The following is a 57,671-nucleotide window of genomic DNA, read 5'->3' as shown; positions in this document are numbered from 1 at the left end:
CCCCGCGACCGCTGTTCTCCGTCGCCCGGTGGCGCCCGGCGAAAGCCGGTTCACGGAACTCCGGGCAGCTCGACCGTGGTGCTCATCCCGTCGGGCCATTCCACTGTCACGTCGTGTCCGCCTTCCCCGTCGGGGCGCGCCAGTACGGTGGGATCCGCCGGTGGCGCTCCCCCTCGGTCGAGGAGGACGCCTCCGGCCAGCACCTCGCCCACCGGAACACCGTCGGTGGCCAGCCACGGGATGGCCGTCCACGCACCGAGCGGACTCGTGCCGAAGTCCGCTGCGAGCCCGCCGCCGGTGAAACCACGAATGCCGGACACCAGCGAACGCAGTTCGGAGCTCTCGAACGACACCCGCGCACGCCGCGTACCGTCCCGAGCCGCGGGTTCGCTGTCGGAGGCGACCGGCCAGCCGCCCATCCGGACGAAACAGCCCGGAGCGAGCGCGTCCGAGCCTGCGGCGTCCACCCGGACCAACCGCACCTCCGCTCCGGCGCGCAGCACCGAGGCGACCGTCAGCACCGGCCCCTCGACGACCGGTCCGTGCCTGCCGTACCCGTGGTCGGCCGTCTCGTCGTCGTGCGCATCGATCCAGCAGGCCCGGCCTCGGGTGGCCGCCGTCAGGACGTCGCCCGCCGCTTCGCGCGCGTACAGCCGCTCGAACCCGGTCCGGTGCGTCGCGTTGCCGTCCGCGGAGACGATCGCCACCGTGTTGTCCACGGGGTCGACGACGGTGGCTCCGGTGAGCGGGGGCGACGTCGCCGTGGAGTAGCCGATCCTGGCGTACAGCGCGGAATCGGCTCTGCGCTCACCGGGCTCGGCGTGATCGGTGCCGTGGTTGAGCACGATCGCGACACCGTCCGCGCGGCGGTGCGAGACCAACCACCCCGGCGCGGCCACCACCCGACCGTGGTCGGAACTCTCGCTGGGCAGCGGTTCTTCGACCGCGTTCCAGACTGGATGGTGCGCGGGCAGGGCCAGCCCGAGCATCCCCTTGCTCGCCCAGTACGGCGACCCCGCACCGGAGTAGGCCTGCCGCATCCCCGGCCAGGAGCCGTGCCAGCCCAGATTCAGCAAACCGTCCGAGTCGGGAACGCCGTGGTCCGTGAAATGCCGCAGGACACCGCTGCACACCCGGCGCACCAGCCCGGGAGGCTGTCCTCCGTGCCCGGTGATGGCACCGACCCAGAACGGTGCCGCGGCGGCGAAGCGGTAGATCAGGCTGCGCCCCTGCAGCAGCGGTGAACCGTCGGCCCCCACGAGATGGACGAGATCGTCCAGACAGCGGGTCAGGTCGGCGGACCACGTGCTGTAGGTCTCGGCCGTGCACAGCGAGCCGACGACGTCGAACCACTGCGTCCACAGCATCGGGTACAGGTGCAGCGCCCAGCCGACGTAGTGGTCGAAGGCCCGCTCCCGCCCGTCGCTGTACCAGCCGTCGCCGCGCCGCAGCGAGGCGTGCACGGCGAGGTCCTCCTCGATGTCGGCGGCGGACCAGGGCCCGCCCACCTCACGCAGGAAGGACTCCACGATGACGCGGAACCACACCCAGTTGATGGGCGGATACGATTGTCCGACCACAGTGGACAACCAGTCGACGACCCGCAGGCGCACGCGATCGTCGAGCTCGTCCCACAACCACCGCCGCGTGATCCGCAGGATCAGCGCGATCGAGGCAGCCTCGACCTTGGCCTGCCCCAACTCGTCCGGCCGGGGCCAGCGTTCCGGCGAAGCCGGATCCGTGCCCGCGGCGAGCCCCTCGGCGTACCGCTCCAGCAAACCGGTCGGATCACGCCCCTGCTCACCGACCACCCGGAACCCCTGCAGCAGGAACGTGCGCGCGAACCCCTCGAGACCGTCCGCACTCGACCCGTTCGCGCTGACCGGGCCCGGCAGGTCGAAACGCGCCCCCAGCGGGGACCGGTACCGCTGGACCGCGTGCAGCAGCCCGTCGGCCGTGCTCGCCCAGTGCTGCCGCGTCCAGCCCGTGTACGGGCTCAGCTCACGGTTCTCCACCGGTGTCACGCCTGCACCTCCAGACTCCGCCGCGTCACGGGGGCCCTGGGCGGAAGCCCCGAGACGTAGCGATGCAGCTCGTCCAGGGCCGCCGCGCTCATGCGCCGGGTCTCCTCACCGAGGGATCCCGCCACGTGCGGGGTCAGAACCACGTTGGACAAACCGTGCAACGCGGAATCGGCGGGCAACGGCTCCGGATCGGTGACATCGAGAATCGCGTAGATGTCCCGAGCACGACACGCCCGCTCCAGGGCGGCGGTGTCCACCAGGGCGCCCCGGGCCGTGTTGATGAGCACGGCACCGGGCGGAAGCGCCTCCAATTCGGGCTCACCGATCATCCCCCGGGTCCGCGGCAGCAGCGGCGCGTGCAGGCTCAGCACGTCGGCCTGCGGCAGCGCCTGCTCCAACGTCGCCGGTAGCGCACCGGCCGCGGTGATCTCCGCGGGGTCGGCCACGGGATCGACCACCAGGATCCTGTTCGAGTCGAATTCCCGGAGCAAGTGGACCACGCGCCTGCCGACCCGCGAGAAGCCCACCACCACGACGGTCTGCTCGTCGCGCATGCGCACCTGCCGGTCACCGTCCCAGGAGTGCGAACGGCCGAGCAGGAACGGAACCTTCTTGCCCGACCAGAGGACCGCGGCGAGGGTGTAGCGCGCCACCGGCTCCGCGTTGACATCGGCGGCGGTCGTGACCAGCACCTCCCGGTCGAAGACCTCCTCGCCGACGTGCCCCCGCACACTGCCCGCCGCGTGCAGCACCGCTCTCAGCTCGGGAGCCGCCGCCATGACGTCCGCGTCCAGCGGGGGGCACCCCCAGGAGGTGATCAGCACCTCCACTTCGGCCAACCGCCGACGCACCCCGGCGGAGCTCAGTTCCGCACTGCTGACGGGATCTCCCAGCGAGGCCAGTTCACGCAAGCGATCCATCTCCTGGTCGCCGAACTGGGCGAGCAGGGTTTTCCGGTCCATCACCAGCAGCGCTTCCGGGCGCTCCGAACTCATTTCACACTCCCCGCGGTCAAGCCGGACCGCCATTGTCGTTGCAGCACCAAGAACGCGACGATGATCGGGAACACGGCGAGCAGTGACCCCGTGATCACCAGGGGGTTGTACTGCGGGAACTGGGACACTCGAGTGCTCCACTGATACAGCCCCAGACTGAGCGGAAAGAGCCTGGGATCGGTCAACATCACCAGCGGAAGGAAGAAATTGTTCCAGATCTGCACGAACTGGAAGAGGATGATGGTCACGAACCCGGGGCGCATCATGGGCAGCGCCACCCTGAAGAACGTCTTCAGCTCTCCCGAACCGTCGATGCGCGCGGCCTCGAGCACCTCGTCCGGCACCGCGGCCTCGGCGTAGACCCGCGCCAGGTACACGCCGAACGGATTGGTCAGCAACGGCAGGAACACGGCCCAGAACGTGTCGACCAGCCGGAACTCGGAGGCCATCAGGTACAGCGGCAGCGCCAGGGCCGTGGTGGGCACCAGCACCCCGGTCAGGGTCACCGCGAACAGCGTGCGCCGCCCCGGGAAATCCAACTTGGCGACCGCGTAGCCGCACGCGGTGCAGATCAACGCCCCCAGCACGGCACCGACACCCGCGTACAACACGGAATTGCGCGCCCAGGCCAGGAACACACCGTCCGCCTCGGAGAACAGGGCCCGCAGATTCGCGGGGAGGTTCCAGTCCGCGAATTCGAACGCCGAGGTCGTGGAGAAGTCCCCGAGCGACTTCGTCGAGGAGGTGACCAGCCACACCAGGGGAAGCACGCTGTACAGCGCCGCGATCCCCAACATGGCGTGGACCACGGTCCGCGAGGTCCACGGTGAGGGTTCCCGCCCACCGCGCCGACCACTCCGGCCCGGTGGGCCACCGACCGCGGACGTGGCGTTGACCGTCGTTGACGCACTCATCGTGACCTCCGGGCGGAAATCCGCATCACCACGGCCGAGAGCACCGCCGAGACCAGACCGAGCAGCACGGAGGCGGCCGCCGCCCGTCCGTAGTCGCCGGCGACGAATGCCGAGTCGTAGACGTAGAGGCTGGGGGTCCAGGTGCTGGTCACCGCCCCGGTGAAGCTCTGCAGCACGAGCGGTTCGGTGAACAGCTGCAACGCACCGATGATCGTGAACACCAGCCCCACGAACAGGGTGGGCCTGATGGAGGGCAGCTTCACCGACAAGGCGGTCCGCATCGGCCCCGCACCGTCCACACGGGCCGCTTCCAGCAGCTCACGGGGGACCGTCCGCAACGCGGTGTAAAAAATGATCATGTTGTAGCCCATCCACTGCCAGGTGGCGATGTTGACCACCGACGGCAGGATTCCGTTCGCCCCCAGCGGGTCGATCGGAGCGACGGCACTGATCGGGCCGATGTCGGGGCTGTAGAGATACCCCCAGATCAGCCCGGCGATCACCCCGGGAACCGCGTAGGGCAGGAACACCGCGAGCAACCAGACCTGCTTCAACCGCGCGACTGCGGAATCGATCAGCAGCGCCACGACCAGCGCACCACCGAGCATCAGCGGCACCTGGACCACGGCGTACAGCGCGACGTTGCCGACACCGTGCAGAAAATCGGGGTCGGTGACGACATCGGCGTAGTTGCCGAGAGCGACGAAAGCGCGGCTGGGCCCCGAGAACCCCAACCCGCTCAACCGTTCGGTGAACAGACTCAGGTACAGCGCGTACGCGACCGGCGCCAGCACCGTGCCGAGGAGCAGCAGGGCGAAGGGCGCGCACAACAGCACCGCCGCGCCGCCGAAACGAGGCATCCGCCCCGCCGGGGTCCTGCCGAGAACGACGGCTCTGCGGCCGGAACGCGCACCACCGGAGGTGCTCCGGCTCATGTCGACCCCCCCTCGATGACCGAGAGCCCCGAACCGCGCATGGACCGCACCGAATCGTGCTGGACCCGCTCGATCGCCTCCACAAGCGTGCTTCCCCCGGTCACGACCGGGCTGAACCGGTTCTCCAGGGTCGAGAAGAGCCCGAGCGCCGTCGGACCCCAGGTCCAGTCGGACACGCGACGCACGGCCTCGTCCAGCACGTCGTAGATGGGCTCGCCGAGGAAGTAGCCGCTCCGGTAGCTCTCCCGGGCCACGGCACGGTTGGGAACGTAGGCGGGCAGCAACGTGGTGAACGAGGCGGCGATCCCGGGCACCTCGGGATCGGTGCTGAGCCAGCGCAGGAAGGTCAACGCCGCTTCGGGCACGTCACTCTCGGCCGAGACCGCGAACGCGCTGCCGCCCTGCATGCCGGTCGAGGGAACTCCGTCCCAGGTCGGCAACGTCGTCACCGCCCATCGCCCCGAATCCCGCGGGATGGACTTGTTCAACGTTCCGGCACTCCACGCCGCCCCCAGCAGGCTCCACAACCTGCCCTCGTGCATCGACGCGATCCAGTCCTGGGTGCCGATTCCGTCGCTGCGCACCAGGTCCGCGTCGATCAGCTCCTGCCAGTAGCGCGCGGTGCGCAGGGTGCCCGCACCGCCGATGTCGACCTTCCAGCTGTCCCCCAGGATCTGCCACCACGGGTCGCGCGCCTGCCAGGCCATGCCGGCGAAGAACGAACCGTCGTTGAGCGGGAACGTGGTGAGCCGAGCCGCCGGATCGATCCGGCGCACCTCTTCGGCGGTCGTGCGGAACTGCTCCCAGTCGCTCGGCACGGCGAGCCCGTGGGCGTCGAACAGGTCCTTGCGGTAGTACAGGACCATCGGGGCCACGTCGAAGGGGACCGCCCAGGTCCGACCGTCCGGCCGGACCGACCGCCACGCCGCGGAGGAGTACTCGGGGGCGAGATCGGACGTGTCCTCGGTGATCTCGCGCAATCCGCCGGTAGTCAGAACCTGCGGAAGCCCCTGGTACTCGACGTGCATGATGTCCGGCGCGTTGTGCGCGCGGATGGCGTTGGTCTGTTGGGCGTAGCCCCCGGACAGCCCACCCGCGAGCACGTTCAGGTCGACGAAGACCTCGCGCTGCGACGCGTTGAAGGCCTCCACATACCGGTCCATGCCCGTCAACCAGGACCACATCGTGACCCTGGTAGCACCGGAGGAGGCTTCGCGCGACGCGCACCCGGACAGGGAACCGGCCAACATCGCTCCCGCACCCGCCGCGCCAGCCGTGCGCAGCAGCGTGCGACGGGAGACGGTCGCTCGCCGCTCGCCGGAACGGTGCCCGCCACCTCTCGCTTCGTCCATGAAGCCTCCCGCTCCTTCCGTGGCTGGGTGATGACAGTCACCTCACCGCGTGGCATAGTTCCGAGTCAACACAATCGCAACCAAACGTTCACAATCGATCAGAAACGAAACCACCTGCTGTGCGTTCGTGTTGATCTCACTGCCCGAATCGGACGAACGGGTAACGCCGAACGGCCGACGTGGCCAGATCGGACGGACGTTCGACGCACTCACCGGTGGTTGGAATCGGAAACGACCATGACCCTTTCCGCCGAACGGCAGAAGCTCATTCTCTCCGCCGTTCGTCAGCACGGCGCCGTCCGGATATCCGACCTCGTCGAGCGCTTGGAGGTCACAGCCGTGACCGTTCGTCGCGACGTGAAGGAGCTGGCCGACAGAGGACTGGTCGCGCGCGTCCACGGCGGAATCACCCTGCCGCAGCGCCCCGAGAGCAATGATCAGCCGGGGATCGACGGCAACCCGGTGACCGGGTCCACCAGGACCAGGACCCTGGCCGGCATGGTCACCCCCTCGGTCGAGTACTACTGGCCCGCCGTGATCAAAGGCGCGCAGGCGACGACGGCCTCCTCCAGCGGGAGGCTGGTGCTGCGCGCTTCCTCCTACGACTCCACCGAGGACCGACGGCAGGTCGCCAAGCTGTTGGAACACGGTGTCCAAGTGATGCTGGTAGCTCCGACGACCACGGGGAACGAAGGCGTCGAGCTGCTCAGGTGGCTCGGCTCGCTGCGGGTGCCCGTCGTGCTGCTGGAACGCCTGCCCCCACCCGAGCTGCCCGCACTGGCTCTGGACGCGGTCACCTCAGCGCACGACGTGGGAGCGGGGTTGGCGATGCGCCACCTGATCACCCTCGGCCACCGGAAACTGGGGATCCTCACCTCACGGTCCAGCCCCACGAGCAGAATGCTGCGTCGCGGCTGGAGGGAGGCGATCGACTCGTTGGGAATCCCCGACACCGACGACCTCGAGGTCGAGGTCCCCACGTACGGCTCGGCCGGGTGGGGCGACGCCTACGACGACGTGTTGCGCCGCTGCAGGCGGGAGAACACCACCGGGCTGCTCGTGCACTCCGATCGCGAGGCGGTCGGAGTGGTCGAACGCGCGCGCGACCTCGGCATCGACGTGCCCGGCGAACTCGCCGTGCTGGCCTACGACGACGAGATCGCGGCGGCCGCGGACCCACCGCTGACGGCGATACGCCCGCCGAAGCACCGCGTCGGAGCACTCGCGGCCGAACTGGCGCTGACCAGGACCGTGGAGAACTCCGACCGACCGGTGCACCGCGTGCAGCTCTGGCCCACCCTGCACGTGCGCGAGACCTGCGGAGCCGCCGAGAACACCGAGCTCCCGGCGCGGTGACCGCGCGCGGTCGCCGCGCCGCACCGGACGCGCTCCCGACAGCCGGAAGAATCAGTCCAGCACCCCGACGGCGGCGTAGGAGTTGGCCCGCCGGGCCTGCTCGTCGCTGACGGACCGCTCGGGACGCCAGTGGTCCAGCGGCACCACTCCCGGCTCGACCCACTGATACCCGGCCCCGACCCGGTCAAGCTGCTCACGGCTGATGAAGCGCACGTGCGGGGTGGGTGTGGAAGCCATCATCGCGCGGAACGCGTCCACCTGCGCGTCCGTCAACGACAGCTGGGTCATGTGCGACAGCACGAGCACGCTGCCGGGCGCGCACGCCTTCCGGTAAGCGGCGACCAGCTCCACCGGGTCCACCTCCCCCAGCACCTCCAGGAGCGCCACGGCCAGCACCGCCACCGGACGCGTGAAATCCAACAATCCGGTCACGCCGGGCGCCGAAAGCACCTGTTCGGGATACCGGGCATCGGCCCGGGTCACCGTCACCCGCGAGCGCCCGTCGAGCAGCTGCCGCGCGTGGTGCACCGCGATCGGCTCCACATCCACGTAGGCCACCCGCGCGTGCGGGTCGTACTGCTGGGCGATCTCGTGCACATTGCCCTTGGTCGGCACACCCGACCCCAGATCCAGGAACTGGTCGATGCCCCGGTTCACGCAGTAACGCACCGCCCGACCGAGAAACGCCCGATTGGACCGGGCATGGCTGTAGGCCCACTCGACGTTGCCCGGCACGGACGCGTTGAACTCCTCAGCCGCGTTGCGGTCGACCTCGAAGTTGGCCGCCCCGCCCAACAGGTAGTCGTACATCCGCGCGATGTTCGGTGCCGAGTGGTCGACCTCGCCGGTGGGGGCCTGGTCGGCGTAGCGGGCATCGTCACTTCCGGGATTCCCCTCCATGCCCGCATCCTCGCAGCAACACCCCGTGCCGGTCACGATTCACGACGTGAGCACCGCCGCGGCCGGTACCGCCCGCACCGCGGCGGGTGTCCCGCGCCGGTTCCCACCGCCGGCGAGGGCCCATCGCACTCGTTCGGTTGAGCGCATCACCCCTGTGCGGGTGGGTCCGCTTCCGCGCCGAACCGCATCTCGAAGTCGTGCATCGCGAGACTCAGGAACGGCCTGCGGCCGTGGAGCCACCCCAGTGGACCGTGCGGGTCCGGGTACCACGACGCGGTGCGCACGGCAGCGCGACCGCGCACCCGCACCCGGCTTTCCACGATGTCCCCGGCCATCGGCTGAGCGAGCCGATAACCCAGCGGCCACTTCCCCGGCAGCGTCACCCGGTCGCCCAGGGACGCCGAAGCGATCCCGTGCGCCTCGATCCGCAACGGCTCCGCGGACTCGACCCAGAACGTGGCACTCTCCTTGGGAATGCCCCACAGCGCGCGACCACCCCGCCGGGAGGCCTCGCTGTCCACCCAGATGTGGGTGACGCACGCGCGGAGCCGGGCCCCACGCCGCACGAGCACGGCGGCGAGCAGCTCGTTGTACTCCAACACGCTGCCGGACCGGTAGAGGACCCACGCGGTGCCGACGACGCCCGCATCCCCCAGCAGCACCGGTGACAACCCCTCCGGGACAGCGGGAAGCAGCCGCTTCGGCAGTCGCCACAACGACACGGACAGCTCGCCGCACAGCCACCAGGGTTGTGGCGGGTAGGTCATGTCCGTCCCGACTCCCGTGCTGGGCGCAGATCGTGGTTCTTCGACGACCTCGTTCGCCCGCAGCATACCCGAGCCCGCGCACGCTCGAACAACGCTGAACGCCCTGCCCGGGGCCACCGCCGAACCGCCCAGTGCCCCCGGCTCATCTGGACACCTGCGGCACGGGACAACGTGATCCGGATACCTACTCGGTTCTTTTGGTCGTGGCGTGCTGGCCGACCGCCGGTCCTCGGCATTGTCGTGCGGCCACCGCAGTAGCGCTGCACGCACGGCCTGGAATCCCGGCCGGCGTTTCCGCGAAAATCGTGCGGTCCGCCCCGACTCCGCACGCCCGGGTTGTCTTCCCGACAGTTGGTCGCGCCTTCTGTCGCTGACCGTGGCCGATCGCGTTGGGCAACCGGCCTCTCACCGAGCTCACCGCGATCACACGTACCACCACCAAGCGATCGAGGGAACATCGGGGGGAGGTTTCAGCGTGTCGTCCGACGGAGTGTCACAGACAGCAAACGATGTTTTCGCTTGGCTGTAGCGCGCGCTTTCGGACGCCCAGTCGAGGTGCGCTCGAATTCCACTCTTGACCAGCTGGGCGAACCTGATGAGATCAGCACTGGTGGCACTGGTTTCGACTTCCTGCTCACGTACGAGGAAGAGGCGGAGGATGCGGTCCCGCAGCGCGACGCCCTGGCGCAACGCTTCGGTGAGACCGAGCCCCCTCTCCCGCATCAGCACGGAGAACAAGTGTTGCGACGACGGGCGCTCCCTGTCTTCTTTCTGGAACGAATGCCGGTCGTTGTCGAGGATGAGCACCGTGACCGCGCTTTCCAGCATTGCCCGGACAGGCGGCGCATCGATCTCCTCGTCGGAGAGGTGGATCCGCTCAGCCAGAGCGACGAGGTGATAGACCGACTCCCCGGCACTGTCCTGCTCTCGGAGGTGTACGTACTCGTCCAGGGAAGGTAAGCGCTTGCTCACGTGGTTGCTGTGCCGCCAGCACGCCGCGAACAGCCAGGCCCGGTGTGAGTCGACGAAACGACGAAACTGCGTGCTGCTGCCCAAGTCTCGCAGTTGGTTTCCAACGTCCTGCAACGCTGCGGACCAGGGGTCATCACGGACAGGTGGGTGTGGCCGGGTCAACGCGCGTTGCGTGGTCGCCACGACGACCGGGAAGGCGTGAGGTAGCCGCGTGTCCAGGTAGTCGTCGAAGGCAAAACCCCACGAATTCCAGCACGATATCGCCTTCAACCGCGCTAGGGGTGCTGTCGGCGCGAACCGCCCCATGAACGTCGCCGAGCGCACGATATCGGCATAGTACGGCTTGATCCCGAAAAACGCGCCCCATCTCTTGGTCTCACGCTCGGCCTGCTCGGCGGCCGGGTTCACCGCCGAGGTGATATCGGCAGGACACCAGAAAGGGGGAACATCTGTCATTGGCTGCTCTCTGCTCTCGTTTCGCCTGCTGTCCGCCCATGAGAGCCCGAGGTCGTCTCACGGTGCTCACTACCGGCGAGCTATGGCACGCATGCGCAGTGTGCGGGGGGTCAGTGAAACCCCCAGAGCAGGCCGGACATGTTGACCCGGCAGCCCCTGTAACCGCCATCGAGCCACGATGGTCGCCAGCGCCAGGGTGACCTCTGTCAGGGCGAACTCCGTGCCGATGCATTTGCGGGCCCCGTCCCCGAAGGGGATGAACGATCCGGGGGTTGGCTTGTGGGGACTGCCCCAGCGATCCGGATCGAAGCGCTCCGGGGCGTCGTAGAGATCTTGGTCGTGGTGGACGAGGTAGGGACTGTAAACGAGGTGTGTACCGCAGGGGATGTCGTACGTGCCGAGTCGTGTGCCGGCGGTGCTCACTCGCGTGAACAACCAGCCGGGCGGGTACAGTCGCAGCGTTTCGCTGACCACCCGGGAGGCCAGCTCCAGCTCGGGAAGATGTTCGTGGCGGGCTGCGGAACCGTCCAGTACATTGCCGGCCTCCGTGTGCAGCCTCCGATCGACGTCGGGGTGCTGGTCCAGGAGGTACATCGCCCAGGCGAGCGTGGAAGCGACGGTCTCGGTTCCGGCGACGAAAAACGTCACCAGTTGATCGACCAGCTCGGACTCGGAGAACTCGTTCTCGTCGTTCTCGGTGCTGCTGACGCGCAGCAATGCGGACAGCAGATCGCCCTGATCGCTATCACGCAGCCGACGGTCGACCACGATCTCTCCCAGGGTTCGGCGCAGACGTGCGCGAGCTCGGAAGTAGCGACGGTTGCCCGGAGTGGGCAGCTTGTCGAGCTGAGTCGGCAGGAGCATCCGCCGATACATGCCCGCGAAAAGCGTCGATACGTCGGTCAGCATGTGGCTGCGGACCGTTGACGAGCACGCACCGGCCCCGATTGTGTCCAGCAGGATCCGGGAGCTCACCGTGAACATCTCTCTGGGCAGGTCGAGGACCTCCTCGTCGTACCAGGTCCCGGTCACCTCCTCGACGACCCGAGTCATGACCTGTGCGTAGTCGGACAGACGCCGGTGGTGGAAGGCGGGCTGGATCAAACGTCGTTGCCGACGATGAACGTCATGGGGACAGCTGCCTACCCCGTCACCGGCGATCTCTCGCGCTCGTGCGTAGAAGGGGCCGCCTTTGTCGAAAGTACGGTCGTCGCGTAATACGTGCCGGGTCAGTCCCGAGTCGCATACCACCACGGCCGTGGCCGGCCCCAGGTGAATGCGTACCAGGGAGCCGTACCGCGGCAGGCAAGACAGGAACGCCAGCGGATCACGCAGCAGCGGCACGAGATGACCAAGCACCGGATCACGCTTCGGTGCGACAGGGACGGACGACAGCTTCCTTCCGGCCACTTCGCGCATCGCGATCTCCCCGATCACCCTTGTGTGGAATGTTCTGATTCCTCACCCTGCTGCTCGTTCCTGCCCGCCCAGGTTTCGTCGGTGATCTTGTTCCTCCCGCTGACCCGTTCGTACAGCTTCTTCCCGTTCTCCGGTCGTCGCGCGGACGGAAGCGGCGGCTTTTCCCGCATCGGTCCCCGCGCCCATGGACATGTTTCCCCTGGGCGGTATTACCGGACGGCATCACGTTCGCCCGCCACTCGGTCGTCGAGGTTCTTCGACGGACCACAGGAAATCACCGACAAATCGATCTTGACACAACACGAACGGCCACAGGCGACCGTGCTTTGCTTTTCCGGTTCGACAACCCGGGTGGGCACGTCGCACACCCCAACGAGGCGAAATCTTCGACGAAACTCGGAACACAACGAGGAATGCTGTCGGCATCTCGGCTCGCCGATGGTTCGCATATCGATACTCGACGGTAGGCGCGAACCTGTTTTGGGTCAATGATTTTGTCGCCCGCACACCCCAAAGAATGAATGATCGAGCACGATCATTGCTACCACCCGGTGAATCGAGTTATTCACTCTTGACGTTTTCGGTGGCCACCAGCATGTCATGCCGAGTTGACGGGGTGGGACGCCGGCAGAACCTGTGATCCGTCCTCCGGAAGGCCGTTCCGGTCGCTGCTCGACGTGCATGAGAAGTGAGCACCAGCCCTTCGGCGTCCCCTACAGCAGCACGACGACGGGCCTTGCCTGCACTGATGCCGATCTCGACCACGGTCGCACTCCCCGTGTCTCCTTGGACCGTGGGAGCCCCGCGCCGACAACGGCGGCGAGCTCAACCCCGTGGACACCTGGGCAGCGTTCCGAACGGTGCTCGGTGCCGGGCGTCGAGTTCACGTCGTCAACAAGAATCACCTGGACGTTTCCCGTCGCCACTCCTTTGCGCGACGACCTCGACCGAATCCGGGGAAGCAGCAGTTCTTCGACATCTCGCCGCCCCTCCTGCCGCACTTGCTGCACCTCTCGAAACCTTTCCCGCCGAACGAGGCAGGAGTTCCGAGGAACCGGGCAGAAGCGGTCCCCGGAGGACGACCATGCAGGACGTGCCGCGTCACCAACCACCTCGGCCCTCGCCCACTCCACGAACGAACCGCCTGCCCCGTGGTGCCTGCACGTGCGGGAACGGGCCCGACCGGAGCGAGTCCGGGCGGGCCCCGCCCGGCTCTACCCGACGGCGACGTCGGGAGTGGTCGCGCGCCCCCGGGCGAGCACGAGCCGCTGCTGGTGCAGCGCGGTCACGTCGGCGAGCGGATCGCCGTCGACCACGAGGAGGTCCGCGGCGTGGTCGGGAGCGAGCCGGCCGACCCGATCCAGACCGAGCGCGCCGGCCGCCCCGCTGGTGGCCATGTCGATCACGCGTGCGGGGGACCAGCCGACCGCGTCGGCGTAGTAGCTCAGCGCACCGGCGTAGTTGTCGAACACCGACGTGGGCAGCCCGCCGTCGGTGCCGGGCACGAACCGAACACCGTGCTCGTCCATCCAGTGGAGCCGGTCCAGGGCGGCCCGCGAACGCTGCTCACCGACCACGAGCCGCTGGAAGGTCCTCCAGTCCGGCGGGTAGGCGTGGCACACGACGGTCCCCTTCTCGGCGATCTCGCGGGCGACCTCGTCCCGCAGGTCCGAGCCGGAGTTCTCCGCACCCTGCCACGAGCAGTGCTCGATGGTGTCCACACCGGCCGCTGCCGCGGCCGCGATCGCCTCGGTGCCGTGCGCGTGCGCGGCCACGGGGAGCCCGGCCGCGTGGGCTTCCCGCACCACGAGGGCCAGGTCCTCGGCGGAGAACTGGCTCTGCCAGGTGGGCGGCGAGTCGGGGGTCATCTCCCCGCCCGAGGCCATCACCTTGATGACGTCGGCGCCGAGGGCGGCGTTGCCCCGGACGCGCTCGCGGATCTCCTCGGGCCCGGAGACCTCGCCGCCGAAGAACCAGCAGTGCCCCTTCGGCGGGGTCAGCGGCGGACCGGACCCGAGCAGGCGCGGGCCCGCGAGATCACCGCGGTTGATCGCGTCGCGCACCCGCAGCACCAGCCCGTCGCGGTCACCGAGGTCCCGCAGAGTCGTCACCCCGGCCCGCAGGGCCTGCTGCGCGCGACCGGCGATGCCGAGCAGCAGCTCCGCGTCGTCGGCCTCCCGGTAGCGGTCGAGCATGCCGAATCCGGCGTCCCACGACAGGTGGACATGGGCGTTGATGAGCCCGGGCAGCACGGTGCCGCCCACCGCGGTGTGGCGCCGCGCGTCGTCGGCTTGCGGTTCGACTTCGGCGCGGGGGCCGACGGCGGTGATCGTGTCCCCGTCGACGAGCACCGCGCCGTCCTCGATCCGCTGTCCGGCCGGGCCGGGCACCACCTGGTCGGCTGTGATGAGCTGTTGCATGAGTATCCGCTTTCAGTCGTGGGCGTCGAGGGCTTGGGCGAGTCGGACCAACTGGCTCACATCGGTGTCCACGGTGGCCGCGGTCGTGGTCGGTGCGGCCACCAGCAGGGGCGCCGACGATGAGGGGGTGTGCCCGCTCGCGCGCAACTCGAGCGCGCGGCGCACGGCGTCGGCCTGCTCGGACGGACCGGCCTCGGGGTCGCAGCCGACGTCCCGCAGCCAGGGGCTGAGCTTGGAGAGGCCGTCGCGGCATTCGATCGCGCGGCGCCAGAACGCGCGGTGCACCTGTGCGGCGGAGAACCGGTCCCGCCAGAGCTGTCCCGGTTCCCGGCGGGTGTGGTCGAGCGCGTCCTCGGGGAAGGCCCGGTGCATTCGCTCCCACAGCGGCCGCAGAGCCCGGTACTGGCGACGGTGGTGCAGCCAGACCCGCAACGTGGCCCACCGGGCGGCGATCCCGACCGCGAGCAACCCGCTGATCCACAGCACCGCACCGAGCTCGATGAGCGAGGTGGCGCTGGTGGCCAGCGTGTCCGGGACCGCCAGGCCGAGCCCGGCGGCGGCGACGTACAGTCCGCGCCCGGCGGAGGCGAGGCCGAACAGCACCATGCCCGCAGCTGCCAGCCGCAGCCCGAACCGCACGCGGGAGCTGGACTCGCGTCCGTAGCGCACCGCCCAGACCGCGGCGGCGCTGCAGGAGTACGTGAAGTAGACGAGAGCCACCGCGTAGAAGACCACGACTTCGGGGCGGTCGAGAGCGGCCTCCTGCAACCGGCCGCTGGCCGGGTAGGCACCGGCCTGGAGCCGCGCCGGGGTGGTCGCCATCGACAGGGACAGCACCACGCACACGGCCACGGCCGCGGCACCGTCCCACCATCCACGCAGCGGCACTCGTGGCCGTTCCTCCGCGCGGCCGGAGGCGTATCGCGTCCCGGAGGCCGACAGCAGGAAGAACAGCATCACCGCGTAGAACCCGAGCGCCAGCGCGCAGTTCTGGATCAGCTTGCCCACGCCAGGAGTGATCGCGCCGTCGCTCAACGCCCGCAGCGCGGTGATCATGAACGCCTCACCGAGCAGCAACAGCACCAGCGCGACCACGATGACCCACAACCCGCGGTCGCGGGGGCTGCGGGCGAGGCGATAACCGAACCAACCGGTCATCACCAGTTCGAGCATCTCGGTCGGCGTCACAGCCATTCGACCTTGTCTCCAAGCACACGCCGCAACCGGTCGTCACGGGCACCGTTCGAGGGCAGGGTTACACCGTCCTGCGCGGCGGCGCGGCCGAGCAGGACGGTCGCGATCGTCTCGGCCTCCCGCTCGACGCGCGAGTTGTACGAGGTGCGGCGGAGCGTTCCCGTGCTGCCGTCCGGGTCGATCTCGGACAGGTCGTTGACCGGCTCCAAGGGGTGACCGCCGAGGACGTGCCCGAGTTCGTGCGCCACGACGTGCTGCTGGTGCAACGGGGTCGCCACGCGCTGGTACAGGATGTAGATCGCCTCGTCCCGCGGCTCCGGTGCGTACCGGATGGTGAGCCCGAACGGTCCGTGCGCGGGCAGATCGAACGGTGCTGCCACGATCGGCACCGGCCAGATCGCGCTGAGGCGCTCGCACACCTCGAGCATGTCGGTGGGTTCCGCGATGCCCGCTCTGCGCAGCGTCGAACGCAACTGCCGCCGCAGCCGGGCCTCCTCCCGGCTCTGTCTCCAGACCTGCCGTAGCGACACGTTCCTCCCTCGATTGCCCGGACCACTGTGCTGTCGCGGCCGGCCGCGGTGCCACCGGCCGCAGGGGTCTCACTCGCCCGGATCGGTCCTCCGGCGCTTCTGGTGCAGGAACCGGATGAAGTCCGCGACTTCCGCGCGCCCGTTCTCGTCCAGCTCACCCGCCCTGTTCAGCAGAACGGGCAGTTCGTCGTCCGCGCCGGACCGGCGGCCCGTGAACGAGTCCGTCGTCGTGCCGAAGAGCTCGGCGAGCGCGCGCACCAGGTCCCAGGTCGGTACGTGCTTCTGGTTGGCCACGCCGTGCAGGTGCTGCCGGGAGATGGGATGGCCACGCTCGGTCAGCGCACGTGCCAGCGCCGGGATCGACCACGGACGCCCGTCGTCCTGGACCTGCTCGTCCATCAGTTCGTACAGCCGGCTCGCGAACGCCTCGCGTCCCTCGTCTGCCACGCCGAGCCTCCAATCGGTCCCCCAGCCGCATCCACGTCAAACATCCACAACATCACTGTCGCTGATATTTGACAACTGATGCATCCGGCCGTATGTTCCCAAGTGCGTCAAGAATATCTGACACGATGAGCTGCCCACAGCCTGCGTCAGGTGTAGCGAGGAAGGGGGATGAGCTTGGAACCGAGGCCGCGCTGAACGAGATCCTTGACCGATCACCCCGGCCGAGGCCACCCCGGCCAGGGCATGCGGTCATGCGCAACCGGCCGCAGAGCCACTCGTTCGAGCCGGCCAGCCGGCAGGACTTCGCAACGGGCCTGCTGTGGCGGACAGAGCGCATCCGGCTGTCCAGAACCGCTCACCCTCGTGGAAACCGCCTCCGCCGGAGCCGTTCCGGCGAAGCGGTCGGGCGCGACGTGGCGCTCATCCGAGCTCGGCTCCACGAGGCCTCTCCACTGGGGGTAGAGGCCTCGTGAGCGGCTCAGCTCCCGGGGTCGGCCGCGGTTGCGCCGCTCGGGATCCGATGCGCCCTCGAGAAACCACCGGCACACGAGCACCGCAGGAGCACCACGCCGTCACGGCCGATCGGCGAGCACGTGGAAGGCGACACCGGCCTTGGCCCGCGACACGGAAGCGACCCGGAACCCCGCCTGCTCCAGCAACTCAACCGGATCACGCGTGAGATGGTCGGCCAGGAAACGAGTGGTCCCGTGCTCGGCCATCCGCATCCCCGCGCGCACGACCGCGTTGTCCGACGGCCCGTGCTCGACCAGCACACAACGTCCCCCGGGACGCAGCACGCGGTGAGCCTCGCGCAGCGCGGCGACCGGATCCGGGATGGTGCAGATCGTGAAGGTCGACACCACGGTGTCAGCACTGGCTTCCGGGAGGTCCAGCTCCTGAACGTCCCCCTGGTACAGCTCGACCCGATCGGCGAGCGCCTCGGTGACGACGCGCTCCCGCGCCAGCCACAGCATCCGCTCGGACAGCTCGACCCCGACGACGGTGACGTCCTCCGGATACAACGGCAGGTTCAACCCGGTGCCCACCGCGATCTCGACGACCCGGCCACGAGCGTGACCGACGGCCCACCGCCGACCACCGGGAAACAGAAACCGCTCGCACATGCCGATCTGACGGTCGTAACGGTCGGCGACTTTGTCGAAGAACCGGCGCACACCGGCGTTGGTGGTCGTACGCAAGGTCCACTCCCCTCCCATGACGCGCCGCGGCGGGACCGACGCGGTCGACGCCCCGCCTCACACGGAACCACCCACCGGCCGGCGAGACCACCCCGAATCCGGACACAGCCGGAGACTCGCGGCGAAGCGGAGACGGGCGCTCGTCCTCAGGCGCGGTCCGCCTCGGTGCTTTCCAGCACGGCCGTGTAGACGGTGTTGCTGGACGTGCCACGGGTGTAGGGGTTGTCGAACGTGACGACGTGCGCCCGCACCACGGCGAACACCTCCGCCAGGGCCGCGATGACCTCCTCCTGCGGCGGATCGTCCGACCACAGCGCGAACACTCCGCCCGGATGGAGGTGCCCGGCGAGCCGACGCAGGCCTTCGACCTCGTAGAGCCAGGCGTGGCTCGGGTCCAGCACGTGCGTCGGCGAATGATCGATGTCGAGCAGGACGGCGTGGAAGCGCCGCTGCGGCACCTCGGGGTCGAAGCCCGCGTCGGAACCGGCCATCGCGAAGAAGTCCCCGTGCACCGGACGGACCCGCGGGTCCGAGGTCAGCTCCGCCCCCAGCGGCAGCAGACCGCGACGGTGCCACTCGATGACCTCACCGAGGGACTCCACCACGTGCAGCGAACGCACCCGCGGATCCTCGAGAGCGGCGTGCGCGGTGTAACCGAGTCCGAGCCCGCCGACGACGACATCGAGATCGGCGGCGGACGAGGCGGCGAGCCCGAGCCGCGCGAGCTCGATCTCCGCCACGGTGAACAGGCTGGACATGAGGAACTCCTCGTCCAGCTTGATCTCGTACACGTCCTGGTCCAGCGAGCGGTCCCGGCGACGACGCAGGCTGATCAGACCGAGTGGCGTCGCGCGCCAATCGAGTTCCTCGAAACGAAGGCTCACTGGCCACATCCTTTCCGCGCTGTCGCTCCACGGTGCCGATGACCGTGCTACGACCGCGATGTTCGACTGATGATTTCCGGTCGGATTGCTGGTGGAATCGGCGGCTACCTCGGCGCGGCGGCGCCGAAGCCCGCGGCACGCCCGCGCCAACCACCGCTTTCGGCGCACGATGAGGCCGCCGCCCTGTCGGCCGGGGTTCGGACGTGCGGAGAAGACGAGAACACGTGTGCGCAGGTAGACCACACACGCCGCGAAGATCGTCACAGCAGCATACCCGCACCCCCCGCGCTCACCCGAACCGGGAGCGGATCGAGGAGCCGCGGCGGACCGGGAGTCGGCACTGGTGAGTCGTGCTCACCGGTGCGGGACTCGACGGCCCCGGCCGACGACGCCCGCTCGCACAACGGTGCTCCGCTGCTGCGCCACCGCACGCCGCACCGACTCGTGCAGCGCTCCGTGCGGGCGTCCTCGACCGCGACGCACCTGAGCTACGAACCGACCCGATGAGCGCTGCCCGAGCGCCGAACGCGGTCCGCACCCGCGCGTGCCGCGGGCCGGACGTACTCGAACGCGGCGGCGTCGGACCCGGTTCCGGCGGGTGTGCGGCCACCCGGCGGTTCCAACGGCTCCGGCACCCACCGGCAGCCCCGCGAGCAGCCCGCCCTCACGTGTGCTCCCGCCGGAGCGCGGCCTTGTCCACCTTGCCGGTGGCACCGCGCGGCAGCTCGTCGACCAGGCCGATGCTCCTGGGGACCTTGTACTTGCCGAGCCGCTCCGCGAGGAACTCGCCGAGCTCGGTGGTATCGGCCCGCCCGCCGGGGTGGACGACGACAACGGCCTTGCCCACCTCGCCCCACGTGGGATCGGGCACACCGACCACGGCCGCGTCCGCGACCGCGGAATGCTCGTGCAGCACCGCCTCCACCTCGGCCGGGTAGACGTTCTCCCCGCCGGAGACGAACATGTCCTTGATCCGGTCCACGATGCGGTGAAACCCGTCTTCGTCGACGGTGGCCACATCGCCGGAGCGGAACCAGCCGTCCTCGGTGAAGGAGTCGGCGGTCTCCGCGGGCCGCCGCCAGTAGCCGTCCACGACGTTGGGCCCCGCGACGAGCACCTCGCCGGGTTCGCCGACCGCGGGCACCGTCCCGTCCGTCCGCTCCAGACGGACGTCGCTGAAGAACGCGGGCTTTCCCGCGTAGCCGATCCGGTCCGTGCTGTCGGCGGCGCTCAGCAGCAGCACCCCGGGCGAGGCCTCGGTCATGCCGTAGCCCTGCATGAAGGCCAACCCCCGTTCGCTGTAGCGCCGGATGAGTTCCTCGGGAACCGGCGCCCCGCCGCACAGCAGGAATCGCAGGCTCGACAGGTCGGCCTCGGACCAGCGTGGAGAACGGCTCAACGCGTCGAACATGGTCGGAACCCCGAAAGCCAGCGTGATCCGCCGCTGCTCGATGAGGTCGAAGGTGGCCTCGACGTCGAACGTCTCCGCCAGCACGACCGTCCCGCCCTTGAGCAGAGTGGGCAGACAGGTCATCCCCAGCGTCGCGCTGTGGAACAGCGGAGCGTTGAGCAGGGTGACCTCGGTACTGGTGAGGTCGACGTCCACCACCACGTTGAGCGCGTTCCACACGGCGTTGCCGTGGCTGATCCGGGCCCCCTTCGGCCGCCCGGTGGTGCCGGACGTGTAGAGGATGAGCGCCGTGTCCTCGGCGGCGACGGGTTCGTCGCGCGGCTCGGCCGGAGCGGCCGCGATCAGGGCCTCGAAACCGTCGGCGAGCGCCGCGTCGTCGGCCACGGCGACCAGCTTCAGCCGGGGGAAGCGCTCCCGCAGCGCGCGGGCGGTGTCGGTGTGCCGCCGGTCGTGGACGAGCACTCCGGCGCCGGACTCGTCCAGCACGAACGCGAGCTCGTCCGTGGCCAGCCTGGTGTTCAGCGGGACGAAGACGGCACCGAGCACCCCGGCGGCGAACAGCGTCTCCAGCAGCGCCGGGTGGTTCGGGCCGAGGTAGGCGATCCGGTCACCGCGGCCGAGTCCGCGGCCGTGCAGCCCGTTGGCCAGCGCGTGGACGCGTCCGCACAACTCACCGTAGGTCCGGGTGCGGCCCCGGTGGACCGTGGCGATGCTGTCCGGAGTGCTGCGAGCGCGTCGGGCAGGCCAGGAGCCCAGTCCCTGGTTGCGCATGCCTGTCTCACCTCTCCCGCCGCGGCGGCCTCCCGTGCGCGCTGCCGCCGCGGCACGATCGCGGGGCTGTTCCGGGGCGCTCGCGGCTACGCCTCGTGCCCGTGGGCGCCGAGCCCCGGCCGGTAGCTCTTCTCGTCCAGGAACCGCGTGAGACCCTGCTGCTTGCCCTGCTCCGGATCGTGACCGGTGGCGGCGTCGAGCTTGGCGTAGAGGTAGTCCTCGGCCTGGTCCCAGGAGAGCTGCTGGACCTTCTTGAAGCCGACCTTGGCCGCGCGCAGCACGTGGGTGTTCAGCCCCGCCAGTCGGGTGGCCACCTCCACGGTGCGCGTGCGCAGCCGCTCGGCGGGCACGGCCTCGTTGACCAGGCGCATCCGCTCCGCGCGGCGGCCGTCGAAGGTCTCGCCGGTCATGATGAACCACAGCGCGTCCCGCGAGGGCACGGTCTCGGCCAGCGCGCGGGAGACGAGCCCTCCGGGCGGGATGCCCCAGTTGACCTCGGACAGCCCGAACGTCGCGTCCTCGTCGGCGATGGCCAGGTCGCAGCACACCAGCGGGGTGAAGGCGCCGCCGAAGCACCACCCGTTGACCATGGCGACGGTGGGCTTGGCGAAGTGGATCAGGCGTCGCCACTGCCACTCCGCGCTCTCCCGGCGGGCCCGGTTCTCCACGTGCGGCGGGGCCTGCTCGACCTCGCGGAAGTACTCCTTGAGGTCCATACCGGCCGACCAGGCCTGGCCGTTCCCGGTCAGCACCACCACGCGGACCCGCTCGTCGGCCTCGAGCCGTTCCAGCGCCAGGGTCATCTCGCGGTTGAGCGTCGGGTTCATCGCGTTGCGCTTGGCGGGCCGGTCGAACGCGAGCCAGCCGATCCCGGAGTCGTCGACCTCGATCGTGACGGTCTCGTACCGGTCCGTGGCGGATTCGTGCGCGGTGGTCACAGGGCGGCTCCTCGTGCGGGGAAGCGGACGGGGCGGGCCCGCGGGCCGAGCACCCCGCTGCGACAGCAGCGAATTGATCAGGTTCCCTGATAGTGCACAGAGGAAAAGGAACGCCGCAATACTCCATTCGGGCTGCGCCGCCGGCCGGGACGCGGGCGCCTCAGGACTCCGCGGCGGCGGGTCCCCCCGATCCGGAACCGCGGTCCACGAGAGGAGTCAGCGCGGCGTGGCCGCGCTCGAGACACTCCCGGAACACCATGCGCTCGCCCGGGTTCATCGAGTCGAGCACGCGCTGCTCGAGAGCGTCGATCAGGGGAGCGCAGGCGGTCACGAGCTCGTTGCCGCGCCGGGTCAGGCCGATCAGCAGCACGCGGCGGTTGGTCTCGTCGCGCCTGCGGTGCACCAGCTCGCGCCGCTCCAACCACCGCACCATCTCGTGCATGGTCTGCGGAGTCACGAACGAGCGCCGCGCGAGCTGGGCCGAGGACAGTTCCCCGCGCCGTTCCAGCACGGTCAGCGCGGTGTACTGCAGCGTGGTCAGGCCGTGCGGGCGCAGCGCGTCGTCCATGAGCGCCCGCACGACCATCTCGAGCCGCTTGACCAGGTACAGCGTCAACGGCGCGTCGGCATCGGACGCGCCGGGGCCGTCGTCGTCCTCGGCGTGGTCGGTCACGCGGGTCATCGTGTCACCCGCCCCGGGCGCGCTCCGCTCCGGATGGAACAACTCGCCTCGAGACTCAATTCATCAGGATGTCTGATTGTCTGATGCGGGTCCGTCCACGCCCCGGAGACGCCTTCCGCTCCCCGTGCTCAGGACTCCGCGAGGTGCGGCGGGAACTCACCGGCGCTTTCCGCTCGGGTCGTCGTGGGCGGTTGCCGGGGCGGTGTGCGAGCTGGTCGAGGTCGGCAAGGTGCGCCACTTCGGACAGTCCGAAACAAGCACAAGCAATGCCGTTCCGCGGCCACTCGCTACGACAAACGCGACTGCACCTACCAGGGCAGCCGACCGTGGCCAGCATACGCACCTGCCTCCACGAGCTCACCACAAGATCACCGAACACTGCCTAGACCACGTCCGGACGTCGACGTGATGTCCGCGAGCTGTTTGCCGTGGCGCACGACCATGCCCCGCACGATGGCCAGTCCGCGCAACCCGCCATCGGCACTCTCCGCCTGGCTGGCCATACCAACATCGCAGCGGCCACCGTCCACAAAGCACCACAGCCCGACCGGACATCGCGACGGTGAACGCTGCTCGCAGCCATTCGCGCGCCGTCCGACTTCAAGGTCGGCGCCACCGCCCGCTCAAATTGGCCAGAGCAGCGGCGAGCGTGTCCAGCTGTCTCCGGATATGGGGCAGGCCAGCGGGGTCGCGACTCTGCAAAGCTTGCATCTGTTCCTCTTCGCTGTCGCCGTAGACCATGCTGGTAGCGACACGAAACCTCAGTGCCTGGGAATCATCACCGAAATGGTGACCCGACAGGACCGCGACTCCGTGTTCCTCCAACAGGTGTTGTTGCAGCTGAGCCGAGTTCCTGATGCCGAGGTCAGCCATCGGTGCACGGAGGCTCTCGAAATCGGGGTAACAATAAAACCCGCCGGTCGGCCGGCTGTTGGTCGCGCCGGCTTCGATCAGCAACCGATGTACTGCGCTTGCGACTGCGGCATGCAGCCTCGCGTCTTCCGCCACTCGCGTTCGCAGCTCCGGTGGCTCGGAGAAAGCGTACTCGGCGACCTCCTGCATGGGGCCCGCCAGCGCCGACCACATCTCACTGGCAATCGATAGGACCGCATCGCGCAACGACCGCCAGCGTCCGGCGGCGGGAAACCTCGCCGCGCCGATCCGCCACCCGCCGAGGGCCATGCTCTTACTCAACCCCGTGAGCACCACGGTCCGCTCCGGAGCGACTTCGGCTGGGCTGAGGAAAGGCACGTCGGGATGATGCCGCAGGTCGCGGTAGATCTCGTCGCTGACGATCAGCAGGTCCTTCTCCTCCGCGATCGCGCAGATCCGGCGGACGAGCTCGGGTGAGGCCGTCGTACCCGTTGGGTTGTCGGGAATGGTGAGTACGATCAAGCCTTGTCCCTGGGCCCCGGCGACGGCGCGCCGGAGCAGGGCCGGATCCGGCACCCCGCCGTGATCTGTCGCGATCGGCACCACGTGGACCGGCTTGCGGGCGAGACGGGCTTGCGGCGCGTAGGTAACCCAACTCGGTCGGGGCAACACTACGTGACCTGGTACGACGATTTGCAAAGCCAGCAGCAATGCTTTACTGCCCGGTGCCAGGACCACCTGGTCGGGTTCGGTGGGGACTCGGCGGCGACCGAAGTAGCCCGCCACGGCGGCGCGGACTGTCGGATCACCAGCCACCGGGCCGTAAGCGCTGCGGTGAACGCCAGCGGCGAGTCTGAGAGCCAGTTGCGGGAAGACCGGAAGGCGTGATTCTCCGAAGCCGAAGTGAGCGATCGTTTCGCCCCTCGCGCGCCTCTGCGCGACGACCTCATCGAGCGCGAGGTTGGGTGAAACGGGACGCGTGGTCACTGCGACTCTCCAGCGCTTCGGACGGCCTTCGCGATGTCGTCCGGTGTGTCGGCCGTCAGCGGTCCTATCTCGCTCAGCCAGGAAGCGTGCTCCGAGAAGGGGGCGCGGAAAGGCCTGCCCACAAGGCCGGCATTCCTGGCCTGGAGGAACCTCATCCGAAAGAAGCGGCCGTCAGGCGACTGCTCTACGCCATCGATCACGATCTTGCCTGGCGTCGTCGACATGACCGGACCACGTACGGTACGTGCGAGACCGGGAAGACTCGAATAGGCCGTCTGAAAGATTGCTACCGCATCGGACAGTGGTACCTTAAAATAGTCATGCGGCCCCGTATCTCGCTCGACGAACATGTAGTAGGGCAGTGCGCCCATGGCGAGTTGAGCACGCCACATATCGCTCCATACTGACGGGGCGTCGTTGACCCGAGCGACGAGTGGTGCCTGGCAGAAGATCAACGCGCCGGTCGCGCGGAGACGCGAAACCGCTTCGCGCACCACATCGGTACCCAACTCACGGCCATGACTGACATGGGCCATGACCGCCAGGTTCCGACCCGAGTCGATCACCCGCTCGAACAGGCGCAGGAGGTCGTCGGCGTCCTCGTCGTCTACAAAACGGTACGGCCAGTAAGCGAGCGCTTTGGTACCTATTCGGATACATCGCACTGTGGGCACGCTCAGGAGTGGCTCGATGTGCTCCCTGAGCCTCTCGGTGCTCATCATCATAGGGTCGCCACCGGTGACGAGGACATCCTCGACCTCGGGATGATCTGCGAGATATGCGACGAGCTGCGATGGTTCTACCGCGGCGAAGCGGATTTCTGAGTCGCCGACGAACTGAGCCCAGCGGAAGCAGTAGGTGCAGTACGCATGACACGTCTGACCCTGCTGCGGGAAATACAAGATCGTCTCGCGATACTTGTGTTGTAGTCCCGAGGTCGACTCGCCTCCCAGCAGAGGAACATTGAACTCCCGCTGACCGGAGGGATGAGGGTTGAGTCGCGCCTGAATCTGCCGTACTGTGTCGCGTTCGGCCCGCTTCCCGTCGGCTACTGCCTCCTCGAGCCGCTGGACGTCTGCGTCCGACAGCATTCCTGGTTGCGGGAAGAGCATCTGGAACATCGGATCGTCCGGCACAGCGTCCCAGTCGATCATCTCCGACAAGACGTATTCGTTGACACGGAAAGGAATTACGCGGCAGACCAGTTGAGCGTTGCGCAAGAATTCAGCGTCCAGCGAGAAGCGGCTGGCTATCTCGCTCAAATGGCGAGGGCCGTAAGCCCGGTACCGCATCGTTTCTGTGGCGCCGGGTAAATTCATGGCCGACCTCCCTGAATGCGCTTCAATAGCTGCAGACGGCCGCGGGCTGCGGTGCGCACCAGCGGACGGAAATAGATCTGCGACAATGATTAAAAGGTATCAACGGCATCCTCGAAACCTGACAGGTCACCACGAAATCACGCATGGAGCACGTTCGTGGAGCAATGGGTCAATCGAATGCTTCTTCAGGCGATTTAATGTTTCCGGGACTTGCTGCGGCGCCGTTGACAAGAAGGTCGTCACGACGTCAAGCGCTGCTCGTCCAGCGCCATGCAAATCCGTTTCACGCACACCCTGAAACGTACCGCACCAGAGTAGGGGACGCCAGGGATTCGGCAATGTTGCGCCGAGAGATGTGTCGATGCGGTGATACGTTGATGATGTTCAGCCTGCACTCGTCCCGCCCGGACATCCGCAGCGCCATGTCCAGTCAGACATGGCGGTAGCCGTCGCGGCCCAGGAATGCCGCTGTGAGCCGATGGTGGACGCTGGCGATGTACTCGGTCAGAGCGGCGCAGCGCTCCAGACGGCTCTGGGCTCCAGACGGCTCTGGATCCAGAAGTGAACGCGGCAACAGCCGGTCCGTGCTGAACGGGCGGGATCATTCATCCTGAGCACTCCGCTGCGGGTAAACAGAAGGCTCGGTGGGGTCCACAGAACGGAGACACCGGACACGCTCCACCGGATAAGCGCGTCCCACAGTATTCTTACAACACTACCCGAGGGATCCGTCAATGCACCCTGTTGATTCAGTATGGCTGCAAGGTGTGGGAGCCGCGCTTCCAGCAGCATTGGTCGACGCTCTCGTCATCGCTGGCGCCAGCGCGGCGTAGCCCGATGGTCAGCCCACTGCGCAGGCAATGTCCGGGACGACAAGGTTCCGCCCGTCCAGGGGCCAACCGTCTCCGGACCCTGACCGCCACCGGCGAGAACGGCTACCATCCGACGGGCATTGTCTGGGGACTGCGGATCATCATCTCCTTTTTCCATTCGACGTCATCCGCGAGGTGCAGGCGGGGCAGACCCAGCAACAGCGCCCTCAGCGCCTCTTGGAGCTCTACCCGCGCCAGCGCAGCACCGGCGCAGTGGTGCATGCCGTGCCCGAAGCCGAGGTGCTGGTTGGGTGGCGCGTCGACCTTCAAGGTGTCGGGGTCCGGGAAGCGAAGGCTGTCGTGATTGGCGGCGTCGATGGCCACGAGCACCGGCTCGCCCCCGCGTACGAGGGTGGTACCCACCTGCACGTCCTCCTTCGCGTACCGCGGGAACATGGCGGCGATGGCCATCGGGACGAATCGCAGCAGCTCCTCCACCGCCCCGGGAATCAGCGTGGGGTCCGAGCGCAGCTGAGCCATAACCTCGGGGTGGTCCAGCAGTGTGAGGACGAAGTTCGGAATCTGGCTCGAGGTGGTCTCATGACCGGCTATCAAGAGGGTGACGCACAATTCGACCAGCTCGTCCTCCGACAGCCGGTCCTGCTCGTCGCGGGCCTCGATCAGTGCCGTGATCAGGTCGTCCCTAGGGGCGGTCCGGTGGTCGATGACCAGGTCCCGCATGTATCCCCGTAGGTCCTCCCAATTGGCCATCAGTTCCCCGCGCGGCAGGCGTGACGTCGACAGCGCACCGTCGGTCCACACCCGAAACTTCGGGCGGTCCTCGAGGGGCACGCCCATCAGCTCGCAGATCACCGAGATAGGCAACGACAGCGCGAAGCAGTCAACCAGGTCGACGGGTGGCCCCGCGGTAACCATGTCGTTGACCAGCCCCGTCGCGATCTCGCGGACCCGGGGACGCAGCTCCTCCGCCCGGCGCTTGGTAAACGCCTTGGCCGCGAGCGTGCGGAGACGGGTGTGATCCGGCGGATCCATCGAGTTGATTCCGCCCGGTTCCATCTCCGCTCGGATCCTCGGCGCATCGTGGTTGGCCGTCTCCGCATTACTAAACCGCTTGTCTCCCAACACGAAGCGGGCGTCTTCGTACCTCGTGACCAGCCATGCCGGTTCGCCGTAAGGCATCTGCACACGAACGAGACCCGGCTGCTTCTGCGCCTCGTAGTACGCCTCGTCGAGGTCCAAGGTGCCGGTCTTGTTGAATGGATAAGCGACGACCATCGATTTTCACTCCCGACATTGGTACCGACCTGCATGCACATGTCTCCCGACGGCGACGGACCGCCATCAAGGTCAATCGTCTCGTCACGGCCTGCCCAGTGAGGTTCGACCGCCACTGTTCTATTCATCGCATTCGTCGTAGCTTGGGCCGAGCCATCGCCGCGTTGTCTATGTGCGCCGCTAGTTCAGCGACGGTCGGCGCCTCGAACACCGTCCTGATCAGGACCTCCACCTTGAGGGCCGACCGGATCCGACTGATCAGCCGAGTCGCAAGCAGCGAATGTCCGCCACGATCGAAGAAGTCGTCGTCGATCGACACAGCAGACAGGCCCAGCACCTCGGCGAACAGTGCGCACAACACCTGTTCCCGCTCATTGCGCGGGCCACGTCCGGTCCGCGTCGAATCGTAGTCCGGGGCTGGTAGAGCGCGGCGGTCGACCTTGCCGTTCGCCGTCAACGGCAGCTCGCCGACCACCACGACGGCCGCCGGTACCATGTGATCGGGAACTCGCCCCGCCACCCAGCGCCGGAGCTCTGCACCGTCGAGACCATCTCGGACCGGCGTCACATAACCCACCACCCGTCGATCACCGCTGTGATCGTCCCGGGCGACGACCACGGCCTGCCCCACATCGGGATGCTCACGTAGCACCGACTCGATCTCACCTGGCTCAACACGGAAGCCCCGCACCTTCACCTGATCATCAACACGCCCCACGAAATACAGAGATCCACCAGCACCCCACCGAACCAGATCACCCGTCCGGTACATCCGAGCCCCACGCGGCCCGAACGGACACGCCACGAAACGTTCAGCAGTCAGCCCCGCACGCCCCACATACCCACGCGCAACACCACTACCAGCTACATACAATTCGCCCACCACACCCCGCGGCACCAACCGCAAACACTCGTCCAGCACGAAAGCCTGCGCACCGTCGATCGGCCGCCCGATCGATATGTCCGATTTCCGTGACACCACGTCGATCGTCGTGCAGACTGTCGCCTCGGTGGGGCCGTATGCATTCAACAGGCGCCGACCGGCCGCCCATCGCGCGGCTAGCGCGGACGACAAGGCTTCGCCGGCCACGATGAGGGTCGCCAGATCGGAAAACTGCTCGTACTTCTCCCTCTCGTCGACCGTGGCTAGCACGGAAGGGGGCAGCGTGACGTGGGTGACCGCCTCCAGTGACAGAATTGACGCCAAACCGTCGCCGGCCAGTTCTTCCGCGGTCGGGATGACCAGGGTCGCGCCAGCACGGAACGTCATCGCCAGCTCGGCGACCATCGAATCAAAGCCCGGTGACGACGCCTGGAGCACCCGGCTCTGCGCACCGAGGCCTGCCGCACGAACCTGCGCCGCAGAGAGGGAACCGATCCCGTGGTTCGTGACCTCGGTGCCCTTCGGTGTTCCAGTCGATCCGGACGTGTAAATCACGTAGGCGACATTGTAAGCACCGCTGGGGTCCGAGACCGGATCGCTCGTCGGGTATCGCTCGAGATCGAGTGCCCAAGTATCGTCAATCGTGATGACTGGTTTGCTGTCACCGAGAATGAACGCAGTGCGCTCGTCGGGATAGTCGGGGTCGACCGGCACGTAGGCGGCGCCGGTCTTGGAGACCCCGAGAACGGCTGCCACCAGCAGGGGGGACCGCTCCAGGATCAGAGCGACACGCTGCTCAGCTCGCGCTCCGTCTTCGATGAGCCGGTGCGCGATTCTGTTCGACCAAGCGTTCAGCTCACCGTAACTCCATTCGCAGCCCCGGAAGGTCATTGCCGTGGCTCCCGGGTTTCGCGTAACAGCATCAGCGAAAAGAGCGGCGATCGACGTGGTCGAGCTGGCTGGGCCGAATGCCGATTCCGACCACCTGAGCAACTCGGCATCCTCGCCGGGCACGAAGACATCCAGCAGTCCGACAGGTCTAGCGGGCTCTGCGACGACCTGCGCCAGGACCTGCTTCCAGCGTGCCACCATGGTTTCGACGGTCGTCGCGTCAAACAGATCGGTGGAGTACACGGCAGAACCAGTGATGCCCGCGGGATTACCTGCCGCGGTGTGGTTCTCGGTCAGGCTGAGGGTGAGGTCGAGCGGTGAAGTGTCGATCGACACGGGCTCTGTCCGCACGTCAAGGCCCGAGAGCTGGAGCGTGTCGGTGACGTCGTTCTGCAATGCGAGCGCGACCTGGAACACCGGATGGCGAGCCATTGAGCGAGGGGGGTTCAACAGCTCCACGAGATGGTCGAAGGGGACATCCTGGTGGTCGTACGCGCCGAGGCTCTTGCGACGCACACGCCGCAGTATTTCGACGAAGGCCGGATCGCCCGAGGTGTCCGTGCGGAGCACCCAGAAGTTGACGAAGAACCCGATCACGTCCTCAAGTGCTTCGTCGACCCGTCCGGCGATGGGCGAACCGATCGTGATGTCGTTCCCCGCGCCCAGCCTCGTCATTAGCACTGCCAATGCCGCGTGCAGCACCATCGATGTGGTCGCGCCGTTCTCTCGCGCAATGCGCGACAATCCTGCATGCAGTTCCGGCTCGATCTCGATCCGCAGGACGTCGCCGAAGTAGGAGGAGACGGCCGGACGGGGTCTGTCGGAGGGCAATGACACGCTCTCCGGCGCGTCCTGCAGCTCCGCGAGCCAGTAGGCGACCTGCCTGTAGTACAGGCTGTCGGTGTCGCTCCGATCGGACAGCAGCTCACGTTGCCACACGGCGTAGTCGGCGTACTGAGCCGGTAGCGGCTTCCAGGAGGGCACCGTGCCAGCCTGGCGAGCCGCGTACGCCACAGTGAGGTCACGGGTCAACGGTCCCACTGACCAGCCATCACCGGCGATGTGGTGCAGCAGCACCAGCAGGACAAACTCGTCGTCGCGCACGCGGAACAGCGACACGCGGATCGGGAGCTCGGTGGTCAGGTCGAATGCGTGCCGGGTGGCGCCCAGCAGCGCGTCGGCGACCTCGTCGTCCGCCACCCTCTGCTGCGTCCACGGTACCCGCGCACGGGTGACATCGACGATGTGCTGGTAAGGCTCGCCGTCCACCTCGTCGACAATCGTTCGCAGTGATTCGTGACGTGCCAGGACGTCGGTGAACGCCTGTCTCAGGGCCGCGACGTCGAGCGTGCCCGACACCCGCCAGGCCAATGGGGTGTTGTAGAGCGGGGATCCGCTCTCCATCCGGTTCACGAACCACAGCCGGCGCTGACCGAACGATAGGGGCACGGCCTCGGGGCGCGGCTGAGCCGCGAACGGTCGTCGGACTCGGGCTCCGGAACGACTCGAACGCTCCGCGAGCTCGGCGACGGTGGGTACGTCGAACACGGTCTGCACCGGGATCTCTGCTCCCAGCACTGACCGCATCCGGCTGATCAGTCGGATCACCAGCAGCGAATGTCCGCCACGATCGAAGAAGTCGTCGTCGATCGATATCGGCGAAACACCCAGGATCTCGGAGAACAACCCACACAGCAGCTCTTCGCGGGGGTTCCGTGGCTCACGACCACCCGGGGCTGAACGATAGTCCGGGGCTGGTAGAGCGCGGCGGTCGACCTTGCCGTTCGCCGTCAACGGCAGCTCGCCGACCACCACGACGGCCGCCGGTACCATGTGATCGGGAACTCGCCCCGCCACCCAGCGCCGGAGCTCTGCACCGTCGAGACCATCTCGGACCGGCGTCACATAACCCACCACCCGTCGATCACCGCTGTGATCGTCCCGGGCGACGACCACGGCCTGCCCCACATCGGGATGCTCACGTAGCACCGACTCGATCTCACCTGGCTCAACACGGAAGCCCCGCACCTTCACCTGATCATCAACACGCCCCACGAAATACAGAGATCCACCAGCACCCCACCGAACCAGATCACCCGTCCGGTACATCCGAGCCCCACGCGGCCCGAACGGACACGCCACGAAACGTTCAGCAGTCAGCCCCGCACGCCCCACATACCCACGCGCAACACCACTACCAGCTACATACAATTCGCCCACCACACCCCGCGGCACCAACCGCAAACACTCGTCCAGCACGAATGTCCGCGTACCGTCCATCGGTCGGCCCATCGTCACCGGATCGGCCTCGACGTCGGCTGGCTTCAAGGCCTGGTAGGTCGAGAACGTCGTGGTCTCCGTAGGCCCGTAGCTGTTCACGACTGCGGTGCCCGGACTGCCGTGCAGGATCTGCCGGAACGGTTCGGCCGTCACGACGTCGCCACCGGTCCACACGGACTCGACGGACGCGAGGCAGCCGGGGTGGTTCTCCGCGATGGCGGCGAACAGCCCGGCCGTGAGGCAGAGGCCGGTGACCTCGCCGTGCACGATGCTCCGGGCGAGCGCCGCGATGTCGGGGCGGCCAGGTGGGCTCACGACGACCGTACCGCCACTGAGCAACGGCACCCAGACCTCGTAGGTCATCGGATCGAATGTCTGCGGCGCGTGCGCAAGGATTCGGCGGTGTTCCGAGCCCCAGCAGGAGTCGCTCGCGAGGTCAAGGACGTTCTCCTGCGTGACTTCCACGCCCTTGGGCTTTCCTGTTGAGCCCGATGTGTAGAGAACGCACGCGGCATGGCGGGCATCGGGTGTCGGGAACGGTTGCGATTCGTCGAGCGGGAGGTCGTCCAGGCGATGCTGAACCCATTCGGCGTCCAGGGTAACGACCGCAGCGGTGTCGTCGATCATGAACTTGCGGCGTTCGGCAGGATAGCCCGGATCGATCGGCACGTAGGCGGCACCGAGCTTCACGATGCCGAGGATCGTCGCGACGAGCAGCGGCGAGCGCTCCAGCACGACGGCGACACGCCGTTCCGGACCGACGCCGCGCCGGGCCAAGTGGTGCGCAATTCGGTCAGACCACGCGTCGAGCTCGCGGAAGGTCCATCGACGTCCTTCGAAGGCGAGGGCCGTCGCCAAGCCATGTTCCGCCACGGTCTCGCGGAATGTTTCGACGAGGGTGACAGCACTCCTGGCTCGCCCCGGCCCCGACCAGTCGAGTACCCGCTCTGCTTCGCCCGGCAGCAGAACATCGACCCGGTCGATGCGAGTTCCGGGATCGGCTACGAGCTCCTTGAGCACCCGTGTCCAGCGCTCAACGAACTCGACGATCGTGGTGCGGTCGAATAGGTCCGTGGAGTAGACGGCCGCGGCCTCGATGCCCGCGGGTGATCCGGCCGACGTTGTCTTCTCGGTGAGGTTCAGGGCCAAGTCGAAGTGGGAGACCCCAGGGTCGACGCGTTCCGGTCGCGATGACAGCCCGTCCAGCTGGAGGGGGGTGACCTCGCTCTGGAGCGCGAGCGTGACCTGGACGAGCGGGTGCCGTGCGGCCGAGCGGGAAGGGTTGAGGACTTCAACCAGGTGGTCAAAGGGAATGTCCTGGTGCTCGTACGCGCCGAGGCTCTTGCGACGCACACGCCGCAGTATTTCGACGAAGGTCGGATCGCCCGAAGTGTCGGCACGCAACACCAAGACGTTGACGAAAAACCCGATCATGTCCTCGAGAGCGTGATCCATGCGGCCGGCGACGGGTGAGCCGACGGCGATGTCGGTCCCCGCGCCGAGCCGGGTCAGCAGGACGGCGAGTCCCGCGTGTAGCGCCATGGCCAGCGTCGCCGACTGGTCGCCGGCGACCCGCAGGAGCGCGGCGTGGAGGTCGGCGTCGATCTCAAACGCGACGACGTCCCCGGCACTGGACGTCGCCGCCGTGCGCGGGCGGTCGAACGGTAGCTCGACCACGTCGGGCAGCCCCCGCAACTCGTCGACCCAATACGCGATCTGCCGCCGGTAGAGACTCTCCGGGTTCTCCCGATCCCCCAGCAACGCGTGTTGCCACATCGCGTAGTCAGCGTACTGGGCCGGTAGCGGCGCCCAGGACGGTTCGGCTCCGGTGCTGCGGGCGCGATAGGCGGCTCCCAGATCGCGGGCCAGCGGGTCCATCGACCACCCATCGCCCGCGATGTGGTGCAGCACGACGAGCATCACGTGTGTCTCGGGGTCGAGCTCGACGAGGCAGACCCGGATGGGCACGTCCACGGTGAGGTCGAACGGACGACGGGCCTCGCTCAGCAGCACGGTCTCGAGGTCATCATCGCGCACTTGACGCTGCGACCAGGGAAGCTCGACGTCTGCCAGGTCGAGGATCCGCTGGCAGGGTTCCCCGCCCACCTCGACGAACAGCGTCCGGAGCGATTCGTGGCGCCCGAGCAGGTCCTCGACGGCGCCGCGGAGCGCCGGAACGTCCAGCATCCCGTGTAGCCGCCAGGACACGGGGATGTTGTAGGTGAAGGACCCGTCGTCCAATGCATGCGCAAACCACAGTCGACGCTGTCCGAACGACGCCGGCGGCGCGTCCGGGCGCGGCTTGGGGCGCAACAGTGGGCGCACCTGTCCCTCGGACTGAGCTATTCGCTTGGCCAGGCCGGCGACGGTTGGCGCATCGAACACGGCCTGCATGGACAGCTCGACGCCGATGTCGGCGCGGATCCTGCTGATCAGCCGCGTGACGAGCAGCGAGTGGCCCCTGAGGTCGAAGAAGCTGTCGTCGACGGATACCACCGTCACGCCCAGCACGTTGCGGAACAGCCCGCAGAGCAGCTCTTCTCGTGGTGTGCGGGGCGGGTGACCGCTGGCGTTGGTCGGGTATTCGGGAGGCGGCAGCTCGCTGCTGTCGATCTTGCCGTTGGCTGTTAGGGCGAAGGCCTCGCGGACGACGACCGCCGCAGGCACCATGTACTCGGGAAGGCGCTGGGCAAGCCAGTGGCGGACGCTGTTTCCCTCGACGTCGGGTCCGGCGACGACGTAGGCGATGAGGCGGCGCTCACCCGAATCGTCCTCGTGCGGCCGGACGATCGTCCGGCTCACACCGGGATATCCGTGCAGCACCGACTCGATCTCACCTGGCTCGATCCGGAAACCCCGTACCTTTACCTGCTCGTCGGCCCGGCCCACGAAAGACAACCTGCCGTCGACGTCCCACCGCACCAGGTCGCCTGTCCGGTACATTCGTGTTCCCGCAGGTCCGAACGGACAGGCCACAAAGCGTTCCGCCGTGAGATCCGGACGGTTCGCGTACCCGCGAGCCACACCGGCGCCTGCAACGTAGAGCTCACCGACGATGCCCGGTGGCACCAACCGCAGCTCACCGTCCAGCACGAACGTGCCCCAGCCGGGCAACGGCCCGCCCACGGGCACCGCGTTGCCATCAGCCGATGGCTCCGCAGGGTCGACCCAAGACAGCGTCACGTGGACCGTACACTCCGTGATGCCATACATGTTTGCGTAGGACATCGGTTCCTCGGCGTGTCGGGAGTACCAAGCGCGCATTGCCGACCGGTCGAACGCCTCTCCGCCGAACACAACGGTACGCAAAGACGCACCGATGCCGCTGTGGTGTGCCGCATCGAGCGCTGCCATGTGCCCGAACATCGACGGCGTGATGCTAAGGACGCTGATGCGCTGATCTCGGATAAGTGACAGGAAGCGCTCCGGGTCACGGGTCACCTCCCGCGGCACGGCGACGAGCCGTGCGCCATGCGTGAAAGCCCCCCACATCTCCCACACCGAGAAGTCAAACGATGCCGAGTGAAACCACGTCCAGGCGTCGTCGGCGCCGAACGTGAAGAGCCGTCGGGTCGACGCCATCAGCCGCGTGACGTTCCGGTGTGTGATCTCGACGCCCTTGGGGCGGCCGGTCGACCCGGATGTGTAAATCACATAGGCCACATTCGAGGGGTCGACGCCAGGAGACAGGTCGACCGCGGGGTACCGGTCGAGCTGGACATCGCCGACGACCTCCTCGTCGAGGACCATCATCGCCTGCGCATCGGCCAGCACGAGGTCGATCCGGTCCTGCGGGTAGTCCGGATCCACCGGCACGTAGGCAGCGCCCGTCTTGGTGACCCCCAGGACGGCGACGACCAACAGGGGTGAACGGCCCAGTCGAAGAGCCACGCGTTGCTCGGGACCGGCTCCGTGCTCGCGGAGGTGCCAAGCAAGACGGTTCGACCAGGCGTTCAGCTCACCGTACGTCCAGCTCCGGCCCTCGTGGACCAGCGCCGTCGCGCCGGGGTCACGCGCGACCTGCTCGGCGAACAGCTCCGGCAACGTGGCGGTCCTCGGGCCGATATCCGGCTCGGGTCGTGACCAGCCGACGATGCACTCGCGCGTCGCGCTACCGACGAGATCAACGTCGACAAGTGTCGTGCGAGCGCCGGATTCTGCGATGTGGCTCAGCAGTGTGAGCAGGCGATCCCGATGACTCTCTAGGTCGCGGTCGTCGTATAAGTCGACGTTCCCGTGGAGGTCGACAAGAAGGCGCCCTCCCGCCGTCTGCTGGCTAACGACCGCCATGTCGTAGGCAGGTACCCACATCTGGTGGAACGTGGCCGGGCTGTCGCCGAAGAAGATCTCCTCCGGGAACGGACTCTTGATCAAGAGCGGACCGAAGTACGGGTCGGGTGTCCGGCGGAGGTGGTCGCGTCGTACGTATTCACCCCGATAGCGCTGGTGCTGGATCAGTCTGCGCACCTCGGCCGCCATACCGGTCGCCAATTCGGCCCAGGTCGCGTTGCGTGCGGCATCCAGGCGCAACGGCAGCACGTTCGCGGTCGTGGTCGGCACTCGCCGCGCGGTCGGCGTACCACGCCCGCTTACTACCAGGCTAAGCATGACCTCGGACTCGTCGCGCACCCATCCTGCATACGCCGCGATTGCCCCAGCCAGTAGCTGGAACCAGCTCGTTCCGGCACTCTCGGCCGCCCGCCTGAACCCATCGAACACCTTGGACGACAGGGCAACGGTGCGCCGTCGTGTCCCGCGTACCGACAGCGCCCGGCCGGAAAGGTGAGTCGGCGCAGGAGTTCCATACATCCGCCCCCGCCACCACGCCGCCGAATCGGCGGAGCTCGATGAGCTTTGGTACTCGCGGTCCTCGTCGAGATGGTCGGCGAGTCCTCCGAATGGTGCGGGCGGCGCCGATCGTCCCGAGACCGAGGCAGAGTAGAGGACACCAATGCGTTCCAGGATCGCCGTCATCGCGATGCCGTCGGCCACGATGTGGTGGTAGCAGAGGTAGAAATACCAGGACTCGTCCGCCAGCTGCAGGAGGGCGTAGTCCATCGGCGGGGATCCCGACATGTCGAAGGGAGCGCGTCGTCGTTTCTCCATCCATTCGAACGCCGCGTCGTGTGGGTCGGCATGGCAGCGGAGGTCGACAACGTCGATCGCCGGTTCCACGACCGGCAGGATCTTCTGCTGCACGGTGCCGTCGACGTCTACGAACACGGTTCTGAGAGCGTCCACCTCGGACACCGTCTGACGGATCGCGGCGATCAGCAGTCGGGGCTCGATGGGCCCACGGATGTCGAGGTAGGCGTAAAAGTTGCAGACGTTCTTCTGCTCGTCGAGCAAATGGCTGTACCAGATGCTTTCCTGCGCGGCCGACAGAGGATGGACGCTGGCACTCGCTCGCCGGTCGGGGCTCATCTGAACATCCTTCCACGATGTCGCGGAGAAACGGCCCTATGACCGTCCCGGATCTGAGTGGTCCCGGTTCTCCATGGCGTCGACGAGGCTCTTCGGGCGCATGTCCGTCCAGTACTCAGAGATGTGCGCGAGACAGGCGTCGCGTACATCAGGGCCGTGGCTAACTAGCCAGCCTGCGGGAATGTCAACGAACGCCGGCCACAGGGAGTACTGCCCCTCGTCGTTGACCAGGGCGTAGTACTGCCCGTCGGGATCCTCAAACGGATTCATCTCACTGCTCTCCCGTCGCCGTCACCTACATGGTCAACGCGGACACCGTCACCGCTCGCACCCGCCGGACCCCTTTAGCCGGGGTGCGAGAACCTGCGCGACGGTGGCCAGCGATGCTGAACTCGTCATCTGCTCGTGCGTGCAGTCGAGGTAGTGCACTGCGAGGTGGCCGTGCACGTAGTCACCCCACGCTTCCGGCGACGGCACGTCGGCGGGCTGCCCCTTCGAGGCGGCGAACACGACGACGTCGCCGCGGAACGTCCTCGGTGTGAACTCGCGCAGCAGCGCACCGCTGCGGCTCATGATGCGGGTGATGGCGAGGATGCGTTCCTCGTCGATCGCCGCAGTCAGGCCGTCGCGCCGACGTAGGATCTCAACCGCTGTGGCCGGGGTGAGGTCGTCGGTGTCCAGCTCGGCTGCTTCCCAGCCGAATAGCTGCAGCAGGTCAGCGAGGAGACGCTGCGGTGTGTCGTCGGCGCCGGACGCTGCTGGCGCCCATCCGGGGTAGCCGTCGAGGAGCGCGAGGAGGGCGATGTCCTCGCCCTCCTCCTGCAGCTGCGTAGCCACGGCGTGCGCGACGACGGCTCCGAAGGACCAGCCGAGCAAGCAGTAGGGACCGGTCGGCTGGAGGCGGCGGAGCTGGTCGACGTAGTCGGCCGCCATCTCGGTGATCGTCGACGGCATCGGCTCATCACGAGCGAGGCCTCGCGCCTGAACGCCGTAGATCGGATGAGCTGCGTCGAGATGGCGCAGGAGACCGGCGTAGGACCAGCTGAGACCACCGGCGGGATGGAAGCAGAACAGGGGCGTCGCCGCTCCGCCCTCCCTGAGCGGTACGACCACGTCCAAGGTCGTGTCGCGGTCGTCCGTGCTCATTCTCCGGACGAGATCGGCCACAGTGGGCGCCTGGAACAGCGCGCTCAACGTCAGCTCGGTACCCAGCGTCGCGCGGACCCTGTTTATCAGGCGGAGGGCCAGCATCGAGTGCCCGCCGAGCTCGAAGAAGTTGTCGCGCACCCCGACCTCGGGCAGGCCGAGCAGCTCGGCGAAGAGCTCGGCGAGGATCCTCTCCCGTGGGGTCGCGGGGAGCGCACCGGAATGATCCGTCTGGAACGTTGGCCCGGGCAGCGCCGCGCGGTCGAGCTTGCCGTTGGGGGTCGTAGGCAGGCTGTCGAGGAAAACGACACCCGCTGGCAGCATGTAGTCCGGTAGCCGCTCCCGCGCGAAGTCGCGCAGATTCGGTTCGTTCTCGGCGCCATCCTCGACCACGACATAAGCGATCAGGCGGTTGGTGCCCATGCTGTCGATCTGGGGAACGACTGCCACTTGGGCTACGGCGGGGTTGTCGGCCAGAACCGCCTCCACCTCGCCGGTCTCGACGCGGTAGCCGCGGATCTTGACCTGCTGATCCGCCCGTCCCACGAACTCCAAATGACCTTGCGCGGTGCGTCGGACGAGGTCCCCGGTGCGGTACATACGGCTACCCGGTGGGCCGTACGGGCACGCGACGAAGCGTTGCGCGGTCAGGGCGAACTGGCTCGCGTAGCCACGCCCCACACCCGAACCAGTGATGTATAGCTCGCCGACGACGCCAGGCGGTACCGGTTGCAGACCGCGGCCGAGGACGAGCAGCTGCGTACCGGCGACCGGATCGCCCAAGGGCGGTGTGTCGTCGGCTCCGGCTGTGATCGGGTCGCTGATCGTCGCGATCATCGTGCATTCGGTGGGCCCGTACACGTTGATCACGCGCTGGTGACCGGACCACTGCGAGATGACGTGCGGCGGCGCGGCCTCTCCCACGAGCATCACCGTCGTCCCAGGTGGCAGACCGACGTCGACCGGGATGGCGCTGAGCGCGAGCGGTGGAAGCGTCACGTGCGTGATGCGCATGGCGGTGGCGACCCGCCCCAACAGGGGCCCAGGCACCAATTCTTCCGGCTCGGCGAGGACGACGGCCCCGCCAACCAGCAGCGCCATGCACAGCTCCCACACCGACCCGTCGAAGCTGGGCGAGAAGAACTGAAGGATTCGGCTGTCGGTGCTGACGTCCAGCCGCGCGCGTTGCGACGAAACCAGCGGGGCGAGGCCAGCGTGGGGTGTGACCACGGCCTTGGGCGCTCCGGTCGAGCCGGACGTGTAGGTCAGGTACGCCGCGTGCAGCGGGAGCAATGGGCTGTGTCGATCGGTGTCCCGGGGGGCCTCCGCGGACCTGCGGGTCAGCTCGGCGACGATGTCGGGCGCATCGATCGTTAGCCGGGGGGGTGTCGCGACGTCCACTATCTCGGCGGTGACCTGCGTCTGCAGGAGGATCGCCGGTCGGGCGTCGCCGAGCATGAAGCGGATCCGCGCAACGGGATAGACGACGTCCAACGGCAGGAAGGCTGCACCGGCCTTCGCCGTCGCGAGGACGGCGACGATGAGATCGACTGAGCGTGGTATGGCGATGCCTACGACGTCCTCGGGCCCAACTCCCCGGGAGATCAGCAAGTGGGCGAGCCGGTTCGCCCTGTCCTCCAGTTCGCCATACGTCGTGGTCGATGCGCCGGTCACCACGGCGGGGGCCCCGGCGCTGCTGTGAACCCGTTGCTGGAACAGTTCGGGGAGCGTCGCCGCAGGTCGACGTCGAGCCTCGGAGGACACCACCGGATCCGCGCACTCAGCGACGGTGCGCACGTCGATCCGGGTAATCGGCAACGACGGTGTCCGGCTCGCGATGTCCAGCAGCCGTACCCATCGTTCGGCTAGGTACTCGACGGAGGTCCGATCGAAGAGGTCGGTGGAGTACTCGATGAAACCGTAGAGTCCCAACGGCCTGTCCTCGCCGCGCCGCTCCCAGAGGCTGAAGCTGAGGTCGAATGCCGAGTTACCGGCCGAAGCTGCGACCCGGACGGGCTCGACGTCAAGATGCGCGAGCTCCATATCGGTCGCCGGCTCGTTCTGAAGGATCAGCATGATCTGGAACAGGGGGGCGTGCGCGAGCGAACGTTGCGGGCTCAGGATCTCGACCAGGTACTCGAACGGAATATCCTGATGGTCGTAGGCCGAGATGGTCTTCTGACGGACCTGGTCGACGAGCTGATAAAAGGACGGATGGCCCGAGACGTCGGTACGCAGCACCAGAGTGTTGACGAAGAAGCCGATGAGCCCGTCCAGGTCCTCGTCCGTGCGGCCGGCGACCGGAGCGCCCACGCAGATGTCCGTGTCACCCCCCAAGAGGGACACCAACGCGACGAGACCGCTGTGCAGCAGCATGAAAAGACTGGCTCCGGTGTCGCGTATCAGGGTGTTCAACTGGCGATGCACATCGGCGCCGATGTCGATCTCCAGGAACGCCGTTTGTCGGGACGACTCGGACGGACGAGGACGGTCGAACGGCAGTGACACGGCCTCGGGAACCCCAGCGAGCTCCTGTTGCCAGAAGCGCGACTGTCGCGCGAGGATGCTTTTCTCGTCATAAGCGTCGCCCAACAGCTCCCGCTGCCACAGCGCGTAATCGGCGTATTGGACCGGTAAGGGATCCCACGCCGGTGCCAGCCTCTTCAGGCGAGCGTCGTACGCCGTGGCGAGGTCCGCCGCCAACGGCACCATCGACCAGCCGTCGCAAGCGATGTGGTGGGTCATGACCAACAGGACGTGATCGTCGGGGCCGAGACGGAACAGCGAGGCGCGGATCGGGAACTCGGTCGCGAGGTCGAAAGGTCTCCGGTATTCCTCGCCCAGCACGTTGAGCACGTCCTCAGGCGATACGGACCGGACGTCCCAGGGTACCGTCGCCCGTTCCTCAGCCACGATCATCTGGTGTGGCTCGTCGTCTCCGACAACCACTGTGCGCAGCACCTCGTGGCGGCGTTGCACATCGTCGACGGCCGCGTATAGGGCATCCTGGTCAAGCGGGCCGCGCAGCCGGTGAGCGAACGGCATGTTCCACGTTCCGCTCGGACCTTCCACCTGGCTCAGAAACCACAGGCGCCGCTGCGCGTGAGAGAGCGGGATCATGTAGGAAGTCCCTGCTGGGCTGACTGCCGACGCGGCTCGGACTCGCCGACCTTTCCGGTTCTCGGGCAGACTGTCACTTCCCCGGCTATCGGGCGCCCGCGTAGCGCGAGCCGAGCCGATCCGCGTTCCTTCGGGAGCGCGTGGATGTCGGTGAGCCTGTCTTCTCGGGCTTCATACGCTGTCACAAGGAGATAAAGACTGCAGTCAGAATTCATCGTATTCCGGATCCGGCTGCGGGACGGCAAGCTGAGGCCGGCAGGAAGATAATGCTGTTAATTCGCTTGTCTGCTGGACCACCGCAGCCTGCCGAGCCTGACGAGTCCGTTGGACGACATTCCTCAAACGGTGCGCGGATGCCCCACGAAATTCTGTGCCACAATTCTCGCCGGACATGACTGTCTTCGTGATCCATGGAATCCCCGAGCCGACCCCTGAGCCCTTGCTCTCTTGCGAGCGTCTCCTGCGTTCCGCAGTGTCCAGCTGAGTTGAACATGCGCTTGTGCGGCTGTCAACGAGGGAATGTCCGTCTCGCATCGTTCTCCTTGATCATTGCTGATAGCGCTGCACACCGTCGCCAGGATCGTCCGCGGCGAACGCAAACGGAAGATCAAAGTGGCGGTGAGCAGGCGCTGAACTGCGACGACACACGATCGTGGTGTGGACGCCGGCGCGGTTTCCAGTAGGGATCTTGCGGCTCTCACATCAAGCTTGGTCGCTGCCAGGAGTGCCATTCCTGCTCCCAGGACACCATTGTCGATCGCTGCTGTCATCGACCAGATGGGTGCCGATGGAACTACCCTGTCCGGTCGTCGCGCCGTCGGTTACCCGACCACGTCCGTCCCCCTTCAAGAACGGAAATGAAGATCATCAGTCATGAAGGGCGAGCCCGACCCGCACCACCAGCGAATGATCAAGGACAGGGTTGCGCCGACGGCCGGCGTCGTGCAGTGTATGAATTGTTTTGGCGTCATCGCTGCGATTTAGGAGTCTTTATGCTTACTCGCCAGCGCGTAGACAAGTCGATGACGTTGCGCACCGAGGGCTGACCGTGCGAATCAGCACTGGCGAGACGCACGCAAATAACGATATCGACTCTGTTAACCTCGCCGATCCGTGTTTTTTCGGTCTCGGTGACCCGCACCCGATATGGACGCGACTTCGAGATCATGCCCCGGTCTACCGCCAATGTCCCCGGGCTTCGACGCCGGAGTTCTGGGCCGTCACGCGATACGATGACGTAGCCAGGGTACTCGGCCAGCACGGCGAGTTTACGGCCGCGCGGGGAAACATCCTCACGACTCTGGGCGAAACCGACATCGCCGGTGGCAAGATGCTCGCGGTCACCGACCCTCCGTTGCACGGACGCCTCAAGGCGCCCCTGGCCCCACGCCTGAGCAAGCAGGCGGTCCGCGAACTCGAACCCGCTCTACGCGAGCTCACGCGGCGGGTCCTGGCGCCGGGTGCCTCCCCGGAAACCTGGGACTTCGCAGCTCAGGCGGCATTCTACCCGATTGGGATAGCTGGCCTGCTCCTCGGTATCCCGGAGCGCTCGTGGGCCGGGCTCACGAGTGCCACGTACGCGGCCGTCGCCGAGTCGGACCCCGATTATGCTCAGCCCGGCGCGGCCAGGTCCGCCGTGCTGAGCAGGGCCCACTCGGAGATCTTCCTCTACTTCCACACCGAGGTGGCGCGTCCCGACCGGGCCGAGGCTGACGACCTCATAGGTGCCCTCCTCCGAGCAGCGCGGGACGACGCGGCACTGACCCGCGAGGAGGTGATCCTCAACGCCTACAGCCTGCTGATCGGCGCCACGGTCACCACGTCGCATGTGGCCAGCGCTGGTTTGCTCGCCCTGCTCGAGAACCCGGCCGAGCACGCCCGCTGGCTGGCGACGGGGGACACGCCAGCCCTGGTGGAAGAGATCCTGCGCTGGGCGTCGCCTGCGAACCACGCCTTGCGGCACACAACCAAAGAGGTGCGGATGCACGGCACCATCATCGGGGCCGGCCAGCCGGTGTCCGCATGGCTCGGATCGGCCAACCGCGACGAGCGGGTGTTCCCCGACCCCTTCCGGTTCTCCGTCGACCGCCGCCCCAACCGCCACATCGCATTTGGGGTAGGCGCCCACCGTTGCCTCGGAGCCCACGTCGCCCGACTCGCGCTCAACGTGCTGTTCGACGAGATCGGGCGGAACTTCGAACGCATTGAGCTCGCCGGGGAGCCCCGCCACCTGCAATCGACGTTCATCGCCGGGATCAAGAACCTGCCCGTGCGAACTGTGCCGCGACCCGGTGGTCCCGCGTTGGGGGAGCAGCGGGCGCTCAGTCGCACCGTGGAGGGCGACCCGTGACGGGGCCGAGCCGCCCGGCGCGCACGCGCACCGAAGCCGGCTCCACTGCTTGGTCGCACCCTGCTCATCACGTCGTCCGGTGCCTACGGCTCGATGGCGACTTCGACGTAGAAGCGGCCCGTTCGGCGCTGCGGCTCCTCACCGGCCAGCACCCGGTGCTTCGAACCGTCTTTCCCGCCTACCCCGACGTGACGTCACCACAGCCCGCCGCGCCGGGCTCGGTCGACGTGGACCTCACCGAGGTGAGCGTGGACCAGGCAGAGGCGATCGCGCATGCCGTCGATGTCACAGCCGAGCCGTTCGACCTCGTACGAGGCCCGCTGCTGAGGGTGCGCGTGCTGCGCGTAACCGACCGCGACCGGCTCCTCGTGGCCGTAGCGCATCGTCTGGCTCTCGATCCCACAGCGCTCGATGCCTTCCTCGTCGAGCATGGCCTTGCGTACACCCGGCTGAGACAGGCACCCGAGGCACCCGCGCGCGGGGCCACGGAACCCGGCTGGCCGTCCGTCGAAGAGTGCGCTGCCGCCCGGGAGCGCTGGCTCGAGCGGCTGTCCGCACTTCCTGTCCTCGACCTGCCGACGGACCGACCGCACCGTCCACGACCGACCCGGACAGGTGCCGTCGAGCCCTTGGCTCTGCCCACAGGTCTCGCGCGCCGACTGCGCGACGTGCGGGGGATACCCGATGATCCCGCTGTCTTGTTCGCTGGCGTGGCGGCGCTGGTCGCCCGCCTCACGCCCCAAAGCGCCGTTCCACTAGTCGTGCCCGTTCGGCCCTCTCCGGCCGAGACCGACACCCTGCTCGGCCGGCCGGAGACTGATGTGGTGGTGAGTGCCTTGCTGGACGGGAGCTCAACCTTCCAGGACGTGGCCGACCAGGTTGGGGCTGAGCTCGCGCGGGCTCGAATGGACGCCGCCGCCCTTCCGCCGGGGGCGCTCGCCGACCAGATCGGGAGCTGTGGCGACCCGGGGCGCCAGCCGGTGCCGGTCCGGGTGGCCGTGCGGAGGCGCACCACCACGTTGCCCGCCTACAGCGGCGTTTCATGCACATCAGTCGATCTTCCCGTGAGCATGGCTACTCGGGATCTGTCCTTCGCCGTCGACCTGTGCGGCGACACGGCCGGCGGCGTCCTCGAGTACGATACCGGTCTGTTCGAGCCGATCACGGCGCAGCGGATCGTGCGGAGGTTCGGGCATCTCCTCGCCGCGGCCGTAGAGAACCCGCGTGCTCCGGTCACGACGTTACCAGTGCTCCCGCCGGACGAGCGCGCCCTCGTGGTGTCCGGGTGGAACCGCACCGAACGAGCCTTCCCTCGCGACCGCACCGCTGCCTCGCTGTTCGAAGAGCAGGTCAGCCGCGACCGGGAGGCCAGGGCAGTCGAGCACGAGGGCGCGTGGCTTACCTACGGCGAGCTGAACGAACGGGCTAATCGTCTGGCCCACCGTCTGATCGATCGGGGTGTGGGACCCGACGTCCCCGTTGGCGTCTGCCTGCCCCGCTCGATCGACACTGTGGTGTGCCTTGTCGCAGTGCTCAAAGCTGGTGGGGCCTACCTCCCACTCGATCCCGAGCATCCCGTAGAGCGATTGGCCTACGTTGTGGAGGATGCCGGGGCACGCGTTGTGCTCACCAACGATGTGCACACGCACGCGTTTTCCGTCACAGCCGCCGACGTGATCAGTCTCGACGCGCTGGACGGGTCGGACGCCACCAGGCCGACGACCAATCCCGTGGTGGCGACCACCGCCGAGCACCTTGCCTACGTCATCTACACGTCGGGCTCCACCGGCTCCCCGAAGGGTGTCGCCGTCGCGCACCGGGCCCTCAGCCGACTGGTCAAGGGGGCGGACTACGCGCGGCTCGGTCCCGATGAAGTGCACCTTCAGCTCTCGCCTCTGTCTTTCGATGCATCGCTGTTGGAGCTGTGGGGATCGCTGTTGAACGGCGGTACCCTGGTGCTGCCGCCGTCGGGACTGCCGTTCCCCGACCTGCTCGAGGTCGCGCTGCGGCAGCACCGCATCACGGTGCTGCTGCTCGTGTCTCCCCAGCTTCACATCGCGGCAGAGCAGTTCCCCGAAGCGCTGGCTCGCGTCCCGCAGCTCCTCGTCGGCGGAGACGTACTCTCGCCCAGCAGTGCCGCGGAGCTGCTTCCGTACCTGGACGGGACGCGCCTGGTCCACGTGTACGGCCCCACGGAGTGCACCCTCTTTGCCACGTGGAAGCACCTCGAGGCCGTCGACACCACTCGCCCGACCGTCCCGCTCGGGCGCCCGATCACCAACACTCGGACCTACGTCCTCGATGAGAACCTCGCACCCGTTCCTGTCGGAGTCCCCGGTGAACTGTGGCTCGGCGGCGACGGGTTGGCCCGCGAGTACCTCGGGCGCCCCGATCTAACCGCCGCACGGTTCTTGGCCGATCCGTTCGGCCCGCCCGGCGGCCGGATCTACCGGACGGGTGATCTGGCCCGCTGGTTGCCCGACGGCGACCTCGAATTCCTCGGGCGCTGTGATGACCAGATCAAGATTCGTGGATACCGGATCGAGCTAGGTGAGGTCGACGCAGCACTGGCTGCGCATCCCGATGTGAGAGCCGTGGCCACAGTGGTCCGCGACGATGCGCCCGGCGGGCGGGCGCTCGCCGCCTATCTGGTGGGAGATACCCACCCCCGTGACGTCGAGCTGCGGGAGCACATGGCGACCCGGGTACCGTCGTACATGATTCCGGCTGCCTTCGTCTGGCTCGATCGGATTCCGCTGACCGGGAACGGCAAGGTGGATCGAAACAGCCTGCCGCCGCCAGAGTTCGGCGGAGCCCGTCACTCCGACGCCCCGCGCTCGACTATGGAAGATCGCGTTCTGGATGTCATGGCCGCGACCCTCGGACTCGACGTCATCGGCCCTGATGACGACTTTTTCGAGCTGGGCGGCAACTCACTGCTCATGGTCGACCTATTCACCCGCCTCGAGGAGCTGGCGCCGTCCTCCGGACTGAACCTCGTCGACCTCCTCGAGTACCGCACCGGAGCCTGCATCGCCGGACTGCTGGAAGCCCCGGGAGGTGGCACGTGACCGGCACCCTGACGCCATGGGTCCTTGGCCGTGTGGACCGCGAAGGCACCGAGCGGTGGTTCTGCTTTCCCCCCGCCGGAGGTGGGGCGAGCGTGTTCAACTCCTGGCGCTCACGGCTCCCGGAGTCGGTCGAGCTCTGCCCCGTCCAGCTCCCCGGGCGGGAGAACCGCATTGACGAGCCGATGCCCGACACACTCGTCGAGCTCGCCAACCAGACGGCCCGAGCGCTACTCCCGCTACTCCGACCGCCGTACGTCCTGTTCGGGCACAGCTTTGGCGGCCTGCTCGCCTACGCCGTGTCCAGGTGTCTGCACGAGCTGCGGCATCCGCTGCCGAGGACATTGCTGATCTCGGGAGCACGCCCGCCGCAGCTGCCCGCGAAGAACGCATATCACGTGCTTGCCGACGACGAGCTAGTTGAGTTCCTGCGCACGACCAAGGGGCTGCCGGAGCCCCTCCTGGGGCACGAGTCGCTTGTCCGTCGACTGCTGGCTGTTCTCCGCACCGACCTCAGAATCGCCGCCGACTACCAGCCTGGCCCTGCCGAGCCGCTGCTCTGCGACACAGAGGTCCTCGCCGCCGAGGACGATCCGGTGGTTCCGCCCGCCGTCATGGAGGGTTGGCGAGGATATGCGGGCGGATCGTTCCGCATTCGGCGGGCCCCGGGCGATCACCATGCGATTTACGACCCGGACGGCGCCCTGTTCACCGCGGTGATGAACGCGGGGCGCGCCCACCCGTGACAGCCGCTGGCGTGGAGGGCCGCCCCGCTTGAGCACGAGAAGGAGAAGACGCAGCGTGGACAACCCCGTGTCGGAGCGCGCACCGAAGCTGCCGCGCGTACCAGAGGCACCCTCGTTCAGCGACGATTACGCGAGGGACATCCGCCTGCTGGGCGCCTACATCGAGATCTGTGAGGAGCGACTGTCGGCTCTCCCGCCGCCCACTGAGCGCTCCCCCGCGCAGCAGGGTGATGCCAATCAGGTCAATTACGCGGCGCGGCAGGCCCGGCACCACTTCTTGGACCGGCATGCCGGCCACGTCTACGACGACCTCACCGCAGGGCGCAATCAGGCCCTCCGGCTCAACGAACTGGTGTTCGCGGCGGCAGACCGCTTACCGGGGCTCGTCCCAACCCGTGCGCAGATGGCGGCGGACCACCAGCTGCCCCAGGCCGCAAAGTCCGGTGGCGAGGTCGATCAGGGGATCTTCTTCGCATACCTGCTTCGGCAGCGCGCCACCGGCGAGCACCTCCTGCGCTCGATGCTGGCCCCGACACCGCGTGCGCTGGCCCTGCTCCCGGAGTTCCAGCGGACCGGCCATCTTGACCTAGGTCAGGCCGTCGTCCAACGCGACGGTTGCGTGGCTGAAGTGACCATCTGCAACCAGCACGTCCTCAACGCAGAGGACGACGCGGTGGTCGAAGCGCTCGAGACCGCCGTGGACCTCGCACTGCTCGACGACGCGGTGTCGGTCGGCGTGCTGCGTGGCAGCGCGCTCGCGCATTCCCGGTACCGCGGCCGGCGTGTCTTCGGCGCCGGGATCAACCTGACGCACTTGTACGAGGGAAGGATCACCTTCGTCGACTTCATGCTCCGCCGAGAGCTGGGCTACATCCGTAAGCTGGTGCACGGCCTCGACCACGGCTCAACGAACACCCTGCTCGACCCCTCAGGCGGCAAACCGTGGATTGGTGCCGTCGAAACCTTCGCCATCGGAGGTGCCACACAGGTCGCACTCGTCCTCGACCACGTCATCGCGGCGTCCGACGCGTACTTCTCCTTACCAGCCCTCGCCGAGGGCATCATCCCCGGCGCGGCGAACCTGCGGCTGGGGCGGTTGGTCGGACGGCGGATGGCCCAGCGCCTAATCTTCTTCGGTGAGCGGGTCGCGGCGGCGACCCCCGAGGCCGGGGCGTTGTGTGACGAGGTCCGCCCACCCGAGCTGGTCGGACGGGCGGTGGATACCGCCGCCGACCAGCTGGGGGACCAGGCCGTCCCGGCCAACCGCCGCATGCTCCACCTGGCCGAGGAGCCCAACGACCTTTTCCGCGACTACATGAGCCGCTACGCGTTGGAGCAGGCCGAACGGCTACACAGTCCCGACGTGGTGGCCAAGCTCCGGCGCACCTGGGTCGACCGGCGGACGCCCGCAGCCCCCTCGGGAGGGAGCGAATAATGGGCTCCGCGCTCCCGCTGGTGCGCACGACGTGCCTGGTGGGTTACAGCCCTGCGTAGGAGTGCAGGCCGGCTATCACGGTGTTGATGAAGAACTGGTTGAAGACCATCGCGGCCAGGCCGGCGATATTGATCCACGCCGCTCGGCTGCCCCGCCAGCCGGCCGTGGCTCGGGCATGCAGGTAGGCGGCATAGATTACCCACGCCACGAGGGAGCAGGTCTCCTTGGGGTCCCAACCCCAAAACCGCCCCCAGGCGGCCTCGGCCCAAATCGCACCGGCTATGAGCCCGAACGTCCACACCGGCATGATTATCACCGTGGCTCGGTAGGCCATCCGGTCCAACACCTGGCTGCTGGGCAACCGGCCAGCGAACCGGGCCAGCCGCGCCGGATTGTTCTCGTAGGCCGTGCGCAGTAGGAACAACGCACTGGCCACCCCGGCGAACCAGAACCCACCAGTGGAGATGATCGCCGCGGAGACGTGGATCCAAATCCAGTAGGATCGCAACGCCGGCTGCAACGGTGCAGCCTCGGCGTAGAGCAACGTGCCCGACAGAAACAGCAGGATCACCATCGGCAACAGCACGAATCCACCCAGGCCCCGCAGCTGTGCTGACGAGGCGGGCTTGCGGATCGGACGGGACTGGCGGTACAGCACCACCAGCCACGCCAGCACCGCCACTAGACAGATCGCCGAGCCGAACTCGTACAGGTTGCCCCACGACACCCGGCCGACCGCGAACCCTCGTGTGGCTATCGAGAACGCGTGGATCAGCACCCCGAGTATGGTCATGGCGACCGCCATGCCGCCCAGCCGTTCCGACAGCGCCCGCCCACGCGGCGCAGGCACGTGTCCGACCACTGAAGAAGGAACCTCATCTGAGCTCGCGCTGGTCCCCGCCTCGGCACTGGCTCCGCCAGCGGCCACCAGCTCCGGCTCTCGCCCGACTGCTGCGCCCCGCGGCTTGCGCGAAGCGAACTCGCCGAAATACAGCAACATCGCCACGACGTAGACCGCCACCGACGTGGCAAACGCCATGTCACTGTAGGTGGACAGAGTCTGATTGACCGCCATCATCTCTTCCTTCCGCGGGTACCGCCAGGGAAGTCTCCGTGGACTCACCGCGACAGCGACCCCATCTCTCGAGTGGATCCCCGACCAATCCGGTGCGCACCGGCTGTACTCGGCCTGATCGATGCGGGCGAGCCTTGACTAGGCTACGCTGAGCGGAGGAGCCACCAAGCCCGTGGGGCCACCAGGCTTACGGTGGGGCAGCCGCCCCGATTATCAGTGGGCGGAGCCGTTTGGCTGCAGGCGAGCTTCTGCAGACACCCACGGATCGTGACGCGTCGACAGTCCCACTCGTGCTCCACCGCGACCCACTCGGCAGGCTGATGAGCTCTCCGCTCACCGATAGCGCACCGTCGACGACAGCAGCACAAGCTGCCCCGAACCCGAGCGTCCACTCTGGGCGATAGGGCCGGACGAACACAGCTGACCGTCACTCCTGGTCAACTACGACGCCACAACCATCGAACAGGGCCTGGCAGGGCTTTGTCAGGTTGTTGATCCCCTGTGTGGTGCTCTTGGGGTGAAATGCGGTCGGTGACCCCGCGTGTGGAGGCGTCCGCGGCTAAGGTGCTGGCGGGGCTGTCACGACGGGATCAGCGGGCCAGGGGTGAGCTGTACCTGCGCGGGCTGCTGCAACTCGCCAAAATGCGCTGGCGCATCGAAGGCAACCACCGCGAACTCACAGACGGCCTCGATCACTTCGAGGGCCGCAGCATGCCCGGCCGGCACCGCCACGTCACCCTCGCCAGCCTCGCCCAAGCCATCTGCACCCAACTGCGCTACGCCCCAAAACCCCCTGCGCCGGCCTGCCCCTCTACACCGTCGCCCGCGAACTCCCAGTCCCCTTGGCCGTCTGGACCGACGCCCGCCCCACCTGCCACCACTCCCTCCCAGGCAGCACGAAACCCACTCACCAGCAACGATTACCGACTTAACAAATCCCTACTGGACGCAGTTCGGTTGACACCCACCGTTGAGTGAGCCCGTTCCCGCTCCCGTAGGCCAACACGACGGGGTGCAGGCGGGGCCACGGTTCGGCAGCGGTCGCGCTCACCGCTCGTGCGAAGTCGAGGATGGCCATGTCCGTGAACAGCCAGCCCTTCGGCGGGAGCGGTGTGGTCGGCGCGGCCTCCACTACCCGTATCAGCCCCACGACGTCGGAAGCGCTCGCCGGGTCGAGCGCGTTGCCCGCCTCGACCACGTCCCGCCACGGCTGGACCGTCTCGTCGGTGATCTCGATGCCGCGCACCCGGCGGAGCAACGCCTGCAACGACTCCGCGGCGTCCTCGGGAACCCGGCCGAGCTGGTCGAGCGTCTCGCAGGCCTGCCAGATCTCCTGCTGCTGCGTCGTCATGACTTCACGGTGGTAGCAGCGTGCACGTGCTGCGCCTGCCTGACGTCGTGTCGTGTGATCCAGATGTGCGCCCGTTTCCGTCGTCCTCCGAGTACGGCGAGTGGGACACCCTGCCCGCGGACCCGCCGGAACACGAGCTCGACCTCACCAACGAGGACGTGCTTGACGCGCTCAAACGCCGCGAGAGAATCAAGGCTGACTGGTATGCGGACCTGAACTACCCACACGGGGTGTGGCCCCCGGAAAGTATCGAGCAGAACCCAGACCTCGCCGAGGCGTGGCGAAACTGGTTCCTGCGCCGCTCGTGGCAGGGCATCAAGTTCATCAACGGGTGCCTGAGGATCTGGTCACAGGAATCGCAGCAGCAGCAAGCCGCGTAGTCACGCCCCGCCAGCATCGGCCAGCGGGGCGCATCGATTAGCAGTTAGTCTCCCTTGTGGAACTGATTGCGGCACGAGTCGCACAAGTCGCCGTCACGGTCGGCCTCAGCGCCACACATGCGGCACATAGTGATCACCCTCTCCCGGCGTGCACCTCCTCCCGTGCTGACGCGACGACCACCGAATGGGCGAGGGTCAGACCGTGAACGTGGCCTGTGACTTGTGGTGGGGGCACTGTTCGGGGGTGTGGGGGTCGATGTGCAGGTGCAGGTCGCCGGTGGTGGTGGCGATCAGCGCGTCGACCGAGAGTCCTGCTGCGAGGGCGTGTCGGTCGCGGGCGGCGTCGCGAACTCCGGGACCGTCCAGCGCCACGCCCCAGGGGGTGCGCCACTCGATCGCGATCGTCTCGGCGCTGTAGCGGGTGAGCTGCTCGGCGATCCACTCGGCTCCGGCCTGCGGGGTCAACAGCACCGCGTCCGGGTCGTAGGTGCGGCGCAGCTTCGCGCTGCTGGAACGCTCGGACCGGTGCGCGTGCCAGTGCAGCTCGTGCTCGACCCAGCGGGTCGGAAGATCGTGCGACATGGTTCTCCCGGGGTGTTGGCTCACCGCTCGCGGCCCCGGGACAATGGCGCGGGGCCGCGAGCGGTCCTGTCGGCGGTGGGGCCGTTGGTCATCTGGCCGGATGGGCGGCCCTACCGCGGCTGTCCTGTCTCGTGCGGCGGGTGCAGCGGATTGCCGCACTCGTTTCAGCGCACACTCACCTCCCTTCTCCTCGGTTGCCGTGGCGGGATCCCGGCCGGTGCCCTCGGGGCACAGGCACCGGCCGGGCGGCGACCCCGGCGCCGGAGGCTGGGGCTCGAACGGCGCCGAGGCGTGGTCGCTACAGGGCGCGCAGCCCGTCGAGCACGCGGGCCAGCAGGGCCTGATCCGGGTCCGGATGCAACCCCGGGGTAGGCTCGGGATGTCGACCCGGCAGGCTGGAACTGCCGGGTCGGCGCTCGATCACGGTGGGCAGCGGAAGCGTGCCGCGCCAGCGCGACCAGCGCGGCAACCGCACCACGGCGGGCATCACCTCCGTGCGGGCCGCATCCGCCCGCACGACCACCCCCGACGACGGGCTAGCCATCGACGTCACCGTCGACGACCTCCACCCCGTCGAGCTCGGCGGCGTAGCCCCGCAGCCGCTCGGCGATCCCCTCGAACACCGACGCCGCCTCCCGGCACTGCGCACCCGTGGCCGAACCACGAGCGATGTCGTAGGCCAACTGCTCCATGCGCCACTGCTCGTGCGCGGCCCACACCGCCAGCTCACCCGACCTCATGCCCACCCCCGAAGCGCCGCATCCAACACGTCCCGCAACTGCCGAGCCTGAGCGACCGTCCACGTGGTGCGATTCCAAATGGTCGGCGTGGTGATCCGAATCAATCCGTCCACCCGCGACACCCGCAACGACACCGCCCCACCCTCGGACCAACAGGGGACCAACTCGCCGGGACCATCAAGTGATCTGGATCTCGTCGACATGGCTTAGACTCCCGACATCTCTCGGCGACGTTCCGTCATCGCCTCTATCCGATCTGATGTTGCGACAGTATTTTGTCGCATGCACCATCTACAATGCTCTGATCGAGTGACGCAGATACACAGACACGATCCAGCGACATAGGGTTGTCGCATGGCCAACACCAAACGCACCTCACCCCGGGTACGTGCACTTGGCGCAGAGCTTCGGGAATACCGCGAGAGCGCAGGGATGACCGTGCGCGACGTGTCCATGCGCCTTGGCGGGCACCACTCGAAAATCGCCCGACTCGAAACCGGGCATACCCCGCCGACACCAGAAATGGTCGTCGCACTGCTCACGACGTACGGAGCCTCTGAGTCCGAACGCGACAGACTCGCGACAATGGCCCGCGATGCGACAGACGAATCGAACTGGATCAAGCCGAAAACCCGCTCGGTGAATCAGGACCTGACCACGCTGATCGAGTTCGAGCGAACAGCCACCTCGATCATCGACGTCTCCCCGATCATGATTCCGGGACCACTGCAAACCGCCGACTACGCACGAGCAGTCATGGCGGGAGGAACACCGCCCGAAGAGCTCGAAGCACAGGTCACCATGCGCGTCGGCCGCCGCGATGTGCTGACACGACGCAACGCCCCACAGCTTTACTCGTACATCGGTGAATGGGCGCTACGCGAGCCGATAGGCAGCGCGGAAATCATGGCCGACCAGCTGCGACACCTCATCAAGATGGCCGAACTCGACAACGTGACCATGCGAGTGGTCCCCAGCAGAACCGGCTACTGGACACCGGCGCACGCAGGTCACTTCCTGCTGTTCGAGTTCGCCAAAGCAGCCCCGGTCGTACACGTGGAACACCTGCGTTCCGACGCGTTTCTCAGCAGCCCCGGGGAGATCGAGGCGTACCACGACGCAGCGACTAACCTCCGTGACGTGGCGATGAGTCCAGAGGACTCGGCGGAGCTCATCGCCAGTATCGCAACGGAGTTGGAGGACAACCAGAAATGACGGTACACCCCCGAGGATGGCGAAAGTCCAGCCGCTCGAACCAGCACTCGCACTGCGTCGAGGTCGGCCGGGTCGGTGACGGTGCGGCGGTGCGCGACACCAAGGACCGCTCGCTCGGCTACTTCACCGCCGACCGGCAGCAGTGGCAGGCCTTCCTCGACGCGGTGAAAACCGACCGCTTCGAGTGAAGCACCCACCACGACCACGCCCCCGGCCCGACGAGGTCGGGGGCGTGGCGCATGCGCGGGCACGTGGGACGCCCTCCCCGGGACCTCCTCACGGCAGCAGCGGCCCGCTCACCAGCGGAAGCACCGCTCCCCCCGCCAGTCCGAGCCCCAGCGAGGCCGCTCCGGCCGCGTAGGCGCCCAGAGCCGACCAGCTCCCGGCGGGGGCGAGCACGTCCTCGCGCTCCCCCCGCTCCGGCTCGGGGCGCAGCAAGGCGGGGGCGATCCAGCGCAGGTAGTAGAAGAGACTGGCGACGGTGTTGACCACGGCGAACACGGCCAGCCAGGCGTAGCCGCCGTCGACGGCGGCGCTGAGCACCTCGAGCTTGCCGAGGAACACGGCGGTGGGCGGCGTGCCGACCAGACCGAGCAGGCAGAGGACGAGGACCGCCGCCATCCCGGGGTGGCGCCGGGCCAGGCCGCGGTAGTCGTCCGGTCTCCGAGCGCGGGGCAGCTCCGCCACGACCGCGAACGCGCCGAGGTTGGTCACCGCGTACGCGCCGAGGTAGAACAGCAGGCTCGGCAGGGCGAGGGCGCTGCCGGTGGCCACCACGGGGGCGAGCAGGAGGTAGCCGACCTGGCTGACGGTGGAGTAGGCCAGCAGGCGGCGGACGTCGTCCTGGAAGAACGCCGCCAGGTTGCCCAGGCTCATCGAGACCGCGGCCAGCACGGCCAGCAGCAGCGGCCAGTTCACCTCCACCGCGGGCAGCACCGCGGTCACCAGCCGGTGGACCGCGACCAACCCGCCGACCTTGGGCACCGTCGTCACGAACGCGGCCACCGGGGCGCTCGCCCCTTCGGCGACGTCGGGAATCCAGAAGTGCCCGGGCACGGCACCGGACTTGAACAGCAGCCCCGCCAGCACCGCCACGAACCCGACCGCGACAGCGGACCGCGGCCCGGCGGGCAGGGTCTGGGCCAGGGTCGCGTACCCCGTGGACCGGCCGGCTCCGTAGAGGACGGTGATGCCGGCGAGCGTGGTCACGCCCAGCAGCGCCCCCACGAGGTAGTACTTCAGCGCGGCCTCGGTCCCCGGCGAGTCCTTGCCGAACCCGGCCAGCGCGTAGAGCGGAACCGAGGCCAGCAGGTAGCCCGCGAACAGCAGCAGCAGATCGCAGGCACCGACGAGCACGACCGTTCCCAGCGCCGCCAGCAGCACCAGGACGTGGAACTCGGTCTCCCGGTGGTGCGCGCCGACGGCCCCGACGGACAGGCAGATCGTCAGCAGGGTGGCGGCGAGCACGACGAACCGCCCGGCGTTCGTGGCGGTGTCCACCGCGTAACTGCCGCCGAAAACCAGTCGCGGGGCGGTGCCCACCGCCGAGGCGGTGGTGACCAGACCGACGAGGCAGGCCAGCGCGGCCAGCAGCCGCACCGGCCACTGCCGGTACCGGGGCAGCCAGGACCCCAGCAGGAGCCCGCAGACGGCGCCGGCGGCCAGGGCGAGCTCGGGAAGCAGCGCCGCGAGTTCCGCGCTCATCGCGCGACCACCCCGACCAGCGCGCTCGCCGCGGGTTCGACCACGTCCAGCAGGAAGCGCGGGAGCACACCGATGACCACGGCCAGCGCCAGCAGGGGTACGATCGAGACCGCCTCGCTCGGCCGCAGGTCGGTGAAACCACCGGCGGCACCGGGCGCACCGGGAAGGCGGAGCCGGCCGAGGAAGACCCGGTGCAGCGCCCGCAGCAGCAGGCCCGCCGTGATCAGGATCCCCAGCAGCGCCAAGGCCGTGGCGATCGTCGCCGAGGCCAAGCTGCCGGTGAAGATCTGGAACTCGGCGACGAACCCGGAAAAGCCCGGCAGGCCGAGGGAGGCGAACACGACGAGCCCGGTCACCGCGGCGAAGACGGGAGCGGGTCCGGCCAGGCCGGAATAGGCGTTCATGTCGTAACTGCCCGCCCGGTCGTGCAGCACCCCGGCGAGCAGGAACAGCGCACCGGTCAGCAGTCCGTGGCTGACCATCTGGGTCACCGCGCCGACCACCGCCAGGGAACGGGCCTGCTCGTCGCTGCCCGCGACGAGCCCGGCCGCCCCGACGGCCAGGACCACATAACCCATGTGGTTGACGGAGGTGTAGGCGACCATGCGCTTGAAGTCCTCCTGGGCCAGCGCGACCAGCGCGCCGTAGAGCACCGAGACCACCCCCAGGACCACGACCACCGCGGCGTACTGGCGCCAGACGGCGGGCAGCAGCGGCATCGCCACGCGCACGAACCCGTAGGTGCCCATCTTCAGCAGCACTCCGGCCAGGATCGCCGACCCGGCCGCGGGGGCGTCGGTGTGCGCCGGCGGCAGCCAGGTGTGGAACGGAACGGTCGGGGTCTTCACCGCCAGGCCGACCCCGATGGCGAGCAGCACCAGCGCGCCGCGGGCACCACTGCCCGCCAGCGGGTCGGCCCGGGCTATCTCCACGATGTCGAAGGTGTGGGGCTCGGCGGACAGGTACAGGCCGATGAACCCCAGCAGCAACGCCAGCGAGCCGACGAAGGTGTACAGGAAGAACGTCAGCGCCGAGCGCCGCGCCTCGCCGTGCCCCCAGCGGGCGATGACGAAGTACATGCCCACGATGGACAGGTCGAAGTAGACGAAGAACAGGATCAGGTCCAGAGCGGTGAACAGCCCCAGGCTCACCGTCTGCAGGAACAGGAACAGCAGCACGAAGCTCTTCACCCGGTCGGTCCGGCGCAGCGAGTGGACCGCGCACGCCAGGAACAGCACCGCGGTCACGGCCACCAGCGGCAGCGAGAGCCCGTCGAGGCCGACGTGGTAGCTCACCCCGGCGCTGGGCATCCAGGGCAGCCGCTGCTCGTAGTCCAGCCCGCCCCCGGCGTCGTAGCCGCTCCAGGCAGCCACCACCAGGACGAGATCGACCGCGGCCACGGCCACCCAGCCGCCCGTGAACACCCGG

General features: G+C 67.9%; 42 protein-coding genes and 1 pseudogene (1 of these 43 only partly in view). 10 read left to right on the top strand and 33 right to left on the bottom strand.

Features of this window, described 5'->3' with window-relative positions; translation table 11 throughout:
- Positions 1–50: 50 nt before the first annotated feature.
- The 5 genes from FHR84_RS03690 to FHR84_RS03670 form a co-directional block, all read right to left on the bottom strand.
- Positions 51–2,024 carry a DUF2264 domain-containing protein gene (locus FHR84_RS03690; protein ID WP_179533981.1) on the bottom strand — a complete coding sequence of 658 codons (1,974 nt, stop codon included), beginning with the start codon at positions 2,022–2,024 and terminating at the stop codon, positions 51–53.
- Positions 2,021–3,019 carry a hydroxyacid dehydrogenase gene (locus FHR84_RS03685; protein ID WP_179533980.1) on the bottom strand — a complete coding sequence of 333 codons (999 nt, stop codon included), beginning with the start codon at positions 3,017–3,019 and terminating at the stop codon, positions 2,021–2,023. Before FHR84_RS03685 ends, FHR84_RS03690 begins: the two co-directional genes overlap by 4 nt.
- Complete coding sequence (locus FHR84_RS03680) at positions 3,016–3,816, bottom strand: ABC transporter permease subunit (protein WP_179534402.1); 801 nt, start codon at positions 3,814–3,816, stop codon at positions 3,016–3,018. The genes FHR84_RS03685 and FHR84_RS03680 overlap by 4 nt, the downstream gene beginning before the upstream one ends.
- A 113-nt stretch (positions 3,817–3,929) precedes the next feature.
- Complete coding sequence (locus tag FHR84_RS03675) at positions 3,930–4,868, bottom strand: carbohydrate ABC transporter permease (RefSeq protein WP_179533979.1); 939 nt, start codon at positions 4,866–4,868, stop codon at positions 3,930–3,932.
- Positions 4,865–6,220, bottom strand: a complete 1,356-nt coding sequence (locus tag FHR84_RS03670) for an ABC transporter substrate-binding protein (protein WP_179533978.1) — start codon at positions 6,218–6,220, stop codon at positions 4,865–4,867. The genes FHR84_RS03675 and FHR84_RS03670 overlap by 4 nt, the downstream gene beginning before the upstream one ends.
- A 237-nt stretch (positions 6,221–6,457) precedes the next feature.
- On the opposite strand from FHR84_RS03670, the gene FHR84_RS03665 reads away from it, so the two are divergent.
- Positions 6,458–7,576, top strand: a complete 1,119-nt coding sequence (locus FHR84_RS03665) for a substrate-binding domain-containing protein (protein WP_179533977.1) — start codon at positions 6,458–6,460, stop codon at positions 7,574–7,576.
- Between the two features lie 51 nt (positions 7,577–7,627).
- Here the strand turns inward: FHR84_RS03665 and FHR84_RS03660 are convergent, their stop codons facing one another.
- The 21 genes from FHR84_RS03660 to FHR84_RS03565 form a co-directional block, all read right to left on the bottom strand.
- The gene (locus FHR84_RS03660) at positions 7,628–8,476 is read right to left on the bottom strand and encodes an SAM-dependent methyltransferase (RefSeq protein ID WP_179533976.1); all 849 of its coding nucleotides are present in this window, start codon (positions 8,474–8,476) and stop codon (positions 7,628–7,630) included.
- A gap of 146 nt (positions 8,477–8,622) precedes the next feature.
- Positions 8,623–9,243 (bottom strand): acetoacetate decarboxylase family protein, encoded by a 621-nt coding sequence (locus FHR84_RS03655; RefSeq protein WP_179533975.1) that lies wholly within the window; start codon positions 9,241–9,243, stop codon positions 8,623–8,625.
- A 423-nt stretch (positions 9,244–9,666) separates the two neighbouring features.
- Positions 9,667–10,671, bottom strand: coding sequence for a terpene synthase family protein (locus FHR84_RS03650; RefSeq protein WP_179533974.1), 1,005 nt, complete (start codon positions 10,669–10,671; stop codon positions 9,667–9,669).
- A gap of 69 nt (positions 10,672–10,740) precedes the next feature.
- Complete coding sequence (locus FHR84_RS03645; protein WP_179533973.1) at positions 10,741–12,090, bottom strand: cytochrome P450; 1,350 nt, start codon at positions 12,088–12,090, stop codon at positions 10,741–10,743.
- 14 nt (positions 12,091–12,104) lie between these two features.
- A complete protein-coding gene (locus FHR84_RS03640) occupies positions 12,105–12,260 on the bottom strand; it encodes a hypothetical protein (protein ID WP_179533972.1) in 156 nt (51 codons plus the stop codon).
- 1,044 nt (positions 12,261–13,304) lie between these two features.
- Positions 13,305–14,510, bottom strand: a complete 1,206-nt coding sequence (locus FHR84_RS03635) for a metal-dependent hydrolase family protein (protein WP_179533971.1) — start codon at positions 14,508–14,510, stop codon at positions 13,305–13,307.
- A gap of 12 nt (positions 14,511–14,522) precedes the next feature.
- Positions 14,523–15,704, bottom strand: a complete 1,182-nt coding sequence (locus FHR84_RS03630; RefSeq protein ID WP_179533970.1) for an MAB_1171c family putative transporter — start codon at positions 15,702–15,704, stop codon at positions 14,523–14,525.
- Entirely contained in the window at positions 15,695–16,234 is a 540-nt protein-coding gene (locus FHR84_RS03625) for a hypothetical protein (protein WP_179533969.1), read from the bottom strand. Before FHR84_RS03625 ends, FHR84_RS03630 begins: the two co-directional genes overlap by 10 nt.
- Before the next feature lie 69 nt (positions 16,235–16,303).
- Positions 16,304–16,681 carry a hypothetical protein gene (locus tag FHR84_RS03620; protein ID WP_179533968.1) on the bottom strand — a complete coding sequence of 126 codons (378 nt, stop codon included), beginning with the start codon at positions 16,679–16,681 and terminating at the stop codon, positions 16,304–16,306.
- Between the two features lie 572 nt (positions 16,682–17,253).
- Positions 17,254–17,880, bottom strand: coding sequence for a class I SAM-dependent methyltransferase (locus FHR84_RS03615; RefSeq protein ID WP_218861924.1), 627 nt, complete (start codon positions 17,878–17,880; stop codon positions 17,254–17,256).
- A 146-nt stretch (positions 17,881–18,026) separates the two neighbouring features.
- Entirely contained in the window at positions 18,027–18,764 is a 738-nt protein-coding gene (locus FHR84_RS03610) for a polyamine aminopropyltransferase (RefSeq protein ID WP_179533966.1), read from the bottom strand.
- A gap of 664 nt (positions 18,765–19,428) precedes the next feature.
- Positions 19,429–20,946, bottom strand: a complete 1,518-nt coding sequence (locus tag FHR84_RS03605) for an acyl-CoA synthetase (RefSeq protein WP_179533965.1) — start codon at positions 20,944–20,946, stop codon at positions 19,429–19,431.
- A gap of 86 nt (positions 20,947–21,032) precedes the next feature.
- A complete protein-coding gene (locus FHR84_RS03600) occupies positions 21,033–21,884 on the bottom strand; it encodes a p-hydroxycinnamoyl CoA hydratase/lyase (protein ID WP_179533964.1) in 852 nt (283 codons plus the stop codon).
- A gap of 160 nt (positions 21,885–22,044) precedes the next feature.
- Positions 22,045–22,566 carry a MarR family winged helix-turn-helix transcriptional regulator gene (locus FHR84_RS03595; RefSeq protein ID WP_179533963.1) on the bottom strand — a complete coding sequence of 174 codons (522 nt, stop codon included), beginning with the start codon at positions 22,564–22,566 and terminating at the stop codon, positions 22,045–22,047.
- Positions 22,567–22,934: 368 nt separating this feature from the next.
- On the bottom strand, positions 22,935–23,069 hold the full coding sequence (locus FHR84_RS22735) for a hypothetical protein (protein ID WP_281361184.1): 135 nt from the start codon (positions 23,067–23,069) through the stop codon (positions 22,935–22,937).
- Positions 23,070–23,166: 97 nt separating this feature from the next.
- Positions 23,167–24,426, bottom strand: coding sequence for an aminotransferase class I/II-fold pyridoxal phosphate-dependent enzyme (locus tag FHR84_RS03590; protein WP_179533962.1), 1,260 nt, complete (start codon positions 24,424–24,426; stop codon positions 23,167–23,169).
- Entirely contained in the window at positions 24,423–25,745 is a 1,323-nt protein-coding gene (locus FHR84_RS03585; protein WP_179533961.1) for a KamA family radical SAM protein, read from the bottom strand. Before FHR84_RS03585 ends, FHR84_RS03590 begins: the two co-directional genes overlap by 4 nt.
- Positions 25,746–26,680: 935 nt before the next feature.
- A complete protein-coding gene (locus FHR84_RS03580) occupies positions 26,681–27,853 on the bottom strand; it encodes a cytochrome P450 (RefSeq protein WP_179533960.1) in 1,173 nt (390 codons plus the stop codon).
- A 124-nt stretch (positions 27,854–27,977) separates the two neighbouring features.
- Positions 27,978–37,331: a non-ribosomal peptide synthetase gene (locus tag FHR84_RS03575; RefSeq protein WP_179533959.1), complete on the bottom strand. Its 9,354-nt coding sequence runs from the start codon at positions 37,329–37,331 to the stop codon at positions 27,978–27,980.
- 36 nt (positions 37,332–37,367) lie between these two features.
- Positions 37,368–37,601: an MbtH family protein gene (locus FHR84_RS03570; RefSeq protein ID WP_179533958.1), complete on the bottom strand. Its 234-nt coding sequence runs from the start codon at positions 37,599–37,601 to the stop codon at positions 37,368–37,370.
- Positions 37,602–37,649: 48 nt separating this feature from the next.
- Positions 37,650–41,597 (bottom strand): non-ribosomal peptide synthetase, encoded by a 3,948-nt coding sequence (locus FHR84_RS03565; RefSeq protein WP_179533957.1) that lies wholly within the window; start codon positions 41,595–41,597, stop codon positions 37,650–37,652.
- A 1,330-nt stretch (positions 41,598–42,927) separates the two neighbouring features.
- On the opposite strand from FHR84_RS03565, the gene FHR84_RS03560 reads away from it, so the two are divergent.
- The 4 genes from FHR84_RS03560 to FHR84_RS23100 are packed head-to-tail and all read left to right on the top strand — an operon-like array spanning position 42,928 to position 49,196.
- Positions 42,928–43,947, top strand: a complete 1,020-nt coding sequence (locus tag FHR84_RS03560; protein WP_179533956.1) for a cytochrome P450 — start codon at positions 42,928–42,930, stop codon at positions 43,945–43,947.
- Positions 43,944–47,018, top strand: coding sequence for a non-ribosomal peptide synthetase (locus tag FHR84_RS03555; protein WP_179533955.1), 3,075 nt, complete (start codon positions 43,944–43,946; stop codon positions 47,016–47,018). The genes FHR84_RS03560 and FHR84_RS03555 overlap by 4 nt, the downstream gene beginning before the upstream one ends.
- Complete coding sequence (locus FHR84_RS03550) at positions 47,015–47,761, top strand: alpha/beta fold hydrolase (protein WP_179533954.1); 747 nt, start codon at positions 47,015–47,017, stop codon at positions 47,759–47,761. The genes FHR84_RS03555 and FHR84_RS03550 overlap by 4 nt, the downstream gene beginning before the upstream one ends.
- A 55-nt stretch (positions 47,762–47,816) precedes the next feature.
- A complete protein-coding gene (locus FHR84_RS23100) occupies positions 47,817–49,196 on the top strand; it encodes an enoyl-CoA hydratase-related protein (RefSeq protein ID WP_179533953.1) in 1,380 nt (459 codons plus the stop codon).
- A 43-nt stretch (positions 49,197–49,239) separates the two neighbouring features.
- On the opposite strand, the gene ccsB is transcribed toward FHR84_RS23100, so the two are convergent.
- Positions 49,240–50,271, bottom strand: coding sequence for a c-type cytochrome biogenesis protein CcsB (gene ccsB / locus FHR84_RS03540; RefSeq protein WP_179533952.1), 1,032 nt, complete (start codon positions 50,269–50,271; stop codon positions 49,240–49,242).
- 615 nt (positions 50,272–50,886) lie between these two features.
- Here ccsB and FHR84_RS23465 point away from each other — a divergent pair.
- Positions 50,887–51,075, top strand: a pseudogene (locus FHR84_RS23465) (IS701 family transposase); the annotation flags it as partial.
- Between the two features lie 124 nt (positions 51,076–51,199).
- Here FHR84_RS23465 and FHR84_RS03530 read toward each other — a convergent pair.
- On the bottom strand, positions 51,200–51,622 hold the full coding sequence (locus tag FHR84_RS03530) for a hypothetical protein (protein WP_179533950.1): 423 nt from the start codon (positions 51,620–51,622) through the stop codon (positions 51,200–51,202).
- A 20-nt stretch (positions 51,623–51,642) separates the two neighbouring features.
- Here FHR84_RS03530 and FHR84_RS03525 point away from each other — a divergent pair, with 20 nt between their 5' ends.
- Positions 51,643–52,002: a hypothetical protein gene (locus FHR84_RS03525; protein WP_343075140.1), complete on the top strand. Its 360-nt coding sequence runs from the start codon at positions 51,643–51,645 to the stop codon at positions 52,000–52,002.
- A gap of 195 nt (positions 52,003–52,197) precedes the next feature.
- Here the strand turns inward: FHR84_RS03525 and FHR84_RS03520 are convergent, their stop codons facing one another.
- The 3 genes from FHR84_RS03520 to FHR84_RS03510 all read right to left on the bottom strand — a co-directional run bounded on the left by FHR84_RS03520 (position 52,198) and on the right by FHR84_RS03510 (position 53,324).
- Positions 52,198–52,584, bottom strand: coding sequence for a hypothetical protein (locus FHR84_RS03520; protein WP_179533949.1), 387 nt, complete (start codon positions 52,582–52,584; stop codon positions 52,198–52,200).
- Between the two features lie 298 nt (positions 52,585–52,882).
- Positions 52,883–53,128, bottom strand: a complete 246-nt coding sequence (locus FHR84_RS03515; RefSeq protein WP_179533948.1) for a hypothetical protein — start codon at positions 53,126–53,128, stop codon at positions 52,883–52,885.
- The gene (locus FHR84_RS03510) at positions 53,121–53,324 is read right to left on the bottom strand and encodes a hypothetical protein (protein WP_179533947.1); all 204 of its coding nucleotides are present in this window, start codon (positions 53,322–53,324) and stop codon (positions 53,121–53,123) included. Before FHR84_RS03510 ends, FHR84_RS03515 begins: the two co-directional genes overlap by 8 nt.
- 66 nt (positions 53,325–53,390) lie before the next feature.
- Here FHR84_RS03510 and FHR84_RS03505 point away from each other — a divergent pair, with 66 nt between their 5' ends.
- From FHR84_RS03505 to FHR84_RS03495, 3 genes are all read left to right on the top strand, one after another.
- Positions 53,391–53,534, top strand: a complete 144-nt coding sequence (locus tag FHR84_RS03505; protein WP_179533946.1) for a hypothetical protein — start codon at positions 53,391–53,393, stop codon at positions 53,532–53,534.
- A 144-nt stretch (positions 53,535–53,678) separates the two neighbouring features.
- On the top strand, positions 53,679–54,539 hold the full coding sequence (locus tag FHR84_RS03500) for a helix-turn-helix domain-containing protein (protein ID WP_179533945.1): 861 nt from the start codon (positions 53,679–53,681) through the stop codon (positions 54,537–54,539).
- On the top strand, positions 54,536–54,727 hold the full coding sequence (locus FHR84_RS03495; RefSeq protein WP_179533944.1) for a DUF397 domain-containing protein: 192 nt from the start codon (positions 54,536–54,538) through the stop codon (positions 54,725–54,727). The genes FHR84_RS03500 and FHR84_RS03495 overlap by 4 nt, the downstream gene beginning before the upstream one ends.
- An 88-nt stretch (positions 54,728–54,815) precedes the next feature.
- Here the strand turns inward: FHR84_RS03495 and FHR84_RS03490 are convergent, their stop codons facing one another.
- Together FHR84_RS03490 and FHR84_RS03485 are read right to left on the bottom strand one after the other, a co-directional pair.
- Positions 54,816–56,243 carry an NADH-quinone oxidoreductase subunit N gene (locus FHR84_RS03490; RefSeq protein WP_179533943.1) on the bottom strand — a complete coding sequence of 476 codons (1,428 nt, stop codon included), beginning with the start codon at positions 56,241–56,243 and terminating at the stop codon, positions 54,816–54,818.
- Positions 56,240–57,671: the 3' portion of an NADH-quinone oxidoreductase subunit M gene (locus tag FHR84_RS03485; protein ID WP_179533942.1), read on the bottom strand. Its footprint extends 74 nt past the window's final position; only the last 1,432 of its 1,506 coding nucleotides appear in the window; its start codon lies beyond the right edge, outside the window — the gene reads right to left on this strand; its stop codon occupies positions 56,240–56,242. The genes FHR84_RS03490 and FHR84_RS03485 overlap by 4 nt, the downstream gene beginning before the upstream one ends.

This window comes from Actinopolyspora biskrensis, from assembly GCF_013408175.1.
Classification (GTDB): domain Bacteria; phylum Actinomycetota; class Actinomycetes; order Mycobacteriales; family Pseudonocardiaceae; genus Actinopolyspora; species Actinopolyspora biskrensis.
This window is presented reverse-complemented; position numbering and strand designations above follow the sequence as displayed.

What these genes read in the sequence shown, in the direction of transcription:
- FHR84_RS03655 (WP_179533975.1), bottom strand. Translation starts at nt 9,243, where the DNA reads ATGACCTACCCGCCACAACCCTGGTGGCTGTGCGGCGAGCTGTCCGTG.
- FHR84_RS03635 (WP_179533971.1), bottom strand. Translation starts at nt 14,510, where the DNA reads ATGCAACAGCTCATCACAGCCGACCAGGTGGTGCCCGGCCCGGCCGGA.
- FHR84_RS03670 (WP_179533978.1), bottom strand. Translation starts at nt 6,220, where the DNA reads ATGGACGAAGCGAGAGGTGGCGGGCACCGTTCCGGCGAGCGGCGAGCG.
- FHR84_RS03685 (WP_179533980.1), bottom strand. Translation starts at nt 3,019, where the DNA reads ATGAGTTCGGAGCGCCCGGAAGCGCTGCTGGTGATGGACCGGAAAACC.
- FHR84_RS03640 (WP_179533972.1), bottom strand. Translation starts at nt 12,260, where the DNA reads ATGCGGGAAAAGCCGCCGCTTCCGTCCGCGCGACGACCGGAGAACGGG.
- FHR84_RS03570 (WP_179533958.1), bottom strand. Translation starts at nt 37,601, where the DNA reads ATGAATCCGTTTGAGGATCCCGACGGGCAGTACTACGCCCTGGTCAAC.
- FHR84_RS22735 (WP_281361184.1), bottom strand. Translation starts at nt 23,069, where the DNA reads ATGGCCAGCCAGGCGGAGAGTGCCGATGGCGGGTTGCGCGGACTGGCC.
- FHR84_RS03500 (WP_179533945.1), top strand. Translation starts at nt 53,679, where the DNA reads ATGGCCAACACCAAACGCACCTCACCCCGGGTACGTGCACTTGGCGCA.
- FHR84_RS03580 (WP_179533960.1), bottom strand. Translation starts at nt 27,853, where the DNA reads ATGGTCGTCGCTTATCCATTCAACAAGACCGGCACCTTGGACCTCGAC.
- FHR84_RS03680 (WP_179534402.1), bottom strand. Translation starts at nt 3,816, where the DNA reads ATGTTGGGGATCGCGGCGCTGTACAGCGTGCTTCCCCTGGTGTGGCTG.
- FHR84_RS03675 (WP_179533979.1), bottom strand. Translation starts at nt 4,868, where the DNA reads ATGAGCCGGAGCACCTCCGGTGGTGCGCGTTCCGGCCGCAGAGCCGTC.
- FHR84_RS03490 (WP_179533943.1), bottom strand. Translation starts at nt 56,243, where the DNA reads ATGAGCGCGGAACTCGCGGCGCTGCTTCCCGAGCTCGCCCTGGCCGCC.
- FHR84_RS03665 (WP_179533977.1), top strand. Translation starts at nt 6,458, where the DNA reads ATGACCCTTTCCGCCGAACGGCAGAAGCTCATTCTCTCCGCCGTTCGT.
- FHR84_RS03595 (WP_179533963.1), bottom strand. Translation starts at nt 22,566, where the DNA reads ATGACCCGCGTGACCGACCACGCCGAGGACGACGACGGCCCCGGCGCG.
- FHR84_RS03520 (WP_179533949.1), bottom strand. Translation starts at nt 52,584, where the DNA reads ATGTCGCACGATCTTCCGACCCGCTGGGTCGAGCACGAGCTGCACTGG.
- FHR84_RS03565 (WP_179533957.1), bottom strand. Translation starts at nt 41,597, where the DNA reads ATGATCCCGCTCTCTCACGCGCAGCGGCGCCTGTGGTTTCTGAGCCAG.
- FHR84_RS03495 (WP_179533944.1), top strand. Translation starts at nt 54,536, where the DNA reads ATGACGGTACACCCCCGAGGATGGCGAAAGTCCAGCCGCTCGAACCAG.
- FHR84_RS03575 (WP_179533959.1), bottom strand. Translation starts at nt 37,331, where the DNA reads ATGAGCCCCGACCGGCGAGCGAGTGCCAGCGTCCATCCTCTGTCGGCC.
- FHR84_RS03650 (WP_179533974.1), bottom strand. Translation starts at nt 10,671, where the DNA reads ATGACAGATGTTCCCCCTTTCTGGTGTCCTGCCGATATCACCTCGGCG.
- FHR84_RS03630 (WP_179533970.1), bottom strand. Translation starts at nt 15,704, where the DNA reads ATGGCTGTGACGCCGACCGAGATGCTCGAACTGGTGATGACCGGTTGG.
- FHR84_RS03560 (WP_179533956.1), top strand. Translation starts at nt 42,928, where the DNA reads ATGCTCGCGGTCACCGACCCTCCGTTGCACGGACGCCTCAAGGCGCCC.
- FHR84_RS03510 (WP_179533947.1), bottom strand. Translation starts at nt 53,324, where the DNA reads ATGAGGTCGGGTGAGCTGGCGGTGTGGGCCGCGCACGAGCAGTGGCGC.
- FHR84_RS03530 (WP_179533950.1), bottom strand. Translation starts at nt 51,622, where the DNA reads ATGACGACGCAGCAGCAGGAGATCTGGCAGGCCTGCGAGACGCTCGAC.
- FHR84_RS03605 (WP_179533965.1), bottom strand. Translation starts at nt 20,946, where the DNA reads ATGCGCAACCAGGGACTGGGCTCCTGGCCTGCCCGACGCGCTCGCAGC.
- FHR84_RS03585 (WP_179533961.1), bottom strand. Translation starts at nt 25,745, where the DNA reads ATGAATTTACCCGGCGCCACAGAAACGATGCGGTACCGGGCTTACGGC.
- FHR84_RS03515 (WP_179533948.1), bottom strand. Translation starts at nt 53,128, where the DNA reads ATGGCTAGCCCGTCGTCGGGGGTGGTCGTGCGGGCGGATGCGGCCCGC.
- ccsB (WP_179533952.1), bottom strand. Translation starts at nt 50,271, where the DNA reads ATGGCGGTCAATCAGACTCTGTCCACCTACAGTGACATGGCGTTTGCC.
- FHR84_RS03645 (WP_179533973.1), bottom strand. Translation starts at nt 12,090, where the DNA reads ATGCGCGAAGTGGCCGGAAGGAAGCTGTCGTCCGTCCCTGTCGCACCG.
- FHR84_RS03660 (WP_179533976.1), bottom strand. Translation starts at nt 8,476, where the DNA reads ATGGAGGGGAATCCCGGAAGTGACGATGCCCGCTACGCCGACCAGGCC.